General features: G+C 69.4%; 49 protein-coding genes and 1 pseudogene (1 of these 50 cut by a window edge). 29 read left to right on the forward strand and 21 right to left on the reverse strand.

Annotated features, from left to right (window positions below; genetic code table 11):
* The 5 genes from HNV26_RS11480 to HNV26_RS11500 all read right to left on the reverse strand — a co-directional run.
* On the reverse strand, positions 1 to 1,891 hold a 1,891-nt coding region (locus HNV26_RS11480; RefSeq protein WP_253816484.1), incomplete at its 3' end, for a GAF domain-containing protein.
* 164 nt (positions 1,892 to 2,055) lie between these two features.
* Positions 2,056 to 3,177, reverse strand: coding sequence for a hypothetical protein (locus HNV26_RS11485; RefSeq protein ID WP_171445027.1), 1,122 nt, complete (start codon positions 3,175 to 3,177; stop codon positions 2,056 to 2,058).
* 141 nt (positions 3,178 to 3,318) lie between these two features.
* A complete protein-coding gene (locus HNV26_RS11490) occupies positions 3,319 to 4,194 on the reverse strand; it encodes a tryptophan 2,3-dioxygenase (RefSeq protein ID WP_011557312.1) in 876 nt (291 codons plus the stop codon).
* A 129-nt stretch (positions 4,195 to 4,323) separates the two neighbouring features.
* Positions 4,324 to 4,860, reverse strand: a complete 537-nt coding sequence (locus HNV26_RS11495) for a cell wall protein (protein WP_171445028.1) — start codon at positions 4,858 to 4,860, stop codon at positions 4,324 to 4,326.
* 199 nt (positions 4,861 to 5,059) lie between these two features.
* Positions 5,060 to 5,617, reverse strand: coding sequence for a hemerythrin domain-containing protein (locus HNV26_RS11500; protein WP_171445029.1), 558 nt, complete (start codon positions 5,615 to 5,617; stop codon positions 5,060 to 5,062).
* Between the two features lie 121 nt (positions 5,618 to 5,738).
* Here HNV26_RS11500 and HNV26_RS38345 point away from each other — a divergent pair, with 121 nt between their 5' ends.
* The 3 genes from HNV26_RS38345 (at position 5,739) to HNV26_RS11515 (ending at position 9,365) form a co-directional block, all read left to right on the forward strand.
* Entirely contained in the window at positions 5,739 to 6,281 is a 543-nt protein-coding gene (locus HNV26_RS38345) for a hypothetical protein (protein WP_253816478.1), read from the forward strand.
* Complete coding sequence (locus tag HNV26_RS11510) at positions 6,278 to 7,216, forward strand: proline dehydrogenase family protein (protein WP_171445030.1); 939 nt, start codon at positions 6,278 to 6,280, stop codon at positions 7,214 to 7,216. The genes HNV26_RS38345 and HNV26_RS11510 overlap by 4 nt, the downstream gene beginning before the upstream one ends.
* 355 nt (positions 7,217 to 7,571) lie before the next feature.
* A complete protein-coding gene (locus HNV26_RS11515; protein WP_171445031.1) occupies positions 7,572 to 9,365 on the forward strand; it encodes a glycoside hydrolase family 15 protein in 1,794 nt (597 codons plus the stop codon).
* Positions 9,366 to 9,499: 134 nt separating this feature from the next.
* Here the strand turns inward: HNV26_RS11515 and HNV26_RS11520 are convergent, their stop codons facing one another.
* The 3 genes from HNV26_RS11520 to HNV26_RS11530 form a co-directional block, all read right to left on the reverse strand.
* Positions 9,500 to 10,057 (reverse strand): hypothetical protein, encoded by a 558-nt coding sequence (locus HNV26_RS11520; RefSeq protein WP_171445032.1) that lies wholly within the window; start codon positions 10,055 to 10,057, stop codon positions 9,500 to 9,502.
* A gap of 267 nt (positions 10,058 to 10,324) precedes the next feature.
* Positions 10,325 to 10,939 (reverse strand): DUF2378 family protein, encoded by a 615-nt coding sequence (locus HNV26_RS11525; protein ID WP_216612114.1) that lies wholly within the window; start codon positions 10,937 to 10,939, stop codon positions 10,325 to 10,327.
* A 115-nt stretch (positions 10,940 to 11,054) separates the two neighbouring features.
* A complete protein-coding gene (locus HNV26_RS11530; RefSeq protein WP_171445034.1) occupies positions 11,055 to 11,372 on the reverse strand; it encodes a DUF3817 domain-containing protein in 318 nt (105 codons plus the stop codon).
* A 1,194-nt stretch (positions 11,373 to 12,566) separates the two neighbouring features.
* Between HNV26_RS11530 and HNV26_RS11535 the strand changes: the two genes are divergently transcribed.
* Complete coding sequence (locus tag HNV26_RS11535; RefSeq protein WP_244171891.1) at positions 12,567 to 12,788, forward strand: hypothetical protein; 222 nt, start codon at positions 12,567 to 12,569, stop codon at positions 12,786 to 12,788.
* 4 nt (positions 12,789 to 12,792) lie between these two features.
* Here the strand turns inward: HNV26_RS11535 and mobA are convergent, their stop codons facing one another.
* The gene (mobA, locus tag HNV26_RS11540; protein WP_171445035.1) at positions 12,793 to 13,413 is read right to left on the reverse strand and encodes a molybdenum cofactor guanylyltransferase; all 621 of its coding nucleotides are present in this window, start codon (positions 13,411 to 13,413) and stop codon (positions 12,793 to 12,795) included.
* A gap of 126 nt (positions 13,414 to 13,539) precedes the next feature.
* On the opposite strand from mobA, the gene HNV26_RS11545 reads away from it, so the two are divergent.
* The 16 genes and pseudogenes from HNV26_RS11545 to HNV26_RS11615 all read left to right on the forward strand — a co-directional run bounded on the left by HNV26_RS11545 (position 13,540) and on the right by HNV26_RS11615 (position 30,199).
* A complete protein-coding gene (locus HNV26_RS11545; protein WP_171445036.1) occupies positions 13,540 to 14,790 on the forward strand; it encodes a molybdopterin molybdotransferase MoeA in 1,251 nt (416 codons plus the stop codon).
* Positions 14,787 to 15,218, forward strand: a pseudogene (mobB, locus tag HNV26_RS39470) (molybdopterin-guanine dinucleotide biosynthesis protein B); the annotation flags it as partial. The gene HNV26_RS11545 and the pseudogene mobB, both read left to right, overlap by 4 nt.
* A 66-nt stretch (positions 15,219 to 15,284) precedes the next feature.
* The gene (gene fdhD / locus HNV26_RS39475) at positions 15,285 to 16,178 is read left to right on the forward strand and encodes a formate dehydrogenase accessory sulfurtransferase FdhD (RefSeq protein WP_436410037.1); all 894 of its coding nucleotides are present in this window, start codon (positions 15,285 to 15,287) and stop codon (positions 16,176 to 16,178) included.
* Positions 16,179 to 16,504: 326 nt separating this feature from the next.
* On the forward strand, positions 16,505 to 17,989 hold the full coding sequence (gene epsZ / locus HNV26_RS11555) for an exopolysaccharide biosynthesis polyisoprenyl-phosphate hexose-1-phosphate transferase EpsZ (protein ID WP_171442443.1): 1,485 nt from the start codon (positions 16,505 to 16,507) through the stop codon (positions 17,987 to 17,989).
* Positions 17,990 to 18,100: 111 nt separating this feature from the next.
* Positions 18,101 to 19,636: an exopolysaccharide biosynthesis flippase gene (wzx, locus tag HNV26_RS11560; RefSeq protein ID WP_171442442.1), complete on the forward strand. Its 1,536-nt coding sequence runs from the start codon at positions 18,101 to 18,103 to the stop codon at positions 19,634 to 19,636.
* Between the two features lie 17 nt (positions 19,637 to 19,653).
* A complete protein-coding gene (gene epsY / locus HNV26_RS11565; protein WP_171442441.1) occupies positions 19,654 to 20,295 on the forward strand; it encodes an exopolysaccharide export protein EpsY in 642 nt (213 codons plus the stop codon).
* 3 nt (positions 20,296 to 20,298) lie between these two features.
* On the forward strand, positions 20,299 to 21,549 hold the full coding sequence (epsX, locus tag HNV26_RS11570) for an exopolysaccharide export protein EpsX (RefSeq protein WP_171442440.1): 1,251 nt from the start codon (positions 20,299 to 20,301) through the stop codon (positions 21,547 to 21,549).
* An 11-nt stretch (positions 21,550 to 21,560) separates the two neighbouring features.
* Positions 21,561 to 21,737, forward strand: coding sequence for a hypothetical protein (locus HNV26_RS11575; RefSeq protein ID WP_011557330.1), 177 nt, complete (start codon positions 21,561 to 21,563; stop codon positions 21,735 to 21,737).
* 26 nt (positions 21,738 to 21,763) lie between these two features.
* Positions 21,764 to 22,168, forward strand: coding sequence for an exopolysaccharide biosynthesis response regulator EpsW (gene epsW, locus HNV26_RS11580; protein ID WP_090491206.1), 405 nt, complete (start codon positions 21,764 to 21,766; stop codon positions 22,166 to 22,168).
* Complete coding sequence (epsV, locus tag HNV26_RS11585; protein WP_171442439.1) at positions 22,165 to 23,688, forward strand: PCP family exopolysaccharide biosynthesis protein EpsV; 1,524 nt, start codon at positions 22,165 to 22,167, stop codon at positions 23,686 to 23,688. The genes epsW and epsV overlap by 4 nt, the downstream gene beginning before the upstream one ends.
* 15 nt (positions 23,689 to 23,703) lie before the next feature.
* Positions 23,704 to 24,963, forward strand: a complete 1,260-nt coding sequence (epsU, locus tag HNV26_RS11590) for an exopolysaccharide biosynthesis GT2 family glycosyltransferase EpsU (RefSeq protein WP_171442438.1) — start codon at positions 23,704 to 23,706, stop codon at positions 24,961 to 24,963.
* A 94-nt stretch (positions 24,964 to 25,057) separates the two neighbouring features.
* Positions 25,058 to 25,627 (forward strand): type IV toxin-antitoxin system AbiEi family antitoxin domain-containing protein, encoded by a 570-nt coding sequence (locus HNV26_RS11595; RefSeq protein ID WP_171442437.1) that lies wholly within the window; start codon positions 25,058 to 25,060, stop codon positions 25,625 to 25,627.
* 11 nt (positions 25,628 to 25,638) lie between these two features.
* Positions 25,639 to 26,544 carry a nucleotidyl transferase AbiEii/AbiGii toxin family protein gene (locus HNV26_RS11600; RefSeq protein ID WP_171442436.1) on the forward strand — a complete coding sequence of 302 codons (906 nt, stop codon included), beginning with the start codon at positions 25,639 to 25,641 and terminating at the stop codon, positions 26,542 to 26,544.
* 349 nt (positions 26,545 to 26,893) lie between these two features.
* Positions 26,894 to 27,268: a DUSAM domain-containing protein gene (locus tag HNV26_RS11605; RefSeq protein WP_171442435.1), complete on the forward strand. Its 375-nt coding sequence runs from the start codon at positions 26,894 to 26,896 to the stop codon at positions 27,266 to 27,268.
* A 197-nt stretch (positions 27,269 to 27,465) separates the two neighbouring features.
* A complete protein-coding gene (locus HNV26_RS11610; protein ID WP_171442434.1) occupies positions 27,466 to 27,837 on the forward strand; it encodes a hypothetical protein in 372 nt (123 codons plus the stop codon).
* A gap of 271 nt (positions 27,838 to 28,108) precedes the next feature.
* Positions 28,109 to 30,199: a YfbK domain-containing protein gene (locus HNV26_RS11615; RefSeq protein ID WP_171442433.1), complete on the forward strand. Its 2,091-nt coding sequence runs from the start codon at positions 28,109 to 28,111 to the stop codon at positions 30,197 to 30,199.
* 73 nt (positions 30,200 to 30,272) lie between these two features.
* On the opposite strand, the gene HNV26_RS11620 is transcribed toward HNV26_RS11615, so the two are convergent.
* From HNV26_RS11620 to HNV26_RS11630, 3 genes are all read right to left on the reverse strand, one after another.
* Positions 30,273 to 31,652 (reverse strand): TolC family protein, encoded by a 1,380-nt coding sequence (locus HNV26_RS11620; protein WP_171442432.1) that lies wholly within the window; start codon positions 31,650 to 31,652, stop codon positions 30,273 to 30,275.
* Between the two features lie 301 nt (positions 31,653 to 31,953).
* Positions 31,954 to 35,127, reverse strand: a complete 3,174-nt coding sequence (locus HNV26_RS11625; protein ID WP_171442431.1) for an efflux RND transporter permease subunit — start codon at positions 35,125 to 35,127, stop codon at positions 31,954 to 31,956.
* Between the two features lie 21 nt (positions 35,128 to 35,148).
* Positions 35,149 to 36,252, reverse strand: a complete 1,104-nt coding sequence (locus HNV26_RS11630) for an efflux RND transporter periplasmic adaptor subunit (protein ID WP_171442430.1) — start codon at positions 36,250 to 36,252, stop codon at positions 35,149 to 35,151.
* A 138-nt stretch (positions 36,253 to 36,390) separates the two neighbouring features.
* On the opposite strand from HNV26_RS11630, the gene HNV26_RS11635 reads away from it, so the two are divergent.
* Positions 36,391 to 37,887, forward strand: a complete 1,497-nt coding sequence (locus HNV26_RS11635) for a sensor histidine kinase (protein WP_366816849.1) — start codon at positions 36,391 to 36,393, stop codon at positions 37,885 to 37,887.
* Entirely contained in the window at positions 37,884 to 39,239 is a 1,356-nt protein-coding gene (locus tag HNV26_RS11640) for a sigma-54-dependent transcriptional regulator (protein ID WP_171442428.1), read from the forward strand. The genes HNV26_RS11635 and HNV26_RS11640 overlap by 4 nt, the downstream gene beginning before the upstream one ends.
* 9 nt (positions 39,240 to 39,248) lie before the next feature.
* Here the strand turns inward: HNV26_RS11640 and epsH are convergent, their stop codons facing one another.
* Positions 39,249 to 40,556, reverse strand: a complete 1,308-nt coding sequence (gene epsH, locus HNV26_RS11645; protein ID WP_171442427.1) for an exopolysaccharide biosynthesis glycosyltransferase EpsH — start codon at positions 40,554 to 40,556, stop codon at positions 39,249 to 39,251.
* Between the two features lie 57 nt (positions 40,557 to 40,613).
* On the opposite strand from epsH, the gene wzy reads away from it, so the two are divergent.
* Positions 40,614 to 42,197: an exopolysaccharide repeat unit polymerase gene (gene wzy, locus HNV26_RS11650; RefSeq protein ID WP_171442426.1), complete on the forward strand. Its 1,584-nt coding sequence runs from the start codon at positions 40,614 to 40,616 to the stop codon at positions 42,195 to 42,197.
* A 9-nt stretch (positions 42,198 to 42,206) separates the two neighbouring features.
* On the opposite strand, the gene mgtE is transcribed toward wzy, so the two are convergent.
* From mgtE to epsE, 3 genes are all read right to left on the reverse strand, one after another.
* On the reverse strand, positions 42,207 to 43,526 hold the full coding sequence (gene mgtE, locus HNV26_RS11655) for a magnesium transporter (protein ID WP_171442425.1): 1,320 nt from the start codon (positions 43,524 to 43,526) through the stop codon (positions 42,207 to 42,209).
* Positions 43,527 to 43,572: 46 nt separating this feature from the next.
* Positions 43,573 to 45,138, reverse strand: a complete 1,566-nt coding sequence (gene epsF / locus HNV26_RS11660; RefSeq protein WP_171442444.1) for a response regulator EpsF — start codon at positions 45,136 to 45,138, stop codon at positions 43,573 to 43,575.
* A 252-nt stretch (positions 45,139 to 45,390) separates the two neighbouring features.
* Positions 45,391 to 46,617 (reverse strand): exopolysaccharide biosynthesis GT4 family glycosyltransferase EpsE, encoded by a 1,227-nt coding sequence (gene epsE, locus HNV26_RS11665; protein WP_366816850.1) that lies wholly within the window; start codon positions 46,615 to 46,617, stop codon positions 45,391 to 45,393.
* A gap of 262 nt (positions 46,618 to 46,879) precedes the next feature.
* Between epsE and HNV26_RS11670 the strand changes: the two genes are divergently transcribed.
* The 4 genes from HNV26_RS11670 to HNV26_RS11685 all read left to right on the forward strand — a co-directional run bounded on the left by HNV26_RS11670 (position 46,880) and on the right by HNV26_RS11685 (position 49,911).
* A complete protein-coding gene (locus HNV26_RS11670) occupies positions 46,880 to 47,398 on the forward strand; it encodes a hypothetical protein (RefSeq protein WP_253816480.1) in 519 nt (172 codons plus the stop codon).
* Positions 47,395 to 48,408: an exopolysaccharide biosynthesis glycosyltransferase EpsD gene (epsD, locus tag HNV26_RS11675; RefSeq protein WP_140870223.1), complete on the forward strand. Its 1,014-nt coding sequence runs from the start codon at positions 47,395 to 47,397 to the stop codon at positions 48,406 to 48,408. Before HNV26_RS11670 ends, epsD begins: the two co-directional genes overlap by 4 nt.
* A 9-nt stretch (positions 48,409 to 48,417) precedes the next feature.
* Entirely contained in the window at positions 48,418 to 48,975 is a 558-nt protein-coding gene (gene epsC / locus HNV26_RS11680) for a serine O-acetyltransferase EpsC (RefSeq protein ID WP_020478618.1), read from the forward strand.
* A gap of 447 nt (positions 48,976 to 49,422) precedes the next feature.
* Positions 49,423 to 49,911, forward strand: coding sequence for a transposase (locus HNV26_RS11685; RefSeq protein WP_253816481.1), 489 nt, complete (start codon positions 49,423 to 49,425; stop codon positions 49,909 to 49,911).
* 135 nt (positions 49,912 to 50,046) lie between these two features.
* Here the strand turns inward: HNV26_RS11685 and HNV26_RS38950 are convergent, their stop codons facing one another.
* From HNV26_RS38950 to HNV26_RS11695, 3 genes are all read right to left on the reverse strand, one after another.
* The gene (locus tag HNV26_RS38950) at positions 50,047 to 50,181 is read right to left on the reverse strand and encodes a hypothetical protein (protein ID WP_301340296.1); all 135 of its coding nucleotides are present in this window, start codon (positions 50,179 to 50,181) and stop codon (positions 50,047 to 50,049) included.
* A gap of 95 nt (positions 50,182 to 50,276) precedes the next feature.
* Positions 50,277 to 50,807 (reverse strand): hypothetical protein, encoded by a 531-nt coding sequence (locus HNV26_RS11690; RefSeq protein ID WP_171442422.1) that lies wholly within the window; start codon positions 50,805 to 50,807, stop codon positions 50,277 to 50,279.
* Between the two features lie 25 nt (positions 50,808 to 50,832).
* Complete coding sequence (locus tag HNV26_RS11695) at positions 50,833 to 51,759, reverse strand: abortive infection family protein (RefSeq protein WP_171442421.1); 927 nt, start codon at positions 51,757 to 51,759, stop codon at positions 50,833 to 50,835.
* A gap of 584 nt (positions 51,760 to 52,343) precedes the next feature.
* On the opposite strand from HNV26_RS11695, the gene epsB reads away from it, so the two are divergent.
* Both epsB and epsA read left to right on the forward strand, forming a co-directional pair.
* Positions 52,344 to 54,563, forward strand: coding sequence for a GH44 family glycoside hydrolase EpsB (gene epsB / locus HNV26_RS11700; protein ID WP_171442420.1), 2,220 nt, complete (start codon positions 52,344 to 52,346; stop codon positions 54,561 to 54,563).
* Positions 54,560 to 55,375, forward strand: coding sequence for an exopolysaccharide biosynthesis glycosyltransferase EpsA (gene epsA / locus HNV26_RS11705; RefSeq protein WP_171442419.1), 816 nt, complete (start codon positions 54,560 to 54,562; stop codon positions 55,373 to 55,375). The genes epsB and epsA overlap by 4 nt, the downstream gene beginning before the upstream one ends.
* A gap of 9 nt (positions 55,376 to 55,384) precedes the next feature.
* Here epsA and HNV26_RS11710 read toward each other — a convergent pair whose 3' ends face one another.
* Together HNV26_RS11710 and HNV26_RS11715 are read right to left on the reverse strand one after the other, a co-directional pair.
* Entirely contained in the window at positions 55,385 to 55,951 is a 567-nt protein-coding gene (locus HNV26_RS11710) for an imm11 family protein (protein ID WP_171442418.1), read from the reverse strand.
* A gap of 12 nt (positions 55,952 to 55,963) precedes the next feature.
* Positions 55,964 to 56,995: the 3' portion of an AHH domain-containing protein gene (locus tag HNV26_RS11715; protein ID WP_171442417.1), read on the reverse strand. Its footprint extends 309 nt past the window's final position; 1,032 of the gene's 1,341 nt are visible here — the last part of the coding sequence; its start codon lies beyond the right edge, outside the window — the gene reads right to left on this strand; the stop codon is at positions 55,964 to 55,966.

A 56,995-nucleotide genomic window follows, 5' to 3' on the forward strand; every position in this document is an offset into this window, starting at 1 on the left:
CCCCCACCCGCCCCGGGCAGCGCCGCATGGACGCGTCCAGCACCGCGCGGGCCTCCGCGTTGGGGTGGTGCACCGTCACCAGCTCCAGGCGCGTCGTGTCCTCGGAGAGCAGTTGGAGCACGCACGCGTCTCCGAGCGCCTCCGACACCTTGCGCACCAGCACCTCCAGCACCATGGGCAGGTCCAACCCCGCCTCCGCGATGAGGTGGCTGACCTGCACCAGGACGTGGAGCCGCGCCGCCCCGCGCCGGCTCTCCTCCTCCGCCGCGCGCGCCTTGCGGAACAGGTCCGCGTTGTCGATGGCCAGCGCCGCGCGCCCCGCCAGCTCCTCGGCCAGGGACAGGTCCGGGATGTCGAAGGGCGCGGACGTCTCGCTCCGCATGAAGGTGAGCACCCCCAGGGTGCGCTGCCGCGCCACCAGCGGCGTCAGGATGAGCGAGCCCACGCCCAGCTCGCGCGCGGCCGCGTACAGCCGCGCCGCCGCCGTGCTGGTGTCCCCGGGCTCCGCGGTGGGGCGCGCCATCATCCACGGGCGCCCCGAGGCGAGCACCTCCGCCAGCAGCGTGGGGCTGCCTTCCTGCGGAGCGAAGCGCAGGAGCTCCAACCCGCGCGGGGCCGATTGCGGATTCTCATAGAGCACGGCCAGCCGCCGCACCACGCCGTCCTCGTACGAATCCACCGCGCAGCCATCCGCGAAGTGCCCCAACGCCAGCCGCGCCACGCCCGCCACCGTCTCCTCCCAGTCCAGCGACGCCGACACGAGCGCGCTCGCGTCCGCCAGGAGCCGCAGGCGCTGTCCCGCCGCCTCCGCCTGAAGCCGCGCGGTGCGCTCCCGTGCGTACAGCCGCGCGCGCTCCAGCGCCTGGCCACACGCATGCCCCAGGCCGGTGATGGAGGCCCGCTCCAGCACCGAGAAGCGCCGCGACTCCGAGAAACCGAGGCACAACGTGCCAAAGGCATGCCCTTCCACCTGCAAGGGCAGCAACACCAACGCGCGCAGTGCCCCCAGCACGGGCACCACGTCCCGCGCCGCGGCGGGCGTCTCCAGCCACACCGGCGCTCCCTGCACGGGCACCCCGTCCCGCGCCGCCGCGGGCGTCTCCAGCCGCACCGGTCCACCCGCGCCGAGCCCCGGCACACCACCGCTTCGCCAGGGCGGCACCCGGAGCGCCTCCCGCTGCGCGTTGGACACCCCCAGCGCGGCCTTCAACGCCAGCGTCCCGTCCGGCTCCCCCAGGTACACCAGGCCCACGCCCGCGCCCACCGCGGGAAGCCCCTGCTCCAGCACCACGCGCGCCACCTCGTCCGAGGACAGCGCGCCGCCCAAGGCCTCCGTCACCGCCTGGAAGCGACGCAGCCGCAGCACCTCCGACTCCTCCACCTCCGCTCGCGCGGACAGCACGGACTGGCGCAGCGTCTCCGCCATGCGCTCGCGCTCCAGCGCCAGCGCCGCCAGCTTCACCGAGAGGCCGAAGCGCCGCACGTCCTCCTCCCGTGGCCGCCACGGCTCGCGGAAGAGCACGCCCAGCACACCGGCGGCGCCCAGGCCGGAGGCGAAGAAGAGCGGCTGGGACAGCAAGGCCGTGGCCCCCAGGCGGCGCAGGGCGTCCGGCTCGGAGGCCAGCAGCGCGTCTCGCGACACGTCCTCCACCACCCGGGGCAGGCGCGGCTCACCCGGCGCGGGCGCCTGGGCCAGCAACTGCTGAGCCCAGATGGCGGCCGCCTCCGCGTCCACGCCATGCGTGGTGAGCGTGCTCAAGTCGCCCGTCCCGCCCCACCAGCACAGGAAGGCACCTGAAGCCCCCAGCGTGGCGGACGCCTGGCAAAGCAATTCCTCCAGCACCGCCACCACCGGCGGTGCTGCGGACAACCGCTCCAGGGCCCGCGACATACGGTCCACCGAGGCTCCCACGTTTCTTCCGGGCACATTCATGCCCCACTCCCCCCGGCACGGACGCATGGCTCCCTGCCTCGAAGCCTCATCCTCCCATGCCAGACGAAGCGTGGAAACCGCACAGCGCGTTGCCCTGAAGTACGGGGTTCCCCTCGGGTGCCTCAGTGCTCGAAGACGCGGAAGAAGGCGAAGAAGATTTCCAGCACGATGAGCAGGACGATGACGGCCTCCAACGTGTGGGAGCGGTCGATGTCCACGTCGCCCTTGAGCAGGCCATACGTCTGGGCCAACAACTGCTGCTTGCGGGTGACGGCGGCCTGCCACGGCGGGATGCGCATGCGGCGCACGGCGCTCTCGTAGACCTTGGCCAGGTAGAAGTCGCCGATGATTTTGAGGCTGTTCTCCACGCGCTCGATGAACTCGTTGAGGTCCACCAGCGTGGAGAGCGTCTGCCGGGCCAGGCTGCGGTAGGGGCTGCGGAACAACGTGGCCCACCCATGCCGCGCGGCCTGCACCTTCTCGTGGATGCGGGTGATGTGCGCGTCCAACCGCTCGTCGTAGTAGCGGAACTCCAACAACTGCGCGTTGGCGATTTCCAGCAGGTCGGGGATGTCTCGCGAGCCGGACGGCTCGTAGACGAAGGCGCTGTTCCAGTCGATGACGACCAGGTCCTGGATGGTGTAGCTGAAGCGCGACTGGAGCACGGATTCGCTCTCACGCGGAGACAGCGGCACCGTGCCGCTTTCGCCCAGGAGCAGCCGGGCCAGGTCCGCGCGCGCCACCAGCTCATCCGCGGTGGGATTGCCACGGATGTGCTCGGCGAAGATGACGGTGTAGCTCTCGTTCTGCTCCCACAGGTGCGGCGCCTGCGCGGCGGGGGCGATGGTGCGGCGCACACCTTCCACCAACTCCAACGCCAGGTCCTCCAACGCCTGGCTGTCATAGAGCTCGTCCGCCATGCGCGTGAGCGCCTTCAACGAGGTGCCCGGAACGACCGGCACCTGGAGGATGATGGACACGGCGCCATGGTCGAACAGGCGCGCGGTGACATCCACCGTGACGGGGCCGTCCCGCAGCGCCAGGGGCCGGCGGCCCAGCTCATAGGCCAGCGGCGGGTTGGGCAGCTGGATGTACTGACTGTTCTCCCGTGACAGCTTGAGCCGGCGCGAGTCCTCCGTGAGCACCCGGCGCGCGCGCTCCAGGTCCAGCTCCTCCGCGATGTCGAAGGTGCGGTAGCAGAGGACGTACGCCTTGTCGAAGAGCAGCGGTTCGGCAGCGTCCATGGTGCGTGAAGCCTAACCCGCGCCCATGACAATCCGTGGCCGGCCCCCCTGGCATGCCAGACAGTCGTCATTCCCTCCGCGGCGCCGTACCGGACTGGACGGCCCCGCGAGGCGCTGGACTGTCTTCAACCGAGCGAACGTTCAGGGCCGGTGACGCGGAGGAGGCGGCGTCAGCTCCGTGCGCACGTCCCACAGCTCCGGGAAGAAGCGCAGGTCCAACGCCTTGCGCAGGAAGCCCACGCCCGAGGAGCCGCCCGTGCCCTGCTTGAAGCCGATGATGCGCATCACCGTCATCATGTGGCGGTAGCGCCAGAGCTGGAAACGCTCCTCGGTGTCCACCAGCTTCTCGCACATCTCATATGCGTCCCAGTGCGCCTCGGCGTCCTGGTAGATGCGCCGGAACACCTCCACCACCTCCGGGCTCTTCTCGTAGGGCTTGCGCCAGTCACGCTGCACGTGGCTCTGCGGCACCGGATGCCCCATGCGCGACAGGTGGCGCAGGAACTCGTCATACAGGCTGGGGGATTCGAACAGCCGCTCCAACTCGCCGTGGATGGCGGGGACGTGGCGGAAGGGCATCAACGCCTGCGCGTCCTTGTTGCCCAGCAGGAACTCCACCGCACGGTACTGGAAGCTCTGGAAGCCAGAGGAGCTGCCCAGCGTGTCGCGGAACTCCAGGTACTCGTTCGGCGTGAGCGTCTCCAGCACGCTCCACTGTTCGAAGAGCATCCGTTGGATGTGCGCCACGCGCGCGAAAATCTTGAACGACGGCTCCAGCCGGTCTGCCTGCACGTAACGGATGCAGGCGCCCAGCTCGTGGATGAGCAGCTTCATCCACAGCTCGCTCGTCTGATGCTGGATGATGAACAACAGCTCGTCGTGGTGAGGCGGCTGAGAGCGCGTCACCTGCGCCGACAAGAGCCGGTCGAGCTGCAGATAATCACCGTACGTGGTCCTTCCGGCCAGGTCGGTGATGATTCCAGGCTCCAAATCGCGTTTGTTCATGGGCCCGGGCATTCATGCTCGTGCAAGCCCCCACGGGCAAGTCTCTCCCGCATGGGCGGACCCCGATTCCTCTCCCGGCAACAGAGCGGAAGGACGGGGGCGCGGTCACTCTCTGCCCGGGCCGGGGCAGCGTGCCGCTGGCTAGCCTGCGTGCCCAGCCTGAGCGGCAGCCGCCAACGCCTTGGACGCGGCGCGTCCACGCGGCAGCTTGATGTCATCCACGCTGTCCGGGTCGGCGTAGTCCTTCCAGTCGCTCGGGCGGCGGTTGGTCTTCTCCAGCATGCGGAGCTTCTGGTAGTGGGCCGCGCAGTAGCCCTTGGTGCGGCTGGGCTTGCCGCAGCCGATGATGGCGCACGCGCGCGAGCCGTCAGGACCCGCCGCCGCCGGCTTGCGGCCACGACGCTTGCCACCCACGGCCGCGGGAGCCGCCGTCACGGAGCCGCGCGCCGCGGGAGGGCGACCCGGGCCACGACGGCCGGCCTTGGCGGCCGCGGGAATCTGGGCGCCGAACAGGGGCCCGACGACCTCGGCCAGCGGGGCCAGGCGCTCGGCCACGTTGCGGAGCGCGTCCAAGTCCGCCGTGCCCTCCTCCAGCCGCGCGACCACGTCACGCAGCGGCTTGAGCTGGACCTCGATTTCATTGCGGATCATGTCGCGAAACGCTTTATCCACGGACATTCGTTGAATCCTCACCTGGGGAACGACAAGAGTAATGCAGTACTAAGGGGGGGCTGATGCTCGATGCTTGTGATGCTGCCCATACCCTTACCTTCCAAAAATGGTTTTGTCTAAAGGAAGAGATAAAAGTTGTGACTGAGCAACGGACCATTCGCCCCGTTGTCGCAGGTCTCACCTGTTTCCCGGCGGCAACAGTGGCCTAGCCGTCCCAGTGCAGGGACTCCAGCAGGGGGACCTCCCCCGCCACCTGGGACACCTGGGGGCGTGACAGCAGCTCGTCCCAAGTGGCCGATAAATCACGACGCAGGCCGTCCAACGACAGGGAATCCAGGGCAGTCATGAGCTGGGGCAGTCGTGCATTCTCCTCTTCTTGGAAATGAGCCACCGCCAGATCTTCCAGTGTCAACAGACGCGCCTGCCACTCGGAATGGCCCGAGGGCAGCTCTTCCAGCTCAGCCATCAGCTCACGCATCGTGAGATGGTCTTCCGTCTGCTCACGACAAGACTCGCGGTCCTCCACCCCTGCCATCACCGGGTAGAGGCAACGCTCCTCCAGTCGTGAGTGAAGCCTCAGCAATGCCAGCAGCTCCGCCGTCAATCCCCCCAGCTCATCGGGTTCCCCACCCGATGCCAGACGCTCGAGACGCTCTTCCAGTTCCCGATGCTGGTCGATGAGGATGTCGAACGGGCTGCCCATGCCGGAACGTTCGGCATGCACCTGGAAGCAGACAACCTGAGCATGCCTGCGAGCTGGCATTACTCAAACTCCTACGACCCCCCACTGTCGCAGCCGCCGCCTCCGAGGCGCCCGGCTGCCCGGCGGCCGGGAGGCGGGCGCCGCCTGCTGGGGACGCCACGCATCCCCATGTTTTTCCATCATGGATGCCCCGCTCGCCAGCCTGCGCCGGGCCGCGTTCCGCCTCGCCGAGCAGGGCACGGCGCTGTCGGCCCTGTACCACCGGGCGCGGCTGCTGGGCCGCGAGCACCTGCCATTGAAAGGCCCGGTGCCGCTGGTGGGGAGCCACGGCGTCTGGGGTTATGAGACGCCTGCCTTCTTTCATCTGATCCACCGGGGCACCGGCCGCCATCATTGGGGCCTGACGGAACGGGGGTTCTTCCGCATCCCGTTGATCCGCATGGTGTTGCCATGGTTGCTGCGCTGGATGCGGGACATCCTGGCCACGGACCAGATGCCCCGGCGCCATGAGCTCCAGGTGCCCACGCTCGTCATCCAGGGCGGCCGGGACCTGCTGGTGTCGCCCCGCGCCGCCCACGACGTGGCGCGGCACATCCCCGGAGCCCGGCTGGCGCCCATCCGGGGCGCCAGCCGCCTGCCCTACATGAGCCAACGCGATGCCTTCAACACGCTGGCCGGGGCCTCCTCCGGCAGCACCTGGACTGAGCCCCCACCCACACCATGACCACCGACGCCACCCACCTGCCCCGCTCCGCCCTGCTGTTCCTGGCCCGCCGCCCTGGACTGGAGAGCGCCGCCATGCGCCTGCGCCCCTTCCGGCGGCTGGCCTCGCGCTTCATCGCCGGAGAGACGCTGGAGGAGGCCGTGGACGCCGTGAAGGCGCTGTCAGCGCGCGGGCTCATGGCGTCGTTCGACCACCTCAACGAGGCCGTCCAGACACCCGAGGAGGCGCGGGAGGAGGTGCGCCAGTACCAGCGGCTGCTGGCCCGCATCGACGCGGTGGGCGTGCGGGCCAACGTGTCGCTGAAGCTCACCCAGTGCGGGCTGCTGTTCGATGAAGCCCTGGCCCTGGAGAACGCGCGCACGGTGGTGGCCGAGGCCGCGGCCCGCGACTCCTTCGTGCGCATCGACATGGAGGACAGCTCGGTGACGCAGGTGACGCTGGACATCGTGCGGCAGCTGCGCGCGGAGTTCGGCGAGCCCCATGTCGGCGCCGTGTTGCAAAGCGCCTTGCGGCGCACGGAGCAGGACGCGAAGGCGCTGTGCGCACAGCGCATCCGCATCCGTCTATGCAAGGGTGCCTATCTGGAGAAGCCCCACGTGGCCTTCCCAGACAAGCGGGACGTGGATGCCAGCTTCGTTCGCACCATGCGGGTGCTGCTGGACAGCGGCATGTATCACGGCATCGCCACGCACGATGAGCGGATGATTGAAGCGACACTGGACCACGCGGCGAAGCGCGGACTGCCGCGCGGCGCCTTCGAGTTCCAGATGCTGTACGGCATCCGCCGGGACTTGCAGGGGCGACTCGTGAGGGAGGGTCACCCGGTGCGCATCTACGCGCCGTACGGACGGCACTGGTACCCGTACTTCATGCGCCGGCTGGCCGAGCGCCCCGCCAATCTGGCCTTCCTTCTGCGCAACCTGCCACGTGGGTAGGAAGCAGTCCGCGCCTCCCCTCCTGGCATGCGGGGACGCCGCGAGGCCCGCATGGGGGTGAAACATGCGGATGAAACACCAGACCGCGCACCCCCTCGGGCCCCCGCGCGGAGGACCAACGCCAACCGAGAATGGCCGGCCCGCATGGACAGCCATGTCCGGGCAACCCCATACCGGGGGCGGTTCGCGCGCCGCGGCATTCCCTGTTCATGCCCCATGTCTCGTCGCACGGCGTCGATGCGTCGCGAGCGGGCGGCCGCCCCCTCCCCCGCCACCCGCGGGGCCCGCTGGACGGCCGGCCGCTCCGGGTGCGCCTGGAGGGACACGCCGCGGGAGGCGTCCCTAGCTTTGCCGCATGGCGCTGCCCATCGAAGCCCATGCCCTCATTGGAGACACGCACAGCGCCGCGCTGGTGGCGAATGACGGCACCATCGACTGGCTGTGCTGGCCGCGCTTCGACTCGGACGCGTGCTTCGCGGCGCTGCTGGGTGAGCAGCGGCATGGCTTCTGGCGCATCGCCCCCACCGTGCCCGTGCGGCGCGTCCGCCGCCGCTACGTGCGCGACACGCTGGTCCTGGAGACGGAGTTCCACACCGACGCAGGCACCGTGCGCCTGTGCGACTTCATGCCGCTGCGCGAGGACACGCCGCAGTTGATTCGCATCGTGGAGGCCCGCACCGGACGGGTGCCGCTCCACCTGGAGTTCGCCCCCTGCTTCGGCTACGGCGACCGCACCCCCTGGGCCCGCCTGATTCCGGGAGGCGTCAGCACCAAGGCCGGCCCGGACGCGCTCTATCTGTCCACGGAGCTGCCGTTGCGCTTGGAGCACAGCCATGTGCTCGCGGACTTCGCCGTGCCGGAAGGGCAACGCATGGCCTTCGTCCTGTCCTGGCATCCTTCGCACCTGCCTCCGCCCCGGCAGCCGCCGGACCCCTTCCTCACGCGCGCGGACACGGAGCGGTGGTGGCGCGCCTGGGCGCGCTGCTGCATCCATGAGAGCCCCTGGCGCGCGCAGGTGACGCGCTCGCTCATCACCCTCAAGGCGCTCACCTACTCCCCCACCGGCGGCGTGGTCGCCGCGCCCACCACGTCCCTGCCGGAGCGGCTGGGCGGCGTGCGCAACTGGGACTACCGCTTCTGCTGGTTGCGGGATGCCACGATGACGCTGCTGACCCTGCTGGACGCCGGCTACACCCAGGAAGCCCAGGCCTGGCGGGACTGGCTGCTGCGCGCGGTGGCTGGAGAGCCCGACGAGCTCCAAATCCTCTACGGCGTGGCCGGAGAGCGCCGCGTCACCGAGCTGGAGCTGCCGTGGCTGCCGGGCTTCGCGGGCTCGCGCCCGGTGCGCATCGGAAACGCCGCCGTGGGCCAGTTCCAGTTGGACGTCTTCGGCGAGATTGCCGACTGCCTCTACCACGCGCTCCGTCACGGCGTCCGTTCGGACGCCGAGGCCTGGGACGTGAGCGTGCACCTGCTGCGCTTCGTGGAGCGCCACTGGGACCAGCCCGACGAGGGCATCTGGGAGGTGCGCGGCGGGCGACAACAGTTCACCCACTCCAAGGTCATGGCCTGGGTGGCCATGGACCGGATGGTGAAGACGGCGGACCTGCGCTGCATGCGCGGCGCGCAGGTGGAGCACTGGAAGGCGCTGCGGGCGCAGATGCACGCGGACATCTGCGCGCGGGGCTACGACGCGCGCCGCAACACCTTCACCCAGGCCTTTGGCAGCCGGTGCCTGGACGCCAGCCTGCTGTTGATTCCCATGGTGGGATTCCTCCCACCCGACGACGTCCGCGTACGCGGCACCGTGGAGGCCATCCGCCGCGAGCTGTGCCTGGACGGGCTGGTGCGCCGCTACCACACGCACGAGACGCGGGACGGTCTCCCTCCGGGCGAAGGCGTCTTCCTCGCGTGCAGCTTCTGGCTGGCGGACGCGCTGGCGCTGATGGGCCGCAAGGGCGAGGCGCGCGCTCTGTTCGAGCGCCTGCTGGGCCTGTGCAACGACGTGGGCCTGCTGTCCGAGGAATACGACCCGGTGGCCCACAAGATGGTGGGCAACTTCCCGCAGGCCTTCAGCCACCTCGCGCTGGTGGGCACCGCGCTGAACCTGTCGCGCGAGGGCGGCCCCGGTCAGCAGCGGCGCCTCTGACGGCGGCGGCCCGGGACATCGACTGGAAATGAAGCGGGCCCCGGCACGCGGTGGGAGCAGCGTCCCACCTCGTCCGAGGCCCCTGAAGCACCACACGCATGTCCACGTCCTCGAGGGACGCGGCGGAGCGGAGACTAGAAGTAGCCGCCGATGGTGGAGGCGACGCTGAAGTTCACCTCCACGTCATTGCCCAGGCCGAAGGCCAGGCGCGGGCCACCGCCCACGAAGAAGTGCGGCGTCACGTGGAAGAGGAAGGGCGCGTAGCCTTCCAGGATGACGGTGACGTCAGCGGGGAGCGCCGAGTTGGCGAAGGGCAGGATGTCGTCGCCGATGTACAGCGACACTTGGCCCTTGGGCCACACGGAGATGCGGTCGGAGAGCGGGATGTTGTAGCCGACGCGCGCGTTCAGGCCGAAGGCGGCAATCGTGTCACCGCTGCCGAAGAGCGCGCGGACCTGGAGGCCGCTACCGACGGACAGGTTCTTCTTGAGGAAGTAGTCCGCGCCGGGCTCCAGGAAGATGTAGCCGACGCCGCTGCCCTGCGTGGAGTAACCCAGGCTCGCGGAGGCATCCGTGCTGATGACGAACTGCCCCTCCGAACCGAAGCTCCCCGACGACTCCTGAGCGCCAGCGCTCACCGACACCATGACGCCCGCCACTGCGGCCAGGTTCTTCCAGTTGTTTGCCTTCATGAGACGTCCCTCCGTTGCGTAGGCCCGGTGCACATGTCCGGGCGCTCGGCGCCCACTTCTAGCCAATGGGCGCGGAGGAACATCATTTATTTCGTCATGGTTGTGAACAGTCGCGTCGATGTCATGCGTGGCTCAGCCGCGTGACAGCGGGCTCACCACGATTCGTCCAGCAGATGTGTACGAGCCAGCGCTGGCAGTGGCCCATTCTCGCGAGGCAAGAAACCGCGGCACGCACCGCGGCCTACCGCATCCGCGACACTCAGCAGGTCACGAGTCCCAGGACAGCGTGTACTCGCTGTCCAGCAGGGACGTCTGTCCGCCGCGCACCTGGATGTCCTGGGCGCCCACGGCCAGCAGCGCGCCTTCGAGCATGCCCTCGTTGTAGGCCACGGGGGTGAAGATGCGGCGCATGTGGATGCGGCCCGAGCGCGGGCCCGTCCACGCCACCTGCAGCTCTCCGAAGTTGATGGCCATGCGGTAGGCCTCGGGGAGCATCTCCACGAGGCGCTTGGGCTCGCCGCCCACCTGCTGCCGGACCTCGGCGCCGAACATGGAGTTGATGAAGGCCAGCGTGCCCTGGACGCCGAGCTGCCGCATGGCCTCCTCGACACCGCCGAGCTGCGGCGCCAGCAGCCGGGCCGCGGAGAAGAACACGCGCATGAAGGGCGGGACGGGGTAGAGCTCGGTGGTGTCCAGGTCGGCGGGGTAGTCACCGCCCTGCTGGATGGGAGCCACCGCCTGCTCTCCGCCGAGGAAGCGCACGGTGTCGAGGACGGCCGCGAAGTGCATGCCGCGAATGCCCTCGGACGCTTCCACGAGCGCGAGCCGCGAGCTCAGCTCGCGCTCCACATCCTCTGGCGTGTCCCACTTGCCGCGCTCCATGCTGACCTCCCGTCGGAGAACGCGCGGGATGCTGGCACAGCTTGGCCGCCCGCGCGAACTCCGGGCGGCCTCGGAGCGGAGCGTCCCACCTGTCACGTCCCGTGCGCGACGTGGCTCAGGGCGCGGGCCCGACGGCCGGCTCGGCTGCTTCACGGCGCAGGCGCGCTTCGAAGACGAAGGTGCCGAAGGGGAGCAGCGACGCGAAGACGCCGCCCACCACGCGCACGAAGGACCAGCGGTAGGTGATGGCCGCTTCCATGAGCGCGAAGAGGTAGAGCACGAAGAGCAGGCCGTGGACCCAGCCGGTGAACTTCACGGCCTGCGGCATGCCCGCGGCGTACTTCAAGGGCATGGCGATGAAGAAGAGCGCGATGACGGACAGGCCCTCCGCGAGGGCCACGGCACGAAAACGTCCAAGAGGGGTCTTCAGCATGAGGTTCTCCCCCGCCTGTTTCCCACTCCCGGACGCCGGGGTCCATGAGTCATGGTGACGCAGGGGGGCTGCCTGGTTGCTTGCTCTCAGAGCGTAGTACGTTGGCGCGATTCGACGTCGAAGGGCATTGCTGGGGGAGGCACCATGAAGCACGGCTACCGCGAGGGCTGCCTGCTCCTGATGGCGCTAGGCATCGCGTGTTCGAGCGGGCGCAGCCACTACACGCATGAGGAGGTGCCCAAGCTCGGAGGCGAGGACGCGTTTCCCGTGGCGCCAGGGCCCTGGCCTCAGGTGCCTGCGGTGTTCTCGGATTCGGCCAACGTTCCAGACGACCTGGTCATCCCCACCCTCACTGCGTTGATGGCGCTCCCTGGCAGCGCCGGCGCATGCGATGCAAGCACGGGCCGCCCTCGTCCGGATGCCGCAGAGTATTGCGTTGCCCTCTACCGAACGCCGGAGGACTGGAGGGTGTCCTGGCCGCTTCGAAACGTGGCGAACGCATCCGGGACCTGCCAGCCACCATGGGGTGGGGTCGATGATGCGGATTTCGGACGAGAACTCCCCATCTTTGGGTACGCGCACAACCATCCCTGTGGCTCCGGAATCAGTAGTCAGGACCTCTCGGTGTGGCCTCTTGCGAAATCCGGCGAGGGTGTTTGGATCATGGTCGCATATGGAACCACGCCCTCGGGGAAGCTGGCTCGTGACTCGAGAGGCCAGTTGATTCCAGCGTGGGGTTGGCTCGCCACGGGGCAACGCGACGCGCCACTCTTCTACAAATGGAATCAGCAGGGGCAGGTCTACCAATGGGATGAGGGAGGAAAGCACTGGCGGTTTCATGCGAACTGCCAACCTGGGCGGCCCAGCACGTTCCGGCCCCAAGGAGTCCCACCTGACTGCACTCCAGCGCTACGCCAATAGCAGGGCCCAAGGTGCCACATGCTGAACCCCCACCACATCATCGTACTCGTCTCATTGCTCGCGGACGGGGGAGCCCTTCCCGGACTCGCCGGTGATGCAGGAGCGGACGTGGGGACGACTTCACCCCGTCCCCATCTGGCTCCATCGCGCGCCGACGCAGGCACTGTGCCCACCCAGCCGACCGCCATCCCCTGGCCTGAAACGGAGCTGGAGCCTCTTGGAACGTTGGATGGTCCGGCGGTCCTGGCCGCTCACGCAGCGCTTCAAGAAGTCATGAAGCGCTTTCCGAAGACCTCCACGAAGTCGTGTGCCTTCTCACCCCGCGCCCTGGAGTTCGTCGTTGGCTACCAGTCCGGGTGGTACTTCGTCCGGGTCAACCGTCGGGTCGACAAGTGCCCGGAGTTCGGCCCAGGTGTGACGCTGGAATACGACTGGTTCGAGCTGTATGCCGTCTCTCCAGAGGGACGCGTGGAGCGATACCCCCACATGCCTTGAACCCTCACCCCCGCCACGACGGCAGCGCCACACCGTAGCGCGCCAGGTCCTCGGGGGTGTTCACGTTCGCCAGGGACCGGAGTGACGGATCCACCGCGCGCAGCACGGCCTCGGACAACAGCCGCGTGCGCACTCCGGACAACAGCTCCCGCACGGATGGATCCGTCGCCAGTGTCGTCCCCCACGCCGGTGCCAACGCCGACCGGTACGCCGCGAGCAACGGCTCCAGCCTGCCCCGCGCCTCGAAGCACACCGCGTCCACGCCGTCGCCCCGCGCGCCCAGCAACACCCGCAGGACCTCCGTCGTGATGAACGGCATGTCGCACGCCACCGCCACCACCCAGGGTGTGCGCGCGGCCACCAGCGCCGCATGGACACCGCCAGGCGCGCCCTTGCCCGGCACCACGTCCGCCACCGTGCGCAACCCGAAGCGCGCGTAGGGCCCGGGCACGTTCGCCACCAGCAAGACGTCCTCGAAGCACGGGGCCAGCGCCAGGAGCCGCTCCAGCACCGTGCGCCCCTCCACTTCCAACAGCCCTTTGGGCACGCCCGACAGGCGCCGGCCCTGCCCTCCCGCGAGGATGGCCAGCGTCACCTCCAGGAACGCCGTGCGGATCCGCTCCATGCTCGTGCCCCGTTCGCGCGCCTGCCGCGGCCACTCTATCTGTCCGCCCACGCACGCCCCCAGACGAAGTGGCCCTTGCCCTCGTGGACACAGCGGGCGCTCCACGACATAGGCTGCGGCGTTTCCATGCCCCTCACGCCCCTCGACTCCGCCCGGAAGGCCGCGCTCGACGCCATCGCCCCGGCGGCGCCTGAGCGCGTGCCGCTCCTCGATGCCCAGGGCCGGTTCCTCGCCACCCCCGTCACGGCTTCCCGCTCGCTGCCCGGCTGTGACAACTCCGCCATGGACGGCTGGGCCGTGCGCGCCGAGGAGACCCAGGGCGCCTCCCGCGACCGGCCCGCGCGCCTGCGCGTCACCAGCACGGTCTTCGCCGGCACCCTCCCCTCCACGCCCCTCCGGCCCGGAGAAGCCGCGCGCGTCTTCACCGGCGCGCCCCTCCCCTTCGGCGCCGACGCCGTCGTCCGCCAGGAGGCCACTCGCGCCACCGACGACGGCGCCTGCGTGGACGTCTTCATCACCGTTCCGCCCGGCAACGACATCCGCCGCGCCGGAGAGGAAGTCCTCACCGGCACCCCTCTCTTCAACGCGGGCCTGCGGGTGGGCGCCGCCGTGCTCGGCGTGCTCGCGTCCATGGGCACCACGGACGTCTGGGTGCGCCCCGCGCCGCGCATCGCCGTGCTCGCCACCGGCGATGAGCTCGTCCCTCCTGGCACTCCGGCCCTGCCCCACCAGGTGTACGAGAGCAACCTCGTCCTCGTGGCCGCGCTCGCCCGAGAGGCCGGCGCGGAGGTCCGCCAGCTCGCCCGCGCCCGCGATGACGAGGGCGCCCTGCGCGATGCGCTCGCCCGACTGGCCCCGCAGGTGGATGTCCTCATCACCACCGGAGGCGCCTCCGTGGGCGACAAGGACCTGGTGAAACGCGTGCTCGCCGCGCTCGGCGCGCGCTTCTTCGTGGACGGCGTCGCGCTCAAGCCCGGCAAGCCCGTGGCCGTGGCCCGGCTCGGTGACACCTCCGTCGTCGTGCTGCCCGGCAATCCCGGCGCGGCCACCGTGGCGTTCGACCAGTTCGCGCGCCCGCTCCTCCTCAAGCACCAAGGTGTGTTGGAGACGCGCCGCCGCGTCCGCGCCCACCTCTCCGAAGCACGCCACAAGCAGGCGGGCCTCACCTACCTCATCACCACCACCCTGGAAGCCCGGGACGGCCTCGCGCCGCGCGCCGTGCTCCGCCCCCAGGGCGCCGGGCAGATCCTCCAGAACGTCCACGGCGAGGGCTGGGCCCTCCTCCCCCCCGGCCGCGCGGACTTCGTCGAAGACGACCTCGTCGACGTCGAGCTCTTCGACCGGCCCACCTTCACGCCCGTGGGCGCACTGGCATGAGCCGCGTGCCCGCGCTCAGCGTGGTGGGCTGGTCCGGCGCCGGCAAGACGACGCTGCTCACCCGGCTCGTTCCCGAGCTCGCCACGCGAGGCCTGCGCGCGGCCGTGGTGAAGCACTCCTCGGACGCCCATCCGCTGCACCGTCCCGGCAGCGACACCGCCCGCTACCAGGACGCGGGCGCCGTGCTCACCGGCTTCGCCACGCCCGCGGGCGTCCAGCTCACGACGGCCACCGCCCTCTCGGACGCGCTTCCTTCGTTGCTCGAGCGCTCCGCGGGCGCCGTGGACCTGGTGCTCGTCGAAGGCTGGAAGGACGGCCCCCTCCCCAAGCTGGAGGTCTGGCGGGAGGGTCTGGGCCCGCCGCTGGCGCCCTCGCGCCCGGAGGTCCTCGCGGTGCTCTCCTCCGAGCCCGCGCTCCCCACGGACTTCCCACCCGGCCTGCGCGTGCTGCACCCCGACGACGTGCGCGCCGTGGCGGACCTCATCCTGGCCCACCTGCGCCCGAGCCGCCCCGCCCCCCGGCCCCCCGTGGATGCCCGCGGCGTCACGCGCCGCTTCGTCCAGCGGTGGAACGGCGCCACGCTGCTCCCAGCCCAGGAGGACGACATCGCGGTGGAGGAGCCTCTGGAGATTCGCGTCAGCGGAGACTCGGTGGCCACCACCATGCGCACGCCAGGACATGACCGCGAGCTGGCCACCGGCTTCCTCTTCGCCGAGGGCATCCTCCAGAGCGTGGACGACCTGGGCGGGCTGGCACACTGCGGACGGCCAGGCGAGGAGGGCTTCGGCAACGTCATCGAAGTCACCCCCGCCCCCGGCGCCTTCATCGACGTGGAGCGCGTGAGCACCGCCCGCCGGGGCACCCTCACCACCTCCGCCTGCGGCGTGTGCGGCCGGCGCAGCGTGGATGACCTGCTCGCCGTGTGCCCGCCCCTGCCGCCCGGCCCTGTGCTCCACCCCGACGCCGTGGCCCGCGCCACCGAGCGCCTGCGCGACGTGCAGCGCAACTTCGCCCGCACCGGAGGCGTCCACGCCGCCGCCGTGCTCGACGCCGACGGCCACCTCCTGGCCGCCCATGAGGACGTGGGCCGCCACAACGCCGTGGACAAGGTGGTAGGGACGCTGGTGCTGGCCGGCACCGTGCGGGGCCCCCGGGCCCCCCGCCGCCCGCTGACGCGTCAACCCGCGGTGCTCGCCGTCAGTGGACGCGTCAGCTTTGAGATCATCCAGAAGGCCGCCATGGCCCGGATTCCCATCGTCGCGGGCGTCTCCGCCGCCAGCTCCCTCGCAGTGGACCTGGCCCTGCGTTCTGGCATGACGCTGGCCGCGTTCGTCCGGAACGAGCGCTTCAACGTCTACACCGGGTTCGAGCGCCTGCTGCGGGAGTAACCTCTTGAAACTCCTGGCAGCCGTCCAGGGACCACCCGGCGACTGGCATCCTCCGTGCCTTCGCGGCAGAGCGGCACCGTAAATGCAAAGAAACCGTGACGAAGGAAACGCGGCCAGCCGCGATGAATCACAATGTGTTGGTGATGCTCGGTGAACTCGAACCTGGGTAGGGCGGTCGCAAGATTTCACATGCGGTCACGTCTTAGTGACGCGGCAGGGGTTGCACCGCGCCGCAATATCGGGCAAAACTGGTTTCCTTCCGACTTGAACATTTCTAGCCTCAACGGCGACCTCTGCTTCGACTGGACGAAAGTGAGCAGAGGGGGGTGGACACGATGAGCGGCGCAACGGCAAGTGCGGCGGTGGTCGGTGCTCCTGGGTCGGCCAACGCTCAGGGACAAGCAATTGAAGAGGTGCAGGGGCCGCCCAAGCTGGCCCCGGGGTCCGCGGCGAAGCTGAACCTCACGGTGGACCTCGTGCTGCTGTCGTCGGTGCTGGTGGGCTCGGCGTGGCTGAGCGGCCAGCTGTCGGCGGAGTCCGGTTGGAAGGTGTCTGGGCTGGTGCTCGCGGCGTGGGTGGTGTGGATCGTGACGGGCACCGCGCTGTGCCTGTACGACTCGCGCTTCGCCGAGCGCAGCAAGCTGGACCACGTGGCGCTGGTGTCGGTGACGACGCTGGCGGTGGTGACGGTGCTGACGCTGGGCAGCGTGGCGATGCCGGCGGTGGTGACGTCGCCGGTGGTGGGCCCGCTGCTGTTCATCTTCTGGCCGGTGACGCTGCTCCTGCGCCTGTTCGTCTTCCGCCCGGTGGCCTCGCAGGAGCGCCCCATGGACGCGGTGCTCATCGTGGGCACGGGCGCCATGGGCCGCTACACCGGCGAGGACCTGGCCAACCGAGGCCGCCGGCAGATTCTGGGCTACGTGCGCTTCCACGACGACAACGGCTCCGTGGGAGAGCTGCCCGGCCCGGTCATGGGTTCGGTGGAGGACCTGGAGCACATCCTCCGCAACACCGCGGTGGATGAGGTGTACATCGCCGGCAACACGCTGAAGCAGGGCGAGTCCATGCAGGCGGCCATCAAGCTGGCCGAGCGCTTCGGCGTGCCCTTCGCGCTGCCCGCGCACAGCTTCCGCCTGGACCGCGCCCGCCCGGTGGAGCGCCGCGCGGTGGCGGACGGCTTCCTGCACTTCGCGGCGGTGAGCCCCAAGCCGCACCAGATGGCGATGAAGCGCCTGTTCGACATCTGCGTGTCCGCGGCGGCGCTGTGGGCGCTGCTGCCGCTGTTGGGCATGGTGGCGCTGGCGGTGAAGTTCACCTCCAAGGGCCCCATCTTCTTCAAGCAGCTGCGCGTGGGGCAGAACGGCAAGCCCTTCTACATGCTGAAGTTCCGCTCCATGGTGGTGAACGCCGAGGAGCTGAAGGAGAAGCTGGCCGCGCTCAACGAGCAGACGGGCCCCGTCTTCAAGATGAAGCACGACCCGCGCATCACCGGCATCGGCCGCTTCATCCGCAAGTTCTCCATTGATGAGCTGCCCCAGTTCATCAACGTGCTGCGCGGGGAGATGAGCATCGTCGGGCCGCGCCCGCCGGTGCCCACCGAGGTGGCCAAGTACGAGACGTGGCAGCGCCGCCGCCTGTCGGTGCGCCCTGGACTCACCTGCATCTGGCAGGTGTCAGGACGGAACCAGATCTCCTTCGAGGAGTGGATGTACCTGGACATGCAGTACATCGACCACTGGAGCCTGACGAGCGACCTGCGCCTGCTGCTGCAGACGGTGCCGGTGGTGCTCACGGGCCGCGGCGCCAGCTAGCAAGCCTTCAGGCAACCCAACCTTTGCGGGGGCGGCATTGACGTGCCGCCCCCGCTCGTTTTCTATGCACCCGGGCAGTCCTGGCCGGCGCCGGGTCCGCACGCTCCCACCGTGAACAGTCCCAGCCATTCCATTTCGCAGGACGCGGGCGAGCGCGAGCGCTCGCATGAGGCGATGGGCGCGGTGCGCAACGGGCTCCAGCTCGGTGGCTCGCTGCTGGCCACGTACGCCATCGCCATGGGCGTGCGCTTCCTGCTGCCGGCCCACCTGGGACCGGAGAGCTTCGGGCGCTTCAACTACGCCGACAGCTTCTCCGCCGTCTTCTTCATCGCCACCCACCTGGGCCTGGAGATGTACATCCGCAAGGAGGTGTCGCGCCGGCCCGAGCACGCCAGCGACTTCTTCGGCAGCACGCTGCTGCTGCGGCTGGGCCTCACCGCGGTGCTGATGGGCGCCATGGCGCTGGTGATGGCCCACTTCGACGAGCCGCCCGAGGTGCGCCAGCTCGTCTACGTCTTCGCGTTGGCCCAGTCGCTCATCATCATCAACGCCTCCGTGGCCGCGCTGCTGCACGCCAAGGGCAAGGTGGCGGGGCTGTCCGTCTCCAACATCGTCACCAAGCTGGTGTGGGGCGGCGGCCTGCTGGCCGTCGCCGTGGCGGGCCTGCCGCTGCCGTGGCTGGCGGCGCCGCTGGTGGCGTCGGAAGCCGTGAAGCTCGCCGTGGGCTGGTACCTAGCCCGCGAGCACATGGGGCTCACCTTCAAGGTGGACGTGCCGGCCACGCTGAAGGTGCTCAAGGCCAGCCTGCCCTTCTTCATCACCGGCGCGGCGCTGGCGGCCAACGGGCGCCTGGACGTGATGATTCTGGGCATGGTCTCCAGCCACGAAGAGGTGGGCTGGTACGGCGCGGCGTGGAACATCGCGGGCCTCACCTTCTTCCTCAACCCGGTGTTCGGCTGGGTGCTGATGCCGCTGGCGTCCCGCGCGGCCGAGCGCTCCGAGGCGGAGCTGACGAACCTGACGCGCCGCTCGCTGGAGGGCACGCTGGCCGTCACCGTGCCCATGATGATGCTCATCGTCCTGGGCGCGCCGCTGTGGGTGGGGCTGATGGGCGGCGCGTTCTCCGAATCCGCCATGCCGCTGCGGCTGATGTCGCCGCTGTTCGTGCTGGCCTTCGTGACGATGAACGCCGGCCTGTGGCTGACCATGACGAACCGCGAGTGGTGGGTGACCATCACCAGCGTCATTGGCAGCGTGGTGCTGATCCCCCTCCTCAACCTGCTGCTGATTCCGCTGATGCTCTCGGCGCTGGGCAACGGCGGCGGCGCGGCGGGCACGGCGCTGTCCATGCTGCTCATGGAAATCTGCGTCACCATCAGCCTGCTGGGGCGCATGGGCAAGGCGGCCTTCGACGCGCGCCTGGTGTCCATGATGGCCAAGACGGCCGTCATCTGCGCGGCCATCGCCGTGCTGGACCAGACGCTGCTGGCCTCCCTGAACCCGTGGGTGCGCATCACCGTGGAGGCCGTGCTGTACATCGTCGCGGTGCTGGCCACCGGCGCGGTGCGCCCCGGCGAAGTGCTCCAGGTGGTGCGCATCGCCCGCCGCCGTGGAAACCCCGCGCCCGAGGCCGCGCCCACCCCGTGAGGAGAGTTCCGCCGCTCATGCCGTCCACGCACCGCCAGCCGCCCTCCGCCCCGCGCCGTCCCTGGCGCTCGTTCGCCGCCTGCGCCGCGCTGCTGCTGCTGGCGCCCGCCTGCCGGGGCCTGGGCAAGTACACCTGGGTGGATGACTACCAGGAGAAGCCGCCCCCGGTGGACTCGGCGTATCGCATCGCCGCGGGCGACCTGCTCAACATCCGCGTGTGGAACCAGGAGTCGCTCACCACGCAGGCCCGCGTGCGCGAGGACGGCCGCATCAGCCTGCTCTTCCTGGACGACGTGGAGGCCGCCGGCCACACGCCGGCCCTGCTGTCGCAGCAAATCCAGACGCGGCTGAAGGACTACATCAACCACCCCGTCGTCACGGTCGCGCTGGAGATGGCGCGCCCCATCAAGGTGACCATGGTGGGCGAGGTCAACCGCATCGGTCCGCTGGAAATCGACCCGGGCGCCAGCCTGCTGCAGGCCCTGGCCGGCGCGGGCGGCTTCACCGAGTACGCCCACAAGGACCGCATCTTCGTCATGCGCCAGGAAGAGGGCGCCGCGCCCGAGCGCATCCGCTTCCGTTACGACGACCTCATCCACGCCGAGGGGCGCGCGCCCACCTTCCGCCTGCGCCCCGGTGACGTGGTGGTGGTGGAATAACCCGTGCTGGGGACGGTCCTCACCGTCGCGTTGCTGGAGGTGACCTCCGCCTCCGTCAGCTACGCCACGGCCGCGCGCGTCGACTCGCGCCTGCGCTCCAACGAGGACCCCGCCCCCGAGGCCCCCCGTGTCGCCGGTGACACCGACGTCACCCCGCTCCTGGGCCTGGAGATTCGCGAGGGCAACACCGCGCTCCAGGTGGAGTACGCCCCGCGCATCAGCCTGCGCGAGGTCACCGCCCGCGCGCGCACCGAAATCCAGCACATGGGCCGCCTGGCCGGCCTGTGGCGCCCCGAGCGCGGCCTGTCCCTGCGCCTGTCGGAGGAGCTGGTGCTGGGCAGCGTCAACCTCCTCACCACGGACCTGGGCTCCCTGCCCGGCGGAACACCGGGCGCGGACCCCGACGGGCCGCTGCGGCCGCCCGGAAGCGGCGGGCCCCTGCAGCCCCTGCCCCAGGCGGACACCGTCTACTTCCTCTCCTCCGCGACGACGCTGACGGCGGACACCGGCTGGCTGGGGCGGCGGTGGAACCTCACCGGCTCCGGCGGCTTCTCCATCAGCGGCGGCCTGGACGGGCCCGCCCGCGAAGCGGTGCCCATGCAGTATGGCCCGCGCGCGGACGTGTCCCTCAGCCACGCGCTGTCACCCCTGAGCGCCATCACCACCTCCGTGGCGTTCAACCACGCGCGCTTCTCCACCGGGGCGAACAACACCATCGTCACGCTGCGGGAGGCCTGGGGGCACCGGGTGGACCGGCGCACCTCCCTGGAGGCCGGAGCGGGCGTGAGCGTGGTGCACGCCATCCCCGTGCCCCCCGGCGAAGGCGAGCCCGAGCCCGGCCCGCTGGACGCGCCCCGGACGGAGCTGCTCCCCAACCTGAATGTCGGGGTGAGCCACCGGGTTCCCTCGCGCACCGCGGACTTCAACGGCCGGGCGGACCTGCGGCTCGTCCCCTTCACGGACCGGCTCACGGCGCGCGTCTACCCTCGGGCGGACCTGACGCTGACGGGGACGTGGGCCCTGGGGCCCCGCGTGCGCGTGTCCGCCATGGGCGGCGGCGCCGCGGCCGTGGGCGGAAGTAGTGGGGACAGCATCCTTTCCGGAGGCTTCACTGGTTCCTGGATTCTCACACGGTGGGTGTCCGTGGATACCGACCTCCGCGGGACGTGGAGCCGCTCGCCCGAACTCCCGGCGGCCCGGCTGACGTGGGCCGCGACGCTGGGCCTGTCCGTGCGGCAAACTGGTATTCTCTAAGGGCTGGCGCCATGGCGAAGCTCATCTTGATGTCCGTCCTCATCCTCACCATCGCCCTGCCAGCCAAGGCGGCGAGGGATCCGCATCCCATGCGGGGGCTGAAGAAGGCCATCCTCTGGTTCGTCCTCTTCAACGCGGCATACACGTATGGCGTCCTCGTCTGGGTGCCACGGCTCGGGTTCGGCTGAGCGAGTTTCAGAAAGGTTGACGACGGATGGAGTCCGACCTGCACACGGTCCTCTTGGTGGAGGACGCCCCCTTCTTCCGGAAGATGCTGGGCGACTACCTGCGGGACATGGGGTTCAAGGAGGTCGTGGAGCTGCCCAGTGGCCGCGCCGCGCTCAAGCACCTGGAGACGGCCGCGCGTCCCGACCTCGTGTGTCTGGACCTGACGCTGCCGGACATCTCCGGCTATGACCTCTGCGAGCACATCCGCCGCTCGGCGACGATGGCGGACGTGCCCGTGCTGGTGGTGAGCGCCCGGGACTTGCCGGAGGACAAGGCGCACGCCGAGGAGGCCGGCGCCAACGGCTACCTGGGCAAGCCCTTCACCCAGGAGGAGTTCACCCGGCGGGTGCAGTCGCTCCTCAAGAGCACCGGGGCCAGGAGGGCGCCGTGACGGTCCCCGCGCCCGGGGCTCCCGGGCCGCGCCCCCAGCTGGTGCCGCCGCGGCCCGCGTTCACTCCGGAGCTCCCGGAGACGAACGCGCCCGCGGACCTCATCGACTGGGGCTTCGCCATCGACGCGGTCTTCTTCTTGAAGAACGCGGTGCTGCGGCACTGGTTCCTCGCCCTGGTGGTGATGGGCGCGGTGTCCGCCATGGCGGTGGGCGTCAGCAAAATCATGCCGCGCAAGTACCGCGTGGAGACGCGGATGCTGACGCAGCGCAACTTCATCATCTCCTCGCTGGCCAACCCCGGGCGCTCCATCCCGGTGGACGCGGACCAGCCCACGCGCGCCGCGTGGGAGATGGTGATGAAGCACGACAACCTCAGGTCCATCGTCGCGCAGGCGAAGCTGGTGGAGTACTGGGAGCTGCAGCGCTCGCCGCTGAGCCGGCTGAAGGAGAAGGTGCTGCGCAAGCCGCCGGTGGCCATGTCGGACGACGACAAGCGCGACGCGCTCACCGCCATGCTGGAGCAGGCGATGATTGTCGGCGTGGAGGGCGGCACGGGCACCGTCTCCATCGGCGTGGAGTGGACCGACCCGCAGCTGGCGCTCAACATCGTGCAAGCCGCGCAGCAGAACTTCCTCGACATGCGCCAGGCGGCGGAGATGGGCGCGGTGCAGGAGGCCATCACCATCCTGGAGAAGCAGGTGGTGGAGGAGGCCGCGGGCATCCAGCAGGCCATTGGCCAGCTCAACGCGGCGGTGAAGCGCGTGGAGGCCCGGCAGAAGAAGGAGGAGGAGAAGAAGGGGCGGCGGGGCGGCGCCGCGGCCGCGGCCAACGCCGCGCTGGGCATCAACACCGACCACCTGCTGGCGCAGATGCGCTTCATGATTCAGACGAAGCGCCGGGCCATTGGCGACGTGGAGGACTTCCGCTCGCGGCGGCTGACGGAGCTGCGCAACCAGCTGTCCGAGCAGCGCGTCATCTATTCGCCGCAGCACCCCATCATCACCGACCTGGAGCAGCGCATCTCCTCGCTCCAGGAGGATTCGCCGCAGTTGATTGCGCTGCGCTCGGAGATGACGGAGCTCATCAACGAGTACGTGCGCAACGGCGGTGACCCGGGTGAGCTGGAGTCCGGGCTGGCGACGGCGGCCCTGGGCGGCGCGACGTTCGGCGGGCCGGCCACGTCGGATGACCCGGAGGTGTCGGTGGCGGCGGACCGGGTGCGCATGCTGGTGATGCGGCACCAGGAGAAGATGCGGCGGTTGGACCAGGCGCGCACGGAGCTGGAGATTTCCCGCGCGTCCATGAAGCACCGCTTCAGCGTGCTGTCGCCGCCCACCTTCCCGGAGCGGCCGTCCAAGCCGAAGGTGAAGCTCATCGTCGCCGCGGGCGTGGTGGGCGGAATCGGCATGGGCATCTTCGCGGCGCTGGCGCTGGACATCATCCGCCGGCGCATTCTGGAGAAGTGGCAGGTCGAGCGGATTCTGAAGCTACCCGTGCTGGCGGAGCTGGAGCGGCGCTGAACAGCGCGCTCGGGGGTGCATGTCGTGACATCGTGGACGTGGCTGGACGTGGCGCTGTGCGTGGCGCAGCTTCCCGTGGCGGTGGCGTGTGGCTATCTGCTGACCCTGACGCTGCGCTCCTATCGGCCCCAGCCGCCGGCGACGCGCATCGGGCCGCGGAAGTTCGACATCATCATCCCCGCGCACAACGAGGAGCTGGGCATCGCCCGGACGGTGAAGAACCTGTCCGAGGTGGACTACCCGGCGCACCTGCGGCGCATCATCGTGGTGGCGGACAACTGCTCCGACGCGACGGCGCAGAAGGCGCGTGAGGCGGGCGCCTTCGTCCTGGAGCGGCAGGACACGACGAAGCGGGGCAAGGGCTACGCGCTGGCCCACGCCTTCGAGTTCAGCCAGCAGGACGGATTCGCCGAGGCGGTGGTGGTGGTGGACGCGGACACGGTGGTGTCGCCCAACCTGCTGACCGCCTTCGCAAAGCGCATCGAGGGTGTCGAGGGCAAGGAGGCCGATGGCGTGAAGGGCGGGCTCGAAGTCGCGCACGCCATGCAGGCGCACTACGGGGTGATGAACCCCACGGCGTCCTGGCGCACGCGGCTGATGACCATTGCCCTGGGCATGTTCCACAAGGTGCGCTCACAGGGCCGCGAGGCCCTGGGCGTGTCGTGCGGCCTGCGCGGCAACGGCATGTGCTTCACGCACCACGCGCTGGCCAAGGTGCCGCATGACGCCTTCAGCGTGGTGGAGGACCTGGAGTACGGCATCCGCCTGGCCCAGAACGGCTTCCGCGTGCACTACGTCTGGGAGGCGGAGGTGCTGGGGGAGATGGTGTCTGGCGAGAAGCAGAGCCGCTCGCAGCGTCAGCGCTGGGAGGGTGGCCGCGCGCAGATGCGGAAGCTTCACGGGTGGCCGCTGCTGAAGGAAGGCCTGCGGAAGAAGGACGGCACGCTGTTGGACCTGGCCATGGACGTGCTGGTGCCGCCGCTGAGCCAGCTGGTGCTGGCGGCGGTGGCTTGCGCGGTGATGGCCGGGGCGTTCGCCTGGTGGTCCCACAACCCGATGCCGTGGGCGCTGGGCGTGGCGGGCTTCAGCGTGGCCAGCCTGGGGGCGTATGTCCTGCGCGGCTGGTGGGTGTCTGGCGTGGGCGTTCGCGGTCTGCTGGACCTGGCCTGGGCGCCTGTCTACGTGGTGTGGAAGGTGTGGCTCATGCTGCGCGGCCCCGGCGCGGAGAAGCGCGGCGAGTGGGTGCGCACCTCGCGTGAGGGTGAGAACCGGTAGCGGGCGGCGTGCACGAAACTCAAGTTGGACTTGAGTTTTGTGCAGTCGAGCGTGGCGACTTGCACGAAACTCAAATTGGACTTTAGTTTCGTGCGTGGGAACGGCACGACGCGGGCAGCCAGATTGGGACCGGCTCTTCGACATCGTCGCGGGGCAATCGGGCCTGTTCACGGCGCAGCAGGCACTGGAGGCGGGGTATTCACCGCAGGTGCTCGCCCACCACGTGGGGGCCGGGAGATTCCACCGTGTGCGCCGTGGCATCTACCGGCTGGTGCATTTTCCGGCCAGTGAGCACGAGGACCTCGTCGCCGTCTGGCTCTGGTCCGAGCAGCAAGGTGTCTTCTCCCACCAGACCGCGCTGGCGCTTCATGGCCTGTCGGACGTCCTGCCCTCACGGGTGCACCTGTCGCTGCCGGCCGCGTGGAGACAACGCCGGTTCCGCGCCCCCGCGGGCACCGTGCTCCACCATGCCGACGTTGGCGAAACGGAGCGCGTCTGGTTCGGTCCCATCCCAGGGACTTCGCCGCGCAGAACGCTGCTGGACTGCGCAGCGGCGCAGGTCTCACCCGACCTGCTGAATCAGGCCATCGCGCAGGCCCTGTCACGCGGGCTCATTCTCACGTCAGACCTGGCGGGTATTCAGAGTGCGGCCCAACGTCCCTAGGACGCCTCCGCATGCCCCCTCGCAGGTACACGAACGCCGCGGGCTTCAAGCACGCGCTCGAACAGCGCCGCCGCGCAGCGACGCCCTCTGGATTGGCCTTCGCGCGACGGCGACAACTCCTCGTCTTCGACCGGTTCCTCGCACGGGTGGTCCGCGTCTTCGAGGACTCCGTCACCTTGAAGGGAGGACTGGTTCTTGAACTCCGGCTGAACCGGGCGCGGACAACACGGGACGTGGACCTCCGATTCGTCGGGCCACCACTCGACGTGCTTCAGCGGCTCGAACACGCCAGTCAGCTCGACCTGGGGGACTTCATGCGCTTCCAGGTCCGCGCGGATTCAGCGCACCCCGAAATCCAGAACGACGGGATGAAGTATGACGGGCTGCGTTTTCGAGCGGAGTGTGACCTCGCTGGCCGCATCTATGGCGCGCCCTTTGGCGTCGACGTCGCGTTTGGAGATCCCATCACCGGAGAACCAGATGTCGTCGTGACCGATGACGTGTTGGGCTTCGCTGGCATCACACCGCCAACGCTGCGGCTCTATCCCGTCGAGACGCACCTGGCGGAGAAGCTTCACGCGTATACGTTGCCGCGCGCCCGGCCCAACACGCGCATCAAGGACCTTCCGGACATTGCGCTGCTCGCCATGGCTCGGGAGATCGATTCGACGCGCCTGCGAGCAGCCCTTGAGCAGACATTTGCGTTCCGCGGAACGCACCCGCTCCCGTACTTCGTTCCCGAGCCCCCGGCGCAGTGGCAGCAGCCCTACGCCAAGATGGCACGTGAGGACGCCCTTCCCTGGCCGACGTTGGACGCGCTCACCTTGGCGGTGCGGGCATTTCTCGGCCCGGTGCTCGTGGACTCGCAGGCGGGCATGTGGGTTCCAGAAAGGTGGACCTGGAATGTGCAGCCCTGAGGTGCGAGTGCGGCCAGAGCGACGGCTCGGAACACATCGCCCGATGATGGAACCGTGATGAAGAGGCGAGGCGCTCATGAAGCGGAACCTGTCAACGCGAGTGAGACAGTGAGTTCGAGAGATTACTGCGCAGCTTTCAGTGAGGCGGAAAGCCGCGCGGGGTCGTTTATCCAGACGGAGGTAGCCGGGGCCTTCGGCACGGGAGCACCGCGAAGGAAGCGCTCAGGGTGAGCGGCGTAGGCAGCGGCGAGCACCGCAGCGCGTGCTACGAGTGCCTGCGCCGCTGCGAGGCCCAAGAAGAGCGGCCCGTGTCGATGTGCAAGCCCGGAAGAAAGACGCGGAGGAAGTAATGGACGACAGCCCCGACTGGGACCCGGTGCGCGCCCTCGCACATGGCGTGTTGAACCAAGGCATCCCGCTGGAGTTGACGGATGACGTGCGGAGCTTGCTTCGGCGCACTGCGCGAGAAGTCGCCATCAGCGACGCGGACACCGCGCTACAGACCGAGGCAGGCGCAACAGAACTTCTGCGAGAAGCCATGCACCGAATCAAGGATGGCTCCTGGCGCCTGATGCGTGCGCTTCACCGCATGTACCAGCACAAGCGCGCGGGTGACTTCGACAGCGCCCGCCAAGAAATGCGGGAGGTGCTCGCCGAAGAAGTGGTGCCCTTCTACCGCGACGTTGCAGCCGGGCAGCTCGAAGACCTCGACGACGAGTCGTAACGGCGACGGGAGCGAGACTGACGCCGCGCCCCCGTCGTGCTCAGGAGCCACCGTCAAGGCCGCGCACAACGTCAGCGATGGGAGGACGGGCGCAGTTGCGCAGGCTGTCTTGCATGAGACTCGAGTTGGACTTTAGTTTCGTGCGTGGGAACGGCGCGGCGCGGGCAGCCGATGCGGCTTGGGAGGAGGCAACGCGGATGGCCGTGCTCGCCAAGGGACGACGCAAGCTCCACCGGGAAAGCCGCCTCTTCATCTGGTGGGTGGACGCAGAGGATGGAGCGGAAAAAGTCCTGCACGTCATCGCGGACGACAAGCGGTTCCACGTCCTGTATCCGCTGGAGCAACCCGCCGAGGAGGGCTTCCTGGCCATCCTCGGCCGGGAGTTTCCGGGACTCCCAGACGCAGGCGGCTGCTGGATTCGAGTGCGAGTCCCCGCCTGGGACTCCACCGCCGTGGGCCCCGGCTTCGTTCGCTGCCTCATCGACTGGGCGCTGACGCCGGACAAGCCGCTCCTTCGGGTGGATTGGCGCGGCAAGCCCAATGAAGGCGGCGATACCCCTTCCCATTGACCTGCCGGACATCAACGCGGCGATGACCTCGACATCGTGATGCGTGGATGGAGCTCGGGCCTGCGCCTCCAACGGCTCGGGCTCAACACGGAGGCCACGGAAATTCTCGACGTGGCGACTGCCTGGTCAGCCCACCCGGCCCCGTTTTAGCCCCGGCATCCTGGCGCGCGATTGATGCTGAAACCGTGATGAAGAGGCGAGGCGCTCATGACGTTCGCTACGAGCGCTCTCTGGAAGATGGCCACCTCTTGTTCCTCCGAGGTGGCCCACGATGCATTCCGTCGCTCGCAGTGTGCTGTGCGTCTTCCTGCTGCTGTTCGCACTTCCCGCGCTGGCTCAGTCCGATGCCGGCACGAATCCAAACACCAGCACCCTCATTGGGACGGTCCTCAACACGCATCAACGCCGTCCCATTGCCAATGTCATCGTGACCGCGAGTTCGCCCAACCTGCAGGGGGAATTGACGACCTCGACAGATGCCCAGGGCAGCTACCGAATCCCTCAACTCCCACCGGGCGACTACACGCTGACGTTCGAGAAGGAAGGGTTCAAGCCCTACAGACGCTCGGCCATCCAACTGCGCCTCAACCGGACCACCCGGGTCGACGTGGAACTCCTCGCCGCTGCATCGGAGGAGCCGGTACATGTCATCGGAACCCCTCCGACCATCGACGTGGGCTCCACGACCATGGGCGTGAACATCGACCAGGAGTTCATCAAGCGCATCGCCGTCGCCCGTCCGGGAGGCAAGGGCGGCGCTACCCGCTCCTACGAAAGCCTGGCAGAGCGCCCCACCAGCGCCCACCCAGGCGTCGCCATCAACGGCCCACCGTCCTCCATCCTGCCCTCGCAGTCCCTGAGCCGTCCGGCGCCCCCGATGCCTCCGAGCGCGCCCCGGTTCGCCCGCAGAGATGCCGAGCCTCCCGCGTCCGTCTCTCCCTTCCACATGTACTTCCAGGGGTACGGCGTCAATCCCACCATCAACACGGAGGAGGAGCGCTTCTCCACCTTCTCCGTCGACACGGATTCCGCGTCGTACACGCTGACGCGGGCCTACCTGGAGCGCGGCGACCTTCCCAACGAACAGGCCGTCCGCGTGGAGGAGTTCGTCAACACCTTCGACTACGGCTACGCGCACCAGGGCAGCGCGCCCTTCAGCGTCCAGGTGGAAGGCTTCCCGTCTCCCGTTCGCAAGGGCTACCACGTGGTCCACGTCGGCGTGAAAGCGCGAGAGGTCAGCCGCCCGCAGCGCAAGCCGAGCCACCTCGTCTTCGTCATCGACGTGTCCGGCTCCATGAACCTGGAGAACCGGCTGGGCCTGGTGAAGCGCGCACTGCACCTGCTCGTGAACGAGCTGGATGAGCGCGACCAGGTCTCCATCGTCGTGTACGGCTCCACCGCGCGCCTGGTAATGGAGCCCACCAGCGCCGTGCACGCACACATCATCCGCGCCGCCATCGACAGCCTGCACACCGAAGGCTCCACCAACGCCCAGGCGGGCCTGGAGATGGGCTATTCGCTCGCGGCCTCCCACCTCGTGGAGGGCGGCATCAACCGCGTCATCCTCTGCTCGGACGGCGTGGCCAACACCGGGCTCACGGATGCCAACAGCATCTGGGAGCGCATCCGTTCGCGCGCGGCGAAGGGCATCACCCTGTCCACCGTCGGCTTCGGCATGGGCAACTACAACGACGTGTTGATGGAGCGCCTGTCCCAGGTGGGTGAGGGCAACTACGCCTACGTGGACCGGATTGAAGAGGCGCACCGCATCTTCGTGCGCAACCTCACCGGCACGCTCCAGGTGGTGGCCAAGGACGTGAAGCTCCAGATGGAGTTCAACCCGAAGGCCGTGTCCCACTACCGCCTGCTCGGCTACGAGAACCGCATGCTCACCAAGGAGCAGTTCGCCGATGACCGCGTGGACGCGGGTGAAATCGGCGCGGGCCACGCCGTCACCGCGCTCTACGAGGTGAAGCTCACCGAGCCCTCCGCGTCCTTCGGCACGCTGCGCATCCGCTACAAGGCGCCGGAGGGTGGGGACTCGAAGCTCATCGAGAAGCCGCTGCCGTCGAGCGTCCTCCGTCCCGCCTACGGCCGCGCCACACCGCCCACGCGGCTGTCCTATGTGGCCGCCGCCTTCGCCGAGAAGCTGCGCGGTTCCTACTGGGTGCGCCCGCTGACCTATGACGCCCTGCTCTCCCTCTGGGAGGAAGTCGGCCAGCCGCTGAAGGCCCGCGAGGACGTGGCGGAGCTGGGCGCCCTCATCCAGAAGGCCCGCGCCCTGGACCACCGCGAAGACCGCTTCGAGGCCTTCGCGCCCGTGAGCACCATGGACTTCGACCGCGTGCCCACCCTGCCCTGAGCCCCGCGCCCGCGCCTGGCGTGATGCCCCGCCATGCCGGGGCACTTCCGCCAGGCGCGAGCGCAAGCTCCCGTCAGGGCGCCGTGTCCAGCCCCGCCGCGAAGAGCACCGAGGCCTCAGCGAGCTTCACCGTCTCCTGCTGCTTCAGGTGAAGCACACGCATGTCCTTGAGCGAGCGGAACGCGTCCAGCAACTCCAGGATGCCTCCGCGCCCCTCGCGGTAGGCGTCCTCGGCCATCCGGCGCACCGTGGGCAGCCGCTCCACCACGTCGTGCTCCAGCCGCTCCAACGCGCCCTTGCGGCCCTCCAGGACGGCGTGAGCCCGGGACAGCTCCGCGCGGGCCTCGGCCAGCTCCGCTTCCAATGCGCGGGCCTCGGCCTGCATCTCCGCGGACGCGCGGGCGACGGCGCCCTGGTTCCGGTCGAAGAGCGGCAATGGCAGTCCCACGCCCACCAGGGCGATGGTGCTCTGCTCGTTCCGGGTGAACATGACACCCGCCGCCACGGACGGCACCGGCAGCCGCTCCCGGCGGGCCACGTCCAGACCGCCGCGCGCCACGGCCTGCCGCGCGCGCGCCGCCACCAGTGACGGACGGCGCTGCTGAGCGGACTCCCACAGGAGTGGCAGGTCCGGCAGGGACTCGGTGGTCCGCAGCGAGCCCTGCGCCTTCGGGTGCCACCCTTCCATGCCGAGCAAAGCGGCCAGCCGTCCGGAGGCGTCGGCCACGTTGACGCGAGCGTTCAACACCTCCACCTCCAGCGCGCGGCTCTCCACCTCGATGCGCTCCACGTCATACCGGCTGGAGTCACCCGCCGCCGCCCGGCCCTTCACCACCTTCTCCACGCGCCCCAGGTCCACCGCCGTCTCCTCCAGCACGCGCAGCTCCTCCTGGTTCGCCAGCAGCGCCGCGAAGGCCTCGCGCACGGCCAGCGCTCGCTCCGCCAGTGCGGCTTTCACGCGCGCCTGCTCGGCGGACACGTTGCGCTCCGCCAGCTCACGGCGCACGCCGCGCTGCCCGAAAATCATCAGGGGCTGCTCCAGCGACAGCTCGTGCACCACCGACGAACCGGTGTTCACGCCCGCGGCCAGGAGCTGCGTGCCGTAGCTGAACGATGGGTTGGGCAGGATGCTCGCCTCGACGCGGTCCGCCGCCGCCACGTCAATGCGCGAGCGCTCCGCTACGGCCCACGGGCTGCGCTCGACCAACAGCGACAGCGCCTGCTCCAGCGTGACGTGCTCCGGAGGCGCCACCTCGGTCCGCTTCTGCTCCTGCGTGAGTGAGTCCCGCGGAGCATCGGACCGCGTCTGCGCGAGCAGGAGTCGGGCCGGCGGGGTATCCGACCGGTTCTGCGCCAGCGCGAATCGACCTGGAGGCGGCGTATCGGCCTGCACGGCCCTGGCAGGCCCGCCCATCAACAGACACAGCACACACCATGCGGTGAAGTGCCTCATTCCGTCACCTCCGCCTCGCCCTGAGCACCTTCCGACACCAACGACAGCCATGGAACTTCCTCTGTGCTGAGACCTCGCCTGGCACCACATGGCTCCGTCTCCGGCACCGCCCAGTGGGCGCGCACCGGCATGAAGCGCTTCAAGCCACCGTTCGCTGAACGCACACCACTTCGCAGAACGGGTCCAAGGACGGTGTCGCGCCGCAGAGCATCGATGCTCCAGCGATGCCGGGCCTTTCGGCCCGCCATGCCGCGCCGTGCACCACCAGGAGACCTCCGCACTCTCGTCCCAATGAAGCGCCTCACGCCGCCACCCCCGCGGTGCCCTGCTCCGGGCCGTGCCCCTTGGAACCCAGGTGCCCCACGCCGGAGTCCAGGTCCTCGTCCTCGTCGTCCCGCGAGCCCGTGGAGGCGGCATGCTTCCCCACGATGACGGAGTAGAAGGCCGGCAACGCGAACAGCGACACCAGCACCGCCGTCACCAGTCCGCCAATGATGACCACCGCGAAGGGCCGCTGCGTCTCGCTGCCAGCTCCGCTGGAGAGCGCCGCCGGCATCAACCCCAGCATCGCCAGCAGCGCCGTCATCAACACCGCGCGGAAGCGACTGGCCGCGCCCGCCGGCAGCGCCGTCTCCAACGCCTCACCCGCCTTCCGTCGGTCATCCACCGCGCTCACCACCAGCAACGACGCCAGGCACACCTGCCCCAGCAGCGTGATGAAGCCCACCGCCGCGCTCACCGACAACGGGATGCCCGTGACGGCCAGCGCCAGCACGCCGCCGCACATCGCGAAGGGCGCCCCCGCCAGCACCGCGCTCGCGCTCCGCATGGAGCCCAGCGCCGCGTAGAGCAACGCGAACACCACCAGGAAGGAGATGGGCACGATGACCGCCAGCCGACCCAGCGCGCGCTCCTGGTTCTCGAACTCGCCGCCCCACTTGAGGAACGTGCCCTCCGGCACCGTCACCTCGCGCTCCACGGTGGCCATGGCCTCCTGGATGGTGGAGCCCATGTCGCGCCCCTCCACGTTGAACTTCAGCGCCAGGGTGCGGCTGTTCGCCTCGCGGTTGATGCTCGCGCGGCCCAGCGCCTTCTCCAGCCGCGCCACCTCGCGCAGCGGGACATGGCCTCCGCTGGCCGTGGGCACCAGGATGCCGCCGATGCGCGCCTCGTCGTCACGCTCCGTGCCCGGCAGGATGACGCGCACCGGGACGGGACGCTCCTGCTCCCACAGCTCCGTCACCACCCGGCCACCCAGGGCCGTCTCCACCAGGTCCTGCGCGGTGGACACGTCGATGCCGGCACGCGCCAGCGCGGGACGGTCCAGCACCACCTGGAGCTGCGGCACGCTGGAGTCTCGGTAGAGCCCCAGGTCCACCACGCCTTCCACGTTCTGCAGCGACGTGACGGCCTGCTCCAGCGTGCCGCGCATGGCCGCCAGGTCCGTGCCGAAAATCTTCAGCACCACCTTGCCGCGCACGCCGCTGATGGCCTCCTCCACGCTGTCCTTGATGGGCTGCGAGAAGTTGAAGCTGACGCCCGGAATCTCCAGCAGCGAGGCGCGCATCTCCCGCACCAGCCGCTCCTTGTCCCAGCCCTTGCGCCACGTCTCCTCGGGCGTGAAGCGGACGAACGTCTTGCCCATGTTGACGGCCTCGTTGTCCGTGCCGTCCTCCGGGCGGCCCTGCTCGACGAGCACCTCCTTCACCTCGGGGAAGTCCAGCAGCCTGCGCCGCACCTCCAGGAGGAGGTCCGCGCCCTTGCCCAGGGAGATGCTGGCCGGCATCTCCACGAAGATGTTGATGTCGCCCTCGTCCAGCTCCGGCAGGAACTCACTGCCCACCCGCGAGCCCACCGCGCCGGTGAAGAGCACCAGCGCCACCATGCTCGCGAACACCAGCGGCTTGCGCGGCATCAGCCACGTCACCGCGCGGCCGTAGCCTTCCCGCAGGGTGGTGAGCAGCTTCGGCTCCTTCACCTCCGCGTCCTTCGGCCGCAGCAACAGCGCGCACAGCGCGGGCACCACCGTCAGCGCGAAGACGAGCGCGCCCACCAGCGCGAAGCTGTACGTCAGCGACAGCGGCCGGAAGATGCGGCCCTCCACGCGCTCCAGGGTAAAGACGGGGATGAGCGCGGCGATGATGATGGCCATCGCGAAGAACGTCGGCCGCGCCACGTCCAGCGCCGAGCGCAGGATGAGCCCCAGCATCTCCTTGCGCCGCCGGGGCCGCTGCACCCCCGCCTCGTGCAGCACGTTCTCCACCAGCACCACCGCGCCATCCACCAGGATGCCGAAGTCGATGGCCCCCATGGAGATGAGGTTCGCGGGCAGGCCCACCATCTTCAGGCCGATGAAGGCCGTCAGCAGCGCCAGGGGGATGACGGACGCGACGATGAGCGAGCAGCGCAGGCTGCGCAGGAACAGCCACGCCACCGCCACCACCAGCAGCGCGCCGTGCAGCAGGTTGTGGTGCACCGTGGACAGCGTGTGCCCCACCAGGTCGTTCCGGTCGTAGAAGGGCTCGATGCGCATGCCCTTGGGCAGCACCCGCGAGTTCAGCTCCTCCACCTTGGCGTGCACGCCCTCCAGCACCGTGCTGGGGTTCTCTCCCCGGCGCAGCAGGACGACGCCTTCGGTGACGTCCATGTCCAGGTTGTGGCTCACCGACCCGCGACGCGGCGTGTGCGACGCCACCACCCGCGCCACGTCGCCCACCGTCACCGGCGTGCCGTCCTCGCTCTTGAGGACGATGCTCTGCACGTCCTGCGCGCCGCGCAGGTAGCCGACGCCGCGGATGAGCAGTTCCTGGTCGCCCTGGCGCAGGAAGCCGCCGCCCACGTTGCGGTTGGAGCGCTCCAGCGCCTCGGTGACGTCCGCCAGCGTCAACTCGTGCGCGAGCAGCCGCGACGGGTCCACCTGGACGTGGAACTCCTTGAGGAAGCCGCCCAGGCTGAGCACGTCCGCCACGCCGGGCACCTGGCGCAGGTGCCGCGCGATGTTCCACTCCATCTCCGAGCGCGTCTCGGTGAGGGTGTGCCGGTCGCTCAGCACGCGGAACTGGTAGATTTTGCCCAGCGGCGTGGCCTCGGGCGCCAGCCGCACGTCCGCGCCGTCCGGCGTGTCCGCGTTGGACATGCGCTCCCCGACGATGGTGCGCGCCTTGAACGGGTCCACGCCGTCATCGAAGGTGAGGAAGATGAGCGACAGCCCGAAGAGGCTCTCGCTGCGCATCTGCACCATGCCCGGCGTGCCGTTGAGCACGCGCTCCAGGGGCACCGTCACCTGCCGCTCGATTTCCTCGGGCGCCAGCCCGGGCATCTGCGCGATGACATTCACTTGGAGGTTGGTGACATCCGGAAACGCCTCCACGGGCGTTTCGAGATAGGCCTTCACACCGAAGAGGCCGATGCCCAGCGTCAGCAGCAGGACGGGCAGGCGGCTTCGGACACAGAACGCGATGAGTGCTCGCAGCATGGGTGGGTGTCCTCGCCGCGCCTAGAGGAGCTGGTCTGCCGCGCCATCCAGCAACAGCGCGCCCCGGGTGACGACCGGGTCCCCCGGTGACAGGCCCGCGATGACCTGCACCCGTCCCTCCACCGGCTGCGCCACGACGACGGGCCGCCGCTCGAAGGTGCCCGCGTCCTGCTGCACGTACACCACGGAGTCCTTGCCGTTGCGCAGCAGCACCGCCTCCACCGGCAGCGTCAGGCTGGCGTCCGGCGAGTCGATGCGCACGCGCCCGAACATGCCGGGCCGCAGTCCCTGCTCCTGCGTGTCCAGGGTGATGCGCACCGGCGCCGTCCGCGAGCCGCTCGCCACCACCGCGCCTACCGAGTCCACCTTCCCCTCCAGCGGCGCGTGCACCGACGGCATCGTCACCCGCACCCGCGCGCCCTCACGCACCAGCGGCAGGTCGCGCTCGAACACGTCCGCCATCACCCACAGCGCCGAAGGGTCCCCCACCTCCACCAGCACGTCTCCGCCCGGCTGCACGGCGATGCCCTCCGCCGCGCTCCGGCTCAGCACCGTGCCCGCCATCGGCGCGCGCAGCACCACGGTGGTGCCGCTGCCGGTGCCCACGAAGCCCACGGACGCCTGCGCCCGCGCCAGCTCCGCACGCGCCTCCGCCAGCCGCGTCTCCGCGGACAGGCGCTCACGCTCCGTCGTGACGCCCTGCTCGAACATGCGCGTCTCGCGCTCGAAGGCGGACTGGGCCTCGCGCAGCGCCGCCGTCGCGGTGGCCACCGCCGTGCGCATCGCCGCGGCCTCCGGGCAGTCCAGCGTCACCAGCGCGTCGCCCGGCTTCACCGTGTCGCCCGTGCGCACGTGGACGCTCACCACCCGGCCCGCCAGGGGCGCCACCAGTCGCGACAGCGCCCCATCCCGGAAGGCCACACGCGCGGGGGCCTGGAGCGCCGCGCTGCTGGCGTCCGCCTTCACCGGGGTGACGGTGATGAAGGCCCGGGAGGCCTCGGCGAGCTGCACCACGCCTTCCTTCAGGGGGGCGGGCGCGGCGCGCTCGGCGGAAGCGGAGGAGGTGCCCGCGCCCGAGCAGGCGGCGGAGAAGGCCCAGAGGCCAAGGAGCAGGGTCCTGTTCATGCCCCAGCCCCTGGGCAAGTCCCGGTCCACCGCGTCAGACGTTCAACCCACGAGAATCATTGAGGACGGCGACGCTCAGCGAGCAGGCACTACTGGTGCTTATTGAACCACCTGTGCACTTTCGCCACAGTGCCCGGCGTGCGCATCTCCACGAAGCTGGGCCTGGGCCTGACGCTGACGAGCGCCATCATCCTGGGCTCCTACGGCTACAGCCAACTCCAGAAGGAGGAGCACGACCTGCGGACGGCCACCGAGCAGGCGGCGCGGCTGCTGGCCACGGCGCTCCAGGTGGCCATGGAGAACGCGCTGCGGGACGGGCAGGCGGCGGACGTGAACGAAATCCTCGAGTCGTTGGACCACCGGGACCCGACCGTGGACGTCTTCGTCTTCGACGCCCAGGCCGTGCCCCTGGTGCGCTCCCCAGGCAGCTCGCAGACGCTGCACCTGGTGGAGGATGCCTCCCGGCAGGTTCTGAAGACGCACCACTCCCTCACCCGCTTCACGGGCCCCGAGAAGCTGTCGCACCTGCTCATCGTCCTGCCCCTGCACAGCGACGACAGCACCGTCGTGGTGGGGGCGCTCGCCGTGTTGAAGCCGCTGGACGGGCTGCGGCAGGACCTGGAGTCCACCAGCCGCTCCACCGTGCTGTCGGTGCTGACGCTCATCACCGGCATCTCCCTGGTGGGCTGGCTGCTGCTGATGCTCTACCTCCAGCGCCCCCTGGAGCGCGTGGTGGGCGCGATGCGCGCGGTGCGCGGCGGCGACTTCACGGCCACCGTGACGCCCGGCAGTGACGACGAGGTGGGCGAGGTCGTCCACGCCTTCAACGGCATGGTGAAGGAGCTGGGCGAGGCGCGGCAGCGGCTGTCGGCCGAGGCCGAGTCACGGTTGGCCCTGGAGGCGGGCCTGCGGCGCGTGGACAAGCTGGCCGCCGTGGGACAGCTCTCCGCGGGGCTGGCACACGAAATCGGCTCTCCCCTGCTCATCCTCAACGGACGGGCCCAGGCGCTGGCCGCGCGCGCCGAGCTGCCCGACGACGTGCGGCGCAACGCGCGCATCCTGGTGGAGCAGTCGGAGCGCATCGAGCGCATCGTCCGCCAGCTCCTGGACCTGGCCCGCCGCAAGCCGTCGAAGCTGGAGTTCCTGGACGCGCTCGCCTCCGTGCGCGCGGTGGTGGAGCTGCTGGAGTTCGACGCGCGCGGGCGCGACGTCCGGCTGACGTTCCATTCCGAGGAGCCGCTCCCCCGCGTGCTGGCGGACGGAGACGGCTTGCAGCAGGTGACGCTCAACCTGCTCACCAACGCGCTGCGCGCCACGCCCCGAGGCGGCGAGGTGCGGGTGACGCTGGCGCCGTCCACCTTCCACCCCGCCCCTGGCCTGCGCGAGCGCCACGGCGTGCGCCTGTCCGTGGAGGACACCGGGGTGGGCATGGATGACGCGGCGCTGGAGCGCGTCTTCGAGCCCTTCTTCACCACCTGGAGCGCCCACGCCGGAACGGGCCTGGGCCTGCCGGTGGTGAAGGCCATCATCGACGAGCACGGCGGCGCCGTGTCGGTGACGTCACGCCCGGGCCAGGGCACGCACTTCGTCGTGCACATTCCTTCCGAGAAGGAAGAAGTAACGGGGGCGGCATGAGCACTCCCAGAAGGCGCCTGCTCATCCTGGATGATGACGCGGGGGTGGTGGACTTCCTCTGCGAATCCCTGGACGCGCGGGGCTATGAGGCGGTGGGACGCACCTCGCCCGAGGAGGCGCTGGCCCTCTTCGAGCGCGAGTCCTTCGACCTGGTCATCACCGACGTGGAGATGCCCCGCCTGCGCGGCACGGAGGTGCTGGAGGCGCTGCTGACGCGCAAGCCGGGCCAGCTGGTGGTGCTCATCACCGCCTTCGGCAGCGTGGAGCTGGCGGTGGCGGCGGTGAAGGCCGGCGCCTGCGACTTCGTCACCAAGCCCTTCAACATCGACGCGCTCGTCCTCACGCTGGAGCGCGCCTTCCGGGAGCGGCAACTGCGCCGCGAAATCGTGCGCCTGCGCGCGGCCGTCCCCGGCGACACGCCCGGCGGGCTGGTGGCTCGCAGCCCCGCCATGCAGAAGGCGCTGGAGGTGTCCCGCCGCGCGGCGCGCAGCGACGCCACCGTGCTGCTCACCGGCGAGACGGGCACCGGCAAGAGCGCCCTGGCGCGCTTCATCCACGACGCCAGCAGCCGGCGCACCCAGCCCTTCCTCCAGCTCAACTGCGCGGCCCTGCCCTCGGGGCTGGCGGAGAGCGAGCTGTTCGGCGCCAGGCGCGGCGCCTACACCGACGCGCGCGAGGACCGGGCCGGCGTCTTCGTGTCGGCCGGCGGCGGGACGCTCTTCCTGGACGAAGTGGGCGAGCTGTCGCTGGAGGTGCAGGCCAAGCTGCTCCAGGCCCTGGAGACGGGGCGCGTGCGCCCCCTGGGCTCGAGCACGGAGACCCCCGTGCGCGCCCGCGTGCTGGCCGCCACCAACCAGCCGCTGGAGGTGCTGCTGCGCGAAGGCCGCTTCCGCGCGGACCTCTACTACCGCCTCAACGTCATCCGCATCGAGGTGCCCCCGCTGCGCGAGCGGCGCGAGGACATCCTGCCCCTGGTGGACTTCTTCCTGGGGCGCCTGGGCGAGCAGCAGCAGCGCGAGGTGCTGGGCGTGTCCGCCACCGCGCTGAAGCGGCTGATGGCCCACGCGTGGCCCGGCAACGTGCGCGAGCTGGCCAACCTGCTGGAGCGCGCGGTGGCCCTGGCGGACCACGACACGCTGGTGCCGGAGGACTTCGACCTGCCGGGCGGCGGCGGCGACGGCCTGACGTCGCTGCTCAGCCGTGCCTCGGGCGAGGACGCGCCCCTGGAAGAGGTGGAGCGCGCCTATGTGCGCCGGGTGGTGGAGGCTCAGGGAGGCAACAAGGCCGCCGCCGCGCGCATCCTGGGCATCAACCGGCGCACGCTGTACCGCAAGCTGGACCTGGACGAGTGAGGCCGCGCCTCAGTCCGCCAGCGGCATGCCCCAGTCCGGCTGGCCGCGCTCGCCCTTCACCCAGCGGTACACCTCCAGCACCTGCTCCGCCTTCGCCTTCCAGGTGAAGTGCTTGAAGATGCGCTCCCGGGCGCGCTCGCCCATGGGGCGGATGACGGACGGGTCCGCGGCCAGCTTCGTCAGCACCTCGCGCACGCGCAGGACGATTTCCTCCGGCGTCCCCATCTGGATGGCGAAGCCGGTGGCCGGGCTCACGATTTCCCCCGGGCCGCCGTAGTCCATGACGATGGGCACCAACCCCAGCGCCATGGCCTCGCACACCACCGCGCCGCCGAACTCGCGCACGCTGGGGAAGCCGAAGATGTGGTTCTTCGCCAGCCGGCCCTGGAGCTCCTGGTGCTTCACCCAGCCGGCGAAGGTGACGCCGGACTCGATGCCCTCGCGCGCCGCCTGCGCCCGGAGGTTGGCCATCTCCTGGCCGTCACCGATGTACTCCAGCACCACCTTGCCCTCGCGGATGAGCGGCGCGGCGGCCTCCATCAGCATGGCCATGCCCTTGTACGGCACGAAGCGGCCCACGAAGGCCACGCGCAGGGGCAGCTCCACCGGGCCCTCCGACTTCTCCGTGCCGAAGCGCCGGGTGTCGATGGCGTTCTCCGGCACGTACACCGTCTTGCCCTGCCACTGCCCCGACACCTGCCCCCGCGTGGCGCGCGAGCCGGTGATGATGGCGGACGCGTTCTCCCGCGTGGACTTGTAGAAGGGCATCAGCTTGTAGACGTCACGGATGTAGCTCAGCCACTCCTTCTCCCGCCGCCGCGCGCCGCCAAAGCCCTTGGGCCAGGGCAGGCCGCCGTTGAGCGGCCCCATGACGAAGGGCACGCCCGCCTTCTTGCACCGCGCCGCCAGCGTGCTGGGCGTGGTGGGGCTGATGGGCGTATAGCGGTGCACCAGGTCGAACTCACCCGCCTCGATGCGCGGGCCGAAGCGGCGCCAGAGCACCTCCTCGAAGTAGTAGTAGGGCAGCGCGCTCAGCGCGGTGGCCGTCGTCCAGCCCACCCCCGTCTTTCCCCGCAGCACCTCGCCCACCTTGTCGAGCGGCTTCTCCACCGGCGTGGAGTCCAGCGCGGTGAACTGCGAGCCCTCCTGCACGCCCTGCTTGAGGATGTTCTCCCGGTTGCGGACGTGGGTGACCAGGTGCACGTCCGCCACGTCGGCCAGCGCGCGGTAGAGCGACCAGCCTTCGAGCGGGACACTCACCCAGTCGGGGTTGCACAGCTCGGCAATCAGAAGGACGCGTGGGCGGGGAGCAGGCATACGTGCCACTCCATCTATCCCAACCCGCTCTCCGGATGTAGCCTCCTCCGGGTCTCGATGTACGCACCCGACCGGCCGCCCTACCTGCGCTACGGCGCACTGCTTGCTTTCCTGGTGCTGGCCACCGTGGGCGGCGCCGTCATCCACCCCGTGGTCGCGTTGGCCCCAGTGCTGTGCCTGGGGGTGGTGTGGGTCATCCTGAAGGTGCCGGTGAAGTACCCGGTGCTGGTGGTGACCTGGCTCGTCCTGGCGGTGGACTACGTGCCAGAGCGGCCCCAGTCCGGCCTGTGGCCCTCGCCGCTCCACCCGCTGGGCGAGCTGATGTTCGCGCAGCTCAGCTACATCACCAAGATCGGGGCGCTGCGCTTCCCGCTGGTGGACGTGCTCATCCTCGGGTTGATGGGGCTGGCGATGTACCGGCGGGTGACGAAGTCCACCATCGACCCGGAGCCGCTGCCCATGCCCCGGCCGCTCATCGCCGTGGTGGCGCTGTCCCTGGTCGCCATCCTCTGGATGGAGGTGCGCGGCATCGCCCGGGGCGGGGACTTCAAGAACTCGCTGTGGCAATGGCACCAGGCCGCGATGATGCCCTTCATCGTGGCGATGTATCACTACGCCATGCGGGGCCCGGAGGACTGGCCCGCCTTCGCGAAGACCATCATCCTGGCGGGCCTCACCAAGTCCGCGGTGAGCACCTACTTCGCCATGGTGGTGGTGCACGAGCTGGGCGTGGAGGTGGAGTACACCACGTCCCACTCCGACTCGATGACGTTCGTCTTCGCCCTGCTGGTGGCGACGCTGCGCTTCGTCGAGAAGCCCAAGTCCGCGCACATGCTGCGCGGCCTGGCCATCATCGCCTTCATTGGCATTGGGATGATTTTCAACGACCGGCGCCTGGCCTATGTCAGCTTCGCCGGCTGCCTGCTGGCGGCCTTCCTCATCAACCCGTGGACGCCGCTGAAGCGGTTCCTGGTGCGGACGCTGCCGTTCTTCGCGCCGTTCATCATCGTGTACATCGCCGCGGGGTGGAACTCCGGCTCGTCCGTCTTCGCGCCGGTGCAGACCATCCGCTCGCTGATTGACGGCCAGGGCGGCGAAGGCAACCTGGACTACCGCGACATCGAGAACCTGGACATGATTGCCACGTGGGCCCAGTTCCCCATCCTGGGCACCGGCTACGGGCACGAGTTCCTGGAGCCCATCCCGCTGCCGGACATCGCCTTCGTCTTCCCCCAGTACCGCTTCCACCCGCACAACTCCCTGCTGGGGCTGTTCGCGTTCGGGGGGATGCTGGGCTACACGGGCGTGTGGATGTACCTGGCCGTCACCATCTACCTGGTGGTGCGCTCGTATCACCGCACCAACGTCTCGGAGTACCGCGCCGCCGCGCTCATCATCGTGGGACTGGTGGCCACGTACATCAACCAGGTGTTCGGGGACATGGGCATCATCTCGTACATCTGCACGTTCCAGATATCGCTGGCCGTGGCCATGACGGGGAAGCTCGCCGTGCACACCGGCGCGTGGCCCATGCCCCACAGCCGGCTGCTGGGCCCCGCGCCCGCCGCGCCCGTGCCACCGCCCGGCGCCATCACCTACCCCAACGAGGAGGCCCCGCCTCCCGCCGCGAGCCAGCGCTGAGCGCGGCGGCTACAGCAGGGTGCCCCGGAGGATGAGCTCCGCCGTGGTGAAGTAGATGACCAGCCCGCTGACGTCCACCAGCGTGGCCACGAAGGGCGCGGACGCGCTCGCGGGGTCGAAGCCGAGCCGCCGCAGCAGGAACGGCAGCATCGAACCCGCCAGCGTCCCCCACGTCACCACGCCCAGCACCGCCAGCCCCACCGTGAGGGCCACCCGGAAGGCGTGCTCGCCGTAGAGGTGGAACAGCACCTGCCAGAGCAGGATGCGCGCCACGCCCACCGAGCCCAAGACCAGCCCCAGCGTCAGGCCGGACAGCAGCTCCCGCCGCAGCACGCGGACCACGTCCCGCAGGCGCACCTGCGCCAGCGCCAACGCGCGGATGACCAGCGTGGAGGCCTGACTGCCGGCGTTGCCTCCCGCGGAGATGATGAGCGGTACGAAGAGGCTGAGCACCACCGCGCGGGCAATCTCATCCTGGTAGCGCGTCATGGCGGTGGCGGTGAGCATCTCCGACAGGAAGAGCACCAGCAGCCAGCCCGCGCGCTTCTTCAGCATGGCGGGCAGGCCCACCTCCAGGTACGGCGCCCCCAGCGCCTCCGTGCCACCCACCTTCTGGATGTCCTCGGTGGCCTCCGCCTGCACCACGCTGACGATGTCATCCAGGGTGACGATGCCCTTCATCCGCCCCTGGTCGTCCACCACGGGGATGGCCGCCAGGCCGTACCGGGCGAAGAGGCGCCCCACCTCCTCCTGGTCCGTGTCCTCCCGCACGCGAATCAGGTCCGTGCGCATCACCTCCCGCACCGCCTTGTCCGGCGTGGCCTGGAAGAGCTGGCGCAGGGAGACCACGCCCTCCAGGCGCTGTGCCGCGTCCAGCACATAGGCGTAGTAGACGGTCTCCACCTGCTCGCGGGCCTGCCGGCGCAGGTAGCTGAGGGCCTCATCGATGCGCAGCTCCGGCCGCACGCGGACGAAGCGCGGGTTCATCAGCCCACCGGCGGCGTCCTCGCCATACGCCAGCAGCGCCCGCACCTCGCGCAGGGACGGCGCGTCGAGCAGGGCCAGCCAGACCTCCCGCTCCTCGGGAGGCAGCCGCCGCACGACGTCCGCCGCGTCGTCCGGCGCCAGCACCCGCAGCCACGTGCCCCGCTCCCCGGGCGAGAGCGCCTCGAGCAACCCCAGTTGCGAGGGAGGCTCCAGGGTGGCGAAGAAGTCCCGCGCGCGCTCGGGCGGCAGCAGGTGGAAGCCCTCCACCCGCTCTCGCGCCGACAGCGCCGGCCACGCGTCACGCAGCTCGTCTTCGTGGACCAGCTCGGCCTCGGGCTCCATCCGCCTCCCCCCTCTTCCCCCAACCCAGGCAGGCGGCCCGGCGGCGTCACGGCGCGGGCTTGCCCGGCGCCACCGGCAGCACGACGTGGAAGGTGCTGCCCATGCCCTGGCTGCCGGGAGACTCCGCCCAGATGCGCCCGCCGTGACGCTCGACGATGCCCCGCGCAATCGATAGCCCCAGGCCCAGCCCGCCGTAGGAAACCCCGTGCGCGCGGCCGAAGCGCTCGAAGATGTCCTCCAGCTTCTCGCCGGGGATGCCCAGCCCGTGGTCCACCACCTCCACGTGCACGCGCCCCGCCTCCTCGCGGGCGGCGAGCCGGATGCGCCCGCCCTCCGGTGAGTAGCGCAGCGCGTTCGACACCAGGTTGGTGAACACCTGGTCCAGCCGCTCGCGGTCTCCCGGCACCACCAACCCCTCGGGCGCGTCCAGCTCGATGTGCTGGCCTTCAGGCAGCGGCTCGAAGTGCTCGGCCACGTCGCGCAGCAGCGCGCCCACGTCCAGCGCCTTCGGCTCCACGTGCAGCTCGCCCCGCTGGATGCGCCCCACGTCGAGCAGGTTCTCCACCAGCTTCGCCATGCGATTCACGCTGCGGTGGATGCCGTGCAGCGCCTTGTCCACGCCCGGCGCCAGCGTGTCGCCCGCCTTCACCGAGGCCAGGTGCGCATACCCCCGCGCGGCCTGCAGCGGCGTGCGCAGCTCGTGCGCCGCCATGGTGAGGAACATGTCCTTCGCCTCACTGGCCGCCCGCAGCGTCTCCACCGCCCGGCGCGCGTCGTCGATGTCCGTCGCCGTGGAGACCCAGCCGGCGAGCTGCCCCTGCTCGTCGCGCTCTGGAATCGTGCGCGTCAGGAACCAGCGATACTCGCCATCCGCCCGCCGCAGCCGGCACTCCTGCTCCAGCGGTTGGCCCTCGCGCTGGGCTTCCTGCCAGGCGTCCCGAAGGCTGGGAACGTCCTCCGGGTGCAGGCAGGACAGCGTGTCCTTCCACTTCCGCCCCTGCTCCGGCGACAGCCCCGCGTAGTCCAGCCAGCCCCGATTGGCGTAGCCGATGGTGCCGTCCAGCAGCAGCTCCCAGACGAACTGGGGCATGGTGTCCACCAGCCGGCGGAAGCGCAGCTCGCCCTGCTGCTCCAGCAGCCGGCGCTCGCGCGCCCACAGCGCGGACTCGTGCCGCTGGAGCCGCTTCTGCTGGAGGTACAGCCCGACGAAGGCCTCCACCTTCCAGCGCAGCACGTCCGGATGGAAGGGCTTCACCACGTAGTCCGCCGCGCCCACCGCGTAGCCGTGCACCAGGTGGGCTTCGTCGCGGCCGTGCGCGGTGAGGAAGATGATGGGCGTGTAGCGGGTGCGCTGGCGCTGGCGGATGAGGCGGGCCGTCTCGAAGCCGTCCACGCCAGGCATCTGCACGTCCAGCAGGATGACGGCGAACTCCTCCCGAAGCAGCCACCGCAGGGCCTCGGGGCCTGAAGACGCCCTCACCAACCGTTGCCCCAGCGGCTCCAGGACGGCCTCCAGCGCGAGCAGGTTGGCCGCGTTGTCGTCCACCAGCAGGACACTCGTGGCGAGCGGCTCCAGCCGGGTGAGCGCATGGAACGTGGGTTGCTGGGGCATTTTCACCCGCGATGCCTCCCTTCGTGCCTGCCCCCAGGCGGTCATGCGCCGTGGGGGGATGTGGCAACGGGTCCAACCCGCCGTGCCCGTGGGTCTCCGCCAGGCGGGCGAACCCAGCGCCCCCCGGTCAGGATGGCCCCATCATGGTGCCGCTCCAGGCCCCCCCACCAGTCCGCGGAGGGCCCGCACCGGGCCAGTGACGGCCGGGCAACACCTTCCAGCGCGGCGGGACTGCCTACCGTGTGGCCCGCGCTACACCACCGCCCGCTGGAGCATCTGCGCGAGCATGTCCGCGCTGCGCTCGCTGCTGAACGTCGTCTCCACCTTGCGGCGGCCCGCCTCACCCAGCCGGTGGGCCTCCTGGGCGTCGCGCGCCACGGCCTCCAGCTTGTCCGCCAGGGTGCGGGGCTGCTGCGGGGGCACGAGGATTCCGTCCACACCGTCGTCCACCAACTCCGGCACCCCACCCGCGCCCGTCACCACCACGGGTACGCGCATGGCCATGGCCTCCATGATGGCCACGCCCAGCGGCTCCTGGAGGCTGGCCAGCGAGAAGATGTGCGCACGCTCGATTTCACCGCGCACCGTGTCCTCGCTCACCGCGCCCAGCAACGTCACCGCATCGCCCAGGCCCGTCTCCTGGATTTTGGCCTCCAGCACCTTGCGGTACGTGGTGCCGCCGGCCTCGTCCTCGCCCGCGATGGACAGCCGCGCGTCCAGCCCCTTCGCGCGCAACATCCCCACCGCGTCGATGAGGTCCGCGTGCCCCTTGCAGGGGTTGAGGCGGCCGCAGGAGAAGATGCGCAGCGGGCCTTCACCCGTCCACGCCGAGTAGGGCACGGAGCGGTTGAACTTGCGCAGCTCCACGCCCATGGGCGCCAGCTCGATGCGCGACGGCAGCGCGCCGGCCAGCTCGTCATTCACTTCCTTGAGCAGCTTCTTCGTAATCACGAAGGCGAACCGCGCGTGCCGCCACTTCTCGCGCTGGTTGGGGCCGTAGTCGTCCAGCGGCCCGTGCAGCGTCAGGCTGTAGGGCAGCCCCGACAGGAGGTTCGCGAAGAGCGCCACGTGCGCGGCGTTGGCGCACGAATGGACGTGGACGTGCGTCCAGCCCCGCTCCCGCGCCAGCGACGCCAGCCGGCCGCCCATGACGGCGAAGGCCAACAGCTGCGCGCGGCCCTTCGCGTCCAGCCCTTCCGCTCGGGCGATGGAGGCCAGGCACCGGGCCCAGCCCGTGGGCATGGCGCGGGCCACCTCCGCGGCGGCCTTGGCGACTCCCAGCGGCCCCGGCGGCGTCAGGTACTCCGTGCGCGACATGGCCTCGCGCGCCCAGCTGTGCGAGATGATGCGCGCGGGAGGCGGACGCGTGGACACCAGCTCCGGCGTCACGCCCTTCCCCTGGAGCGCCTGCAGCTCGCGCCAGAAGAAGATGTGCGTCTGTCCGGGGAACTCGGGAATCAAATAGCCAATCTTCTGCACGGTGGATGGCATAACACGCCTGCCTGCCCCTGCCACGGCGTGGGTAGGGGCGCACCCAGCCCGTCACGCGCGCGGCGGGGCGGCTTCGCGAGCTCCACCGGGCCGCCTGGAGAGCGCGGGGCGAAACACCCGGCCCGGGAGGCGCTGAGGGTCGCGCGTCACCGGCGCGTTCCGCGGCAGCCAGGCGGGCCGCCGCGCCCCGGACTGCCCGGAGAGGCCGTTGGGCCGGCGCCACGCGTTGCGCTATACCGAGCCCCTCCCCATGGCAGCCGATTCCAGCGCACCTCCCGCCGACGCCACCTCGACCGACAGCGCCATTCCGTCCCCGGCGTTGCAACGGCTGTGGTTCGCCCTGGAGCGCCACGCGTGGGGCTTCCTCACGGTGGTGCCGGCCCACCCGGGCGCTCCGGCGCTGGAAGCCGCCACGGCCGTGCTGGAGGCGGGCGCGCCCTACGCCTACACGCAGAAAATCCACCTGGAAGACGCCATCGGCCTGTCGCCCACGGCCGCCGCGCAGAAGGTGCTGGAGCTGCGCGAGCGCGTGTCCCGGGGCGAGCGTGTCATCGCCGTCATCGACTCGTTGATGACCCGTCCGGCCAGCCTGCCGCTGGCGCTGGCCGCCGACGGATGCCTCCTCTGCGTCACCCTGGGCGAGACGGACTTCGGCGCCGCCAACAAGACCCTGGAGTTCGTGGGCCGCGAGCGCTTCCTCGGCAGCGTCACCTTTCCCCGGCTGACGAAGAAGCAGCGCCGGGCGGCGTCCCAGAAGAAGAAGGCATGAGCTCCACCTCCGCGCCCCGGCTCAGCGTCGTCATCGCCACGTACAACCGGCTGCCCCTCATCACCCGGCTGCTGTGGCAACTGGCCGGGCAGACGCTGCCGCCCGAGCAGTTCGAGGTCGTCGTGGTGGACGACGGCTCCAAGGAGCCCACCCGCGAGCCGCTGCAGGCCCTGGCCCTGCCCTACACCCTGCGCGTGGAGGTGCAGCAGAACGCGGGCGCCGCCGCCGCTCGGCACCGGGGCGTCATGGCCGCCCGGGGTGACGTGGTGCTCGTCACGGATGACGACATGCAGGTGGCCCCGGACTTCCTGGAGCGGCACCTGGCGCACCACCCGGAGGGCTCGCGCACCGTGGTGCTGGGCCGCATCCGGCCGGACCCGTCCATTGGCGACATGCCGTTGTTCGAGCGATGGTACGCGTACCTCAACAACCGCATGGCGGATGAGCTCTCCACGCCCGGCGCCCGCGCCCGCGGCGTCCACCTGTTCACCGGCAACGTGTCCTTCCCCCGCGCGGACTACGTGGGCGTGGGCGGCTTCGACAAGTCATTGGGACAGTCGGAGGACGTGGAGCTGGGCGTACGGCTGGAGAAGGCCGGCTGCGCCTTCGTCTTCGCGCGTGACGCGTACGTGCTGCACGGCAGTGACCACGTGTCCTTCGAGCGCTGGCTGAAGCGCGCGCACCGCTACGGCATGTTCGACACGCAGGTGGCCCGGAAGCACCCGGACGTGCGTGACGTCAACCCATGGCGGCTGCTCTTCCAGACCAACCCCCTGACCCGCCCGTTGCTGGCCGCCACCCTGGTGGCGCCGGACGCGTCACGCGTGCTGACGCGCGCGGTGATGCACGCCGCCAACGCCGCGGACAAGCTGGGCCTGGAGAAGGCCGCCTTCGCCGGCACCTCCGTGGTGTACGGGATGGAGTATCTGCGCGGCGCGCGCGGCGAGGCCGGCGGCTGGACGGGCATTGCCCGCGAGGTCGCCCGCTACCTGCAGGGCCGGGGGGAGTAGTCACACACCATGCTGAAGGCCAGGGAATCGATGATTGGCTCGCTCGTCACGGATGCGCTGGAGCTGGCGAAGGCCGCCAATGGCAACTCGGACGCGAAGTCCATCGCCAAGGTGGTGCTGACCAGTGATTCGTACCGCATCACCGCGCTCAACCGCGCCCGCGAGGCCGCGCTGGCCTACCGCATCCCCCTGGTCAACCACGTGCTGCGCGTGGCGCAGACGGCGGTGATGGGGATTGAGATTGGGAAGGACGTCACGCTCGGCAAGGGCGTGTACTTCGTGCACAGCCTGGGCGTCGTCATCGGCGGCGACGCGCGCATTGGCGACCGCGTGCGCTTCTACGGGAACAACACCGTGGGCACCGCGAAGGACAACGGCTATCCCGTCATCGAGGATGACGTCTGGATTGGCGCGGGGGCTCGCATCCTGGGGCCGGTGCGCATCGGCGCGCGCTCGCGCATCGGCGCCAACGCGGTGGTGCTCCAGGACGTACCGCCGGACAGCGTGGCCGTGGGGATTCCCGCCCGCATCTTCCCGCGCAAGGACACGGACGAAGTCGCGCTCTAGGGTCGCGCGCGCTGTGGCGCGGCGAGGCGGGCGCGCCCCTGGAGGATGAAGTGATGCGTTCGCGGACGAAGTGGCGCGCTGGTGACAACGCGCCCGTGGAGGATGGCGTGAAGCGTTCGCGGACGAAGTCGCACCCGTCAGTGTCCCTCACCTCCCGCTCTGCTACCGCCTGCTACCCCCAATAGCGCTCCTGTCCTTCCTATTGTTGCCGCGCACGCTATTCGAGGGATGGACGCCTGTTTTCGCGCGCACTGGTTGAGGGGCTGACGAGCGGAGGCGCCGAAATGCCATCACGGAGCCGGACCACTGGAAGTCATGCTCGTGAGGGGGCTCAATTCCTTGACGCGACAGCAGTTTCCGCGACAAGCGGAACTGATTGCTCCCATCCTACGGCTCTCCGGTCGGGTCAGGGCTGCCCTAAGGGTACCGCCGGAGGCGGCCAAGGCCTTGACGCGACTGGCGAACCGTGGAGGCGATGCCATCAACCAGCCGGTTCATCGCTCCATCAATAAAGGTGCGCGGCAACACTATGCTCAGCAGGTGGTGGATAATTGCGGCCAAGTGCCCGAAGCGGTGACAGCCGACACCGGCTACTTCTCCGAAGAGAACGTGGCGAAAGCGGCGAGCATGGGCATCAACGCCTACATCGCCACGGGCCGGCTCAAGCACGGTGAGGAGCCAGAGCCAGTACGAGGGCGGATGCCGCGAGACTTGGGCCTCAAGGAATGGATGGCGCGGCGGCTTCGGACGAAGAAGGGCCGCCAGGTGTACGCCCGGCGAAAGGTGGCGGCCGAGCCACCCTTGGGCCAAAGCAAACAGGCGCGAGGCTTCCGGCAACTGCTGCTGCGCGGGCTGACGAAGGCTCGCGGGGAGTGGGCGCTCATCTGCCTCACCCACAACCTGAGCAAACTGCACGGCATCTTGCTGGCCGCGTAGCAGCAAGGGGCCCTACGGAGGGGCAGACGTGGAACGAACATTCCTTCCGCCAAGCCGCCTGCCCGAGGGGGCAGGTGGCTCGGGGATAGCAGGGCTCCTTTCACCCGGATCCTTGCCCCTTACGGCAACACGCCCCTAGAGGAGTTGGGCGAAGGCGCGCTGGATACGGCCGCCGCGGCGGAGTGCGCTGCCTAGCTGCGCGCCGGGACCGCCCGGCTCTCCGTCCAGTTCGACGCCTTCCGTGCCCGCGTCCAGGAGTTCTGTGCCCAAGTGCTTCCGCGAGGCACCCGATGAAGGTTATCCACTCTCTTCGGATGCGGGCCGCCATTTGGAGGAGCCGCCTTCGCCGCCGGTCCTGGCCACCACTACTTCGTAAAGGGCAAGTCTTCGATGTCGAACCCCAAATGAGACGCTGCGTTCAGGCCATTCATGAGGTCCCGGTCTATGCTCGTGCGCTCCATCAGCTTGTTCATGCCGGTGACCCGAGACTCTTCACGAGACATGTGCGCGCGGTGCGAGGCGAGCAGTACTTTAATGGTTCCATCAGTCGGTTCGTGTTCCCGTCCCAGGGAATGAAGCGTCACTAGCGACACGATAGTCGACCTGTCGAGTTTGGCTATGTGTTCGACAAATGCGTCATGGGCGGGGCGAGGGATTTGTCTATCCATCCGCTCTCGCATACGCCGCGCCAATTCGCTACCGCTGATGATTCCCCCGGTAGGGGGGGCCATGCGGTGCTCCTCTTCTCTCCTTGCAGCAGCGAGACGAATGGTCGCTTCCACGAGGGAGCGGAAATTGCCGCCATTCCTCTCATGCCGCAAAGCAGTGGTATTCGACTCACCGGTTTCCGCCTTCCGCTCGCGGACCAGCTTCTTCAGGTCTTTCTTGTCGGTCATCGTCGAACCCCGGCGCTCCGGCGCGTCAGCGCGACGCCTTGAATGCCTCCACCAGCATGACAATGTTGGTGGCAGTCAGGTGCAGGGCGTACGACGCAAGGTATCCGGGAACCTCCACGGGTTCCTCACCCTGGCCGTGGCCACCGAGCTTGTTGCGTATCGTGGGGACTCCGGCCTCAAGCGTCTGTCGGAGCCCGCTGAAGTGGGTCTGCAGCGACTGGTGAATGAGCCCTTTCTCAAAGATGACGTTGATCAGCTGTTTCGCAGGTGCTCCCGATGGGTAATCCCACCCCTTGCGCTTGCAGATCGTCTTCATCGTACTCTCGAAAGACTTGAGGGCATCCACGAGCGCTTCCTTGTATCTGCCGTGGCGATAATGTTCGAAGCCATTTCGAAATTCCTCGTCTGCGCCCTCGAATTTCTCCTCGAAGAGAAGGGTCAGGGCCGGTTTCACGGCCTCTGCATGGAGGTGCGTCGAGTCGATTCGAACGATGATGCCCGACTCGAACTGATAGCCGGCGCAGCTCTCTCTGAATCGTTCATTCAGTTCCGTGATGAGGTCCTGAACTGTCTCAGGCTTAAGCTGATAGAGGAGGTTGTTTTTTGTCAGCTCTACCCAGAGAAACCTGAATGAAAGCTCGATGATGTCGAGCGCTTCTGCGGTGTCGCTATTGAGAAGAAACTCAGCGCATGCTGCCTTGTAGCTATACTGGCCTGCGAGAGTGTTCGACAGCCGGAATCGTCCGTACTCACGGCAAAGCATCTCATTCATCGGCTTGTAGATGGCGGCTTCCGACGTTCTCGGTCCGTAACTTTCTCCGAATGCATCCTCCCACATGTGAATGACTTGGACGCGAAACTCTCTGGGAAGGGTGTCGTACTGGTACACATCGGACGCGCCGGCCTTCTTGGCGCGTTTCTCTCGCCGCGAGAAGATGTCGTAAATAGGCATGGATCTAACGCTACCACTTGCTCCAGGCGCCAAACTGCGGCCATTCCTGGTCCCTCAAGCAGGTGCGCAGGAGGCGAGCGCGGGGCTTGAGGCAGCGGCCAGGAAGTAGCGGATGAAGGAGAGGACACCGCGAGTGGACTTTCGCCGGGTTGCTCAGCAGGACGTTCGACGTCGACGTGTTCGCCTGCATGAGGTGTGGAGGCAGGCGGCGAGTGCTGGCGTACGTGAAGGAGGCGGGAAGGGTGCGAGCGATTCTGGAGCACCTGGGCCTGCCCACGGCAGGTGCGAGACTGGCCCCGGCGCCCGGGCCTCCCCAGGCCGCGTGGTGTTGAAGCTCAAGCCGCCACAGCCAGCCCACAGAGCCAGGCCCCTGCCTCGCCCCGCCTGGGAAGGAGGCTGGGCTGGGCAGGCGTGTGCCTGCTGGAGATAAAGGGCTTCTGCGCCGGCCCGGCGTGCGGCCCATGGGCTACCCGTCAGCGTCCCTCACCTCCCCCTCTGCTCCCGCCTGCTACCCCCAATAGCGCTCCTGTCCTTCCTATGCTCTCTAGCATTGTGGCGACAACGCGCCCATGGAGGATGGAGTGATGCGTTCGCGGACGAAGGCAGGGGCCGCTGTACTGTCGGGTGCGCTGCTGGCGGGTGGCACCGTGACGGTGGCGTGGGCCGTCGGCGCGGAAGCGCCGGGCACTGCGGGAACGAGCAACGCGGCGACAGCGGCGCCGGACACGAGCAACGCAGCGGGCGCGAGCGGCACCACGACCACGGCGCCCGCGACCGGCACGGAGAAGACCGCGCCGGTGATGCTGTACGACGGAGGTCTGTCCCCCGATTGGAAGGACCTCGGCTGGGCGCAGCGCGAGCTCCCAAAGGGCGCGCCGGCGCGCATGCGCCTGTTCAACTACGCCGGGTGGATTCTCTACCGGCCCAAGCTGGAGGGCACCTTCGGCGCGCTGTCGTTCCGGCTCAGCGCGCCGGAGTCCTTCGGCGAGTTCCTGGAGGTCCGCCTGGACGCTCCGGGCGCCGCCAGCTTCCCACGCGTCCCCATCATCCCGGAGCTCCAGGTCCACAAGGACGGTGAGTGGGCTGAGATTGTCATCCCCATGGAGCAGCTCAACCCGCGCGGCCAGCCGTTCGACCGCGTGGTGCTGCGCGCGTCCAAGAGCGTGGGCCGTGAGTGGGTGCTGTTCGACAAGGTGGCGCTGGTGCCGCTGCCGCCCGAACTGGCCGCCGCGCTGGCCGCGGGGGGCGGGCGCACGGGCCAGGGCAGTGGCCGCGAGGCGCCGATGACCATCGACTGCACCGCGCCGAGCCACCGCATCAGCCCGCTCATCTACGGCATCGCCTTCGACGGGTTGACGGAGAAGCGCGACAAGCACCAGTACGAGATGGGCGCCACCACGCGCCGCTGGGGCGGCAACCCCACGTCCCGCTACAACTGGAAGCTGGGCGGCGCGTGGAACACCGCGAACGACTGGTTCTACCAGAACGTCGACATCGGCCTGAGCTACGACGACTTCCTGGAGTCCAACCGCAAGCACGGCATGACGTCCGCGCTGACGGTGCCCATCCTGGGTTGGGTAGCCAAGGACGCGAAGTCGGTGGGCTTCCCCGTGTCGCGCTTCGGCCCGCAGCAGCAGGAGGACAACGGCTCGGGCAACGGGCTCGCCCGGGATGGCACGCCGCTGAAGCCCAGCGCGCCGACGCTCACCAGCACCGAGGCCCCACCAGAGTTCGTCGCCGAGTGGATCCGCGCCATCCGGAAGAAGGACCAGGAACGGGGCCAGCGCAGCGTCCAGACGTACATCCTGGACAACGAGCCCATGCTCTGGAACTCCACGCACCGCGACGTGCACCCGGAGCCGCTGTCGTATGACGGGCTGCTGGAGCGCACGATTGCCTACGGCTCGGTGGTGCGGAAGGAAGACCCGGAGGGCCTCATCGCGGGCCCGGCCGAGTGGGGCTGGACGAACTACCTGTGGTCCGCGGCGGACTTCGCGCCAGGGAAGATGCCGCACTCCGACCGGCGCGCGCACGGCAACATGCCGCTGCTGCCCTGGTACCTGCGGCAACTGCGCGAGCACGAGAAGAAGACGGGCGTGCGGCTGCTCGACATCGTGGACCTGCACTTCTATCCACAGACGAACGTCGGGGTCGGCCTGGAGGGCAACACGGACCCGGCCACCAACGCGCGCCGCATCCGCTCCACCCGCGGGCTGTGGGACCCCACGTACAAGGACGAGTCCTGGATTGGCGAGCCCATCCGGCTGATTCCGCGCATGAAGGAGTGGATCGCCGACAACTACCCGGGCCTGCGCATCTCCATTGGCGAGTACAACTTCGGCGCCTTCCGGCACATGAGCGGCGGACTGGCCCAGGCCGAGACGCTGGGCCGCTTCGCGCAGGAGAACATCTACTCCGCCTACTTCTGGCAGTACCCCACCGAGGGCTCACCGGTGTTCTGGGCGTTCCGCGCGTTCCGGAACTTCGACGGCAAGGGCAGCCGCTTCCAGGACTGGTGGGTGCCGGCGAAGGCCGCCGAGGGCACCAGCGTGTTCGCCTCTCGCGACGAGGCGGGCGGGAAGATGGTGGCGGTGGTGCTCAACTTCGACCCGGACCAGGCCGCCCAGGCGCAGATTCAACTCAAGGGCTGCGGGACACTCGACAGCGTGCGCGTGCTGGGCTACTCGGGCGCACCTGGGGGGTTCACCGAGCAGACTCCCGGTGCGAAGGCCGCGGGTTCCCTGACCCAGCGGCTGCCGCCCTATTCCATGACCGTGCTCGACCTGACGGTGAAGAAGCCATGAGCTCCGCCGCGACGCCTGTACCCCCGCAGACCCCGTTCACCACTGGCCGAGCGCGCCTGAACATCGGCCAGCTCGCCATCGACCAGCTCACCTTCGAGGAGGCGGTGACGGAGATTGGCCGGCTGGTGGACTCGCGCCAGGGCGGCTACGTGTTCACCGCCAACGTGGACCACGTGGTGCTGGCCGAGGACCACGCGCAGTTCCGCGAGGCGTACGCACGCGCCACGATTTCGGTGGTGGATGGGATGCCCATCGTCTGGGCCTCGCGCGCCATGGACGTGCCGCTGCCCGAGCGCATCGCCGGCTCGGACCTCATCCTCCCGCTGATGAAGTTGGGGGCGGAGCGCAAGTGGCGCGTGTTCCTGCTGGGCGCGGGCCCCGGCGTGGCGGAGAAGGTGGGCCGCATCGTCAGCGAGCAGTACGGCGTGGAGGTGGTGGGCTGGGATTCGCCCATGGTGCGCGTGGATGGCGGCGACGCGCAGAACGACCCGATTGTCGCGAAGATTCGCGAGAAGGATCCGCACCTGCTCCTGGTGGCGCTGGGCAGCCCGAAGCAGGAGGTGTGGATTTCGCAGGTGACCTCCAAGCTGGGCCCCACGGTGGCCATTGGCATTGGCGCGGGGTTGGACTTCATCGCCGGAACGGCGAAGCGCGCGCCCGTGTGGATTTCGCGCGCGGGCTTCGAATGGCTGTACCGGCTGGTGAACGAACCCAAGCGCCTGTGGCGGCGGTACATCCTGAATGACTCCCGCTTCGCCACGATTCTGCTGCGCGAGTTCTGGCAGCGGACGGGTACGAAGAAGCCGGAGTAGCCGCCCGCGTCACACGGGGGTGAACTTCATCCCCGTGGCGCCGGACTGTTCCAGGGCCCGCTTGAGGTCCTCGGAGACGATGAGGGCCCCCGGCCAACCCCAGGTCCGGAACATCCGAGCACCTCCGGCCTTCGTGGGGTCGATGCGCAGACCCGCGATGGAGAAGTAGGTCCCGAGCTTCTCGGGCATACCGTCCTCCGGTTCCCAGTAGCGGACCTCGGAGGAGCGGGCGTCATCGATGCACCGGATGAGTCGAAGAGCGTTCAGCACGAGGTACTGGTCGGGCTGCGAGGGAATGTCGACCGGCAGAAACTGAACCTCGTCTGGGCTCTGCTCCGTGAGCAGGGATGCTACCCGGACGTGCACGATGGGAATGCTGTACGGCGCATGAGTGAAATCGAGCGGGCCGCCGGGTTCCTCGATGGCAACCTTCAAGCGGCCCTTCAGCGATAGAGGTGTTCCGCTCCTGAGCAGCGCCGGCTGCACCGGGACGCCATCCGGTCCGTCGAGGGTTCCCAACTCCCAGCGACTGGGCAGATACATGTCATCCGTGAGCTGGAAGTACCGCGTCGGCATGATGGAACGCTCCTAGCGCCGCGAGCCCGAAGTCACCAGTCTGTTGAGCCGCGTGCCGGGTGTCGAGACTTCACGCGCCAGGCGGTTCAGGGCCCGGGTCAATGCCTCGCGGCATTGGACGACACCACGACAGGTGCTCGTGGCCTCTTCGAGCGTGAAGAGGACCTGCTCATGGTACTCGCGTGGATGTGGTCCGCGGTGCGCTGGGATGGGGACGATGTTCTCGGGGTCCTTCAGCTCCATCCCAGCCCGTCTGAAGATGGCCTTGAACCTCGGCGTCCACGGCCCACCACGCACAGCGGAGACCTCGTTCTTGTTCGTGGCGATGTGGTGCTTCTGGATGCGGCTCGCACCGCTAGAGTTACCGGCCGCCATCGCCACGGCATGCGGCGCCAGCGCGACGGTGAAACCATCAGCCGTCATCGCCACAGATTCCACGCTCCCGAGCGCCGCGTACCGGTAACCCGCCTGCGCCTCGACGGTCAGCGCCGCCTGCGAGGAACCTGGGAGCCTTGGCGCCTTCGCCGCCAGCCCCGCCGTGTTCCCGATGGCCGCCGTGGCCAGCATGACAAAGATGCGCGCGGCGTTCTCCCCGAGCACCTCGCCGTAGGCCTCACCCGCCTCGCTGAGCTGCGCGAAGGTCGTGGCCCGGTCCACCTGGCGCACCAGCGCAATCCACCCATCCAGCAAGCGCCACACCGTGTCCACACCGAGATACGCAATCGCGGTGGCCGTCACGAGGGCGGCAACGCCCTTGCTCACCGGCTCCGGCAAGGCCCACAGCAGCAAGTACATGCTGACGGCCGCCGTCACCGTCGCCATCACGGCTTGTGGGTCTGCCATGTCGCGCAGAGCCTCAGCCGTCTCGTCCCAGACTGAGTCCATGGCGATGGCCATCGCCAGCGTGTACTTCCCATCGCTTGCCAACAGAGGTCCTTCATCCAACAGCCGAAGGCAGTCACCCGGTTGCCGCTTCCGCACACACCATTGGCCGTAGTCGCGCGTCAGCGCCTCGTCCGCATAGGCCATCAACAGGCGCGGACC

The sequence above is a fragment of the Myxococcus xanthus genome, from assembly GCF_013116825.1.
GTDB lineage: Bacteria > Myxococcota > Myxococcia > Myxococcales > Myxococcaceae > Myxococcus > Myxococcus xanthus_B.

Bases quoted from the DNA above. Each gene is read 5' to 3' on its own strand.
- HNV26_RS11710 (WP_171442418.1), bottom strand. From the start codon at position 55,951: ATGCCGACGCGGTACTTCCAGCTCACGGATGACATGTATCTGCCCAGT.
- epsD (WP_140870223.1), top strand. From the start codon at position 47,395: ATGAGCTCCACCTCCGCGCCCCGGCTCAGCGTCGTCATCGCCACGTAC.
- HNV26_RS11615 (WP_171442433.1), top strand. From the start codon at position 28,109: ATGCATTCCGTCGCTCGCAGTGTGCTGTGCGTCTTCCTGCTGCTGTTC.
- epsH (WP_171442427.1), bottom strand. From the start codon at position 40,556: ATGCCTGCTCCCCGCCCACGCGTCCTTCTGATTGCCGAGCTGTGCAAC.
- HNV26_RS11600 (WP_171442436.1), top strand. From the start codon at position 25,639: ATGCCCCCTCGCAGGTACACGAACGCCGCGGGCTTCAAGCACGCGCTC.
- HNV26_RS38345 (WP_253816478.1), top strand. From the start codon at position 5,739: ATGGATGCCCCGCTCGCCAGCCTGCGCCGGGCCGCGTTCCGCCTCGCC.
- HNV26_RS11495 (WP_171445028.1), bottom strand. From the start codon at position 4,860: ATGTCCGTGGATAAAGCGTTTCGCGACATGATCCGCAATGAAATCGAG.
- epsF (WP_171442444.1), bottom strand. From the start codon at position 45,138: ATGCCCCAGCAACCCACGTTCCATGCGCTCACCCGGCTGGAGCCGCTC.
- epsY (WP_171442441.1), top strand. From the start codon at position 19,654: ATGCCGTCCACGCACCGCCAGCCGCCCTCCGCCCCGCGCCGTCCCTGG.
- HNV26_RS11510 (WP_171445030.1), top strand. From the start codon at position 6,278: ATGACCACCGACGCCACCCACCTGCCCCGCTCCGCCCTGCTGTTCCTG.
- HNV26_RS11690 (WP_171442422.1), bottom strand. From the start codon at position 50,807: ATGACCGACAAGAAAGACCTGAAGAAGCTGGTCCGCGAGCGGAAGGCG.
- mgtE (WP_171442425.1), bottom strand. From the start codon at position 43,526: ATGGAGCCCGAGGCCGAGCTGGTCCACGAAGACGAGCTGCGTGACGCG.
- HNV26_RS11625 (WP_171442431.1), bottom strand. From the start codon at position 35,127: ATGCTGCGAGCACTCATCGCGTTCTGTGTCCGAAGCCGCCTGCCCGTC.
- HNV26_RS11525 (WP_216612114.1), bottom strand. From the start codon at position 10,939: ATGGAGCGCGGCAAGTGGGACACGCCAGAGGATGTGGAGCGCGAGCTG.
- mobA (WP_171445035.1), bottom strand. From the start codon at position 13,413: ATGGAGCGGATCCGCACGGCGTTCCTGGAGGTGACGCTGGCCATCCTC.
- HNV26_RS11575 (WP_011557330.1), top strand. From the start codon at position 21,561: ATGGCGAAGCTCATCTTGATGTCCGTCCTCATCCTCACCATCGCCCTG.
- HNV26_RS11640 (WP_171442428.1), top strand. From the start codon at position 37,884: ATGAGCACTCCCAGAAGGCGCCTGCTCATCCTGGATGATGACGCGGGG.
- HNV26_RS11610 (WP_171442434.1), top strand. From the start codon at position 27,466: ATGGCCGTGCTCGCCAAGGGACGACGCAAGCTCCACCGGGAAAGCCGC.
- epsB (WP_171442420.1), top strand. From the start codon at position 52,344: ATGCGTTCGCGGACGAAGGCAGGGGCCGCTGTACTGTCGGGTGCGCTG.
- HNV26_RS11500 (WP_171445029.1), bottom strand. From the start codon at position 5,617: ATGCCAGCTCGCAGGCATGCTCAGGTTGTCTGCTTCCAGGTGCATGCC.
- epsC (WP_020478618.1), top strand. From the start codon at position 48,418: ATGCTGAAGGCCAGGGAATCGATGATTGGCTCGCTCGTCACGGATGCG.
- HNV26_RS11620 (WP_171442432.1), bottom strand. From the start codon at position 31,652: ATGAGGCACTTCACCGCATGGTGTGTGCTGTGTCTGTTGATGGGCGGG.
- HNV26_RS11490 (WP_011557312.1), bottom strand. From the start codon at position 4,194: ATGCCCGGGCCCATGAACAAACGCGATTTGGAGCCTGGAATCATCACC.
- HNV26_RS11520 (WP_171445032.1), bottom strand. From the start codon at position 10,057: ATGAAGGCAAACAACTGGAAGAACCTGGCCGCAGTGGCGGGCGTCATG.
- epsW (WP_090491206.1), top strand. From the start codon at position 21,764: ATGGAGTCCGACCTGCACACGGTCCTCTTGGTGGAGGACGCCCCCTTC.
- HNV26_RS11605 (WP_171442435.1), top strand. From the start codon at position 26,894: ATGGACGACAGCCCCGACTGGGACCCGGTGCGCGCCCTCGCACATGGC.
- HNV26_RS11545 (WP_171445036.1), top strand. From the start codon at position 13,540: ATGCCCCTCACGCCCCTCGACTCCGCCCGGAAGGCCGCGCTCGACGCC.
- HNV26_RS11485 (WP_171445027.1), bottom strand. From the start codon at position 3,177: ATGGACGCTGCCGAACCGCTGCTCTTCGACAAGGCGTACGTCCTCTGC.
- HNV26_RS11535 (WP_244171891.1), top strand. From the start codon at position 12,567: ATGAAGCGCTTTCCGAAGACCTCCACGAAGTCGTGTGCCTTCTCACCC.
- wzy (WP_171442426.1), top strand. From the start codon at position 40,614: ATGTACGCACCCGACCGGCCGCCCTACCTGCGCTACGGCGCACTGCTT.
- HNV26_RS11530 (WP_171445034.1), bottom strand. From the start codon at position 11,372: ATGCTGAAGACCCCTCTTGGACGTTTTCGTGCCGTGGCCCTCGCGGAG.
- epsA (WP_171442419.1), top strand. From the start codon at position 54,560: ATGAGCTCCGCCGCGACGCCTGTACCCCCGCAGACCCCGTTCACCACT.
- HNV26_RS11630 (WP_171442430.1), bottom strand. From the start codon at position 36,252: ATGAACAGGACCCTGCTCCTTGGCCTCTGGGCCTTCTCCGCCGCCTGC.
- HNV26_RS11670 (WP_253816480.1), top strand. From the start codon at position 46,880: ATGGCAGCCGATTCCAGCGCACCTCCCGCCGACGCCACCTCGACCGAC.
- HNV26_RS11515 (WP_171445031.1), top strand. From the start codon at position 7,572: ATGGCGCTGCCCATCGAAGCCCATGCCCTCATTGGAGACACGCACAGC.
- HNV26_RS11695 (WP_171442421.1), bottom strand. From the start codon at position 51,759: ATGCCTATTTACGACATCTTCTCGCGGCGAGAGAAACGCGCCAAGAAG.